At 59.2% G+C, this 46,316-nt stretch carries 43 protein-coding genes; 25 read left to right on the forward strand and 18 right to left on the reverse strand.

The annotated features are described in order from the left end of the window. Nucleotides 1-223: 223 nt before the first annotated feature. The 6 genes from msrQ to AF70_RS28665 form a co-directional block, all read right to left on the reverse strand. The gene (msrQ, locus tag AF70_RS28640) at nt 224-844 is read right to left on the reverse strand and encodes a protein-methionine-sulfoxide reductase heme-binding subunit MsrQ (RefSeq protein WP_019582846.1); all 621 of its coding nucleotides are present in this window, start codon (nt 842-844) and stop codon (nt 224-226) included. Then, nucleotides 844-1,857: a protein-methionine-sulfoxide reductase catalytic subunit MsrP gene (msrP, locus tag AF70_RS28645; protein WP_018930219.1), complete on the reverse strand. Its 1,014-nt coding sequence runs from the start codon at nt 1,855-1,857 to the stop codon at nt 844-846. The genes msrQ and msrP overlap by 1 nt, the downstream gene beginning before the upstream one ends. Before the next feature lie 63 nt (nt 1,858-1,920). After that, on the reverse strand, nt 1,921-2,778 hold the full coding sequence (pssA, locus tag AF70_RS28650; protein ID WP_008006914.1) for a CDP-diacylglycerol--serine O-phosphatidyltransferase: 858 nt from the start codon (nt 2,776-2,778) through the stop codon (nt 1,921-1,923). Nucleotides 2,779-2,923: 145 nt separating this feature from the next. Beyond that, complete coding sequence (ilvC, locus tag AF70_RS28655) at nt 2,924-3,940, reverse strand: ketol-acid reductoisomerase (protein WP_003228216.1); 1,017 nt, start codon at nt 3,938-3,940, stop codon at nt 2,924-2,926. A gap of 46 nt (nt 3,941-3,986) precedes the next feature. Beyond that, nucleotides 3,987-4,478, reverse strand: a complete 492-nt coding sequence (gene ilvN / locus AF70_RS28660) for an acetolactate synthase small subunit (protein WP_003205610.1) — start codon at nt 4,476-4,478, stop codon at nt 3,987-3,989. Between the two features lie 2 nt (nt 4,479-4,480). After that, the gene (locus AF70_RS28665; RefSeq protein ID WP_026331976.1) at nt 4,481-6,205 is read right to left on the reverse strand and encodes an acetolactate synthase 3 large subunit; all 1,725 of its coding nucleotides are present in this window, start codon (nt 6,203-6,205) and stop codon (nt 4,481-4,483) included. Between the two features lie 399 nt (nt 6,206-6,604). On the opposite strand from AF70_RS28665, the gene AF70_RS28670 reads away from it, so the two are divergent. After that, nucleotides 6,605-7,027, forward strand: a complete 423-nt coding sequence (locus AF70_RS28670; protein WP_019582848.1) for a DUF4124 domain-containing protein — start codon at nt 6,605-6,607, stop codon at nt 7,025-7,027. Between the two features lie 18 nt (nt 7,028-7,045). Here AF70_RS28670 and AF70_RS28675 read toward each other — a convergent pair whose 3' ends face one another. The 3 genes from AF70_RS28675 to mrcB are packed head-to-tail and all read right to left on the reverse strand — an operon-like array spanning nt 7,046 to nt 10,450. Beyond that, nucleotides 7,046-7,381, reverse strand: a complete 336-nt coding sequence (locus tag AF70_RS28675) for a YqcC family protein (RefSeq protein ID WP_019582849.1) — start codon at nt 7,379-7,381, stop codon at nt 7,046-7,048. Continuing rightward, entirely contained in the window at nt 7,381-8,115 is a 735-nt protein-coding gene (locus tag AF70_RS28680; protein WP_019582850.1) for a M48 family metallopeptidase, read from the reverse strand. The genes AF70_RS28675 and AF70_RS28680 overlap by 1 nt, the downstream gene beginning before the upstream one ends. Nucleotides 8,116-8,131: 16 nt before the next feature. Continuing rightward, the gene (gene mrcB, locus AF70_RS28685) at nt 8,132-10,450 is read right to left on the reverse strand and encodes a penicillin-binding protein 1B (RefSeq protein WP_028940350.1); all 2,319 of its coding nucleotides are present in this window, start codon (nt 10,448-10,450) and stop codon (nt 8,132-8,134) included. 119 nt (nt 10,451-10,569) lie between these two features. Between mrcB and AF70_RS28690 the strand changes: the two genes are divergently transcribed. The 3 genes from AF70_RS28690 to AF70_RS28700 all read left to right on the forward strand — a co-directional run bounded on the left by AF70_RS28690 (nt 10,570) and on the right by AF70_RS28700 (nt 13,077). Next, entirely contained in the window at nt 10,570-12,126 is a 1,557-nt protein-coding gene (locus AF70_RS28690) for a bifunctional aminoglycoside phosphotransferase/ATP-binding protein (protein WP_028940351.1), read from the forward strand. A 91-nt stretch (nt 12,127-12,217) separates the two neighbouring features. Continuing rightward, the gene (locus AF70_RS28695) at nt 12,218-12,562 is read left to right on the forward strand and encodes a pentapeptide repeat-containing protein (protein ID WP_019582853.1); all 345 of its coding nucleotides are present in this window, start codon (nt 12,218-12,220) and stop codon (nt 12,560-12,562) included. Between the two features lie 242 nt (nt 12,563-12,804). Next, nucleotides 12,805-13,077 carry a TfoX/Sxy family protein gene (locus AF70_RS28700; protein WP_009050884.1) on the forward strand — a complete coding sequence of 91 codons (273 nt, stop codon included), beginning with the start codon at nt 12,805-12,807 and terminating at the stop codon, nt 13,075-13,077. A 268-nt stretch (nt 13,078-13,345) separates the two neighbouring features. On the opposite strand, the gene AF70_RS28705 is transcribed toward AF70_RS28700, so the two are convergent. The 3 genes from AF70_RS28705 to AF70_RS28715 are packed head-to-tail and all read right to left on the reverse strand — an operon-like array spanning nt 13,346 to nt 15,975. Further along, nucleotides 13,346-14,212, reverse strand: a complete 867-nt coding sequence (locus tag AF70_RS28705; RefSeq protein ID WP_028940352.1) for a ChaN family lipoprotein — start codon at nt 14,210-14,212, stop codon at nt 13,346-13,348. A 12-nt stretch (nt 14,213-14,224) separates the two neighbouring features. Next, the gene (locus tag AF70_RS28710; RefSeq protein ID WP_028940353.1) at nt 14,225-14,992 is read right to left on the reverse strand and encodes a heme ABC transporter ATP-binding protein; all 768 of its coding nucleotides are present in this window, start codon (nt 14,990-14,992) and stop codon (nt 14,225-14,227) included. Further along, nucleotides 14,992-15,975 (reverse strand): iron ABC transporter permease, encoded by a 984-nt coding sequence (locus AF70_RS28715; RefSeq protein ID WP_172901224.1) that lies wholly within the window; start codon nt 15,973-15,975, stop codon nt 14,992-14,994. The genes AF70_RS28710 and AF70_RS28715 overlap by 1 nt, the downstream gene beginning before the upstream one ends. A gap of 248 nt (nt 15,976-16,223) precedes the next feature. On the opposite strand from AF70_RS28715, the gene AF70_RS28720 reads away from it, so the two are divergent. Continuing rightward, nucleotides 16,224-16,541, forward strand: a complete 318-nt coding sequence (locus tag AF70_RS28720) for a Rieske (2Fe-2S) protein (RefSeq protein WP_026331977.1) — start codon at nt 16,224-16,226, stop codon at nt 16,539-16,541. On the opposite strand, the gene sfsA is transcribed toward AF70_RS28720, so the two are convergent. Both sfsA and AF70_RS28730 read right to left on the reverse strand, forming a co-directional pair. Continuing rightward, nucleotides 16,538-17,251 carry a DNA/RNA nuclease SfsA gene (gene sfsA, locus AF70_RS28725; protein WP_018930206.1) on the reverse strand — a complete coding sequence of 238 codons (714 nt, stop codon included), beginning with the start codon at nt 17,249-17,251 and terminating at the stop codon, nt 16,538-16,540. The genes AF70_RS28720 and sfsA overlap by 4 nt on opposite strands. Then, the gene (locus AF70_RS28730) at nt 17,251-18,423 is read right to left on the reverse strand and encodes a pyridoxal phosphate-dependent aminotransferase (protein WP_018930205.1); all 1,173 of its coding nucleotides are present in this window, start codon (nt 18,421-18,423) and stop codon (nt 17,251-17,253) included. Before AF70_RS28730 ends, sfsA begins: the two co-directional genes overlap by 1 nt. Before the next feature lie 334 nt (nt 18,424-18,757). Between AF70_RS28730 and dksA the strand changes: the two genes are divergently transcribed. The 15 genes from dksA to AF70_RS28805 all read left to right on the forward strand — a co-directional run bounded on the left by dksA (nt 18,758) and on the right by AF70_RS28805 (nt 38,847). Next, nucleotides 18,758-19,198: an RNA polymerase-binding protein DksA gene (dksA, locus tag AF70_RS28735; protein WP_007902025.1), complete on the forward strand. Its 441-nt coding sequence runs from the start codon at nt 18,758-18,760 to the stop codon at nt 19,196-19,198. A 140-nt stretch (nt 19,199-19,338) separates the two neighbouring features. After that, nucleotides 19,339-20,235, forward strand: a complete 897-nt coding sequence (gluQRS, locus tag AF70_RS28740; protein ID WP_028940354.1) for a tRNA glutamyl-Q(34) synthetase GluQRS — start codon at nt 19,339-19,341, stop codon at nt 20,233-20,235. Nucleotides 20,236-20,312: 77 nt separating this feature from the next. Further along, nucleotides 20,313-20,489 carry a hypothetical protein gene (locus tag AF70_RS28745; RefSeq protein WP_003176118.1) on the forward strand — a complete coding sequence of 59 codons (177 nt, stop codon included), beginning with the start codon at nt 20,313-20,315 and terminating at the stop codon, nt 20,487-20,489. Next, nucleotides 20,473-23,427, forward strand: a complete 2,955-nt coding sequence (locus AF70_RS28750) for a sensor histidine kinase (RefSeq protein WP_019582859.1) — start codon at nt 20,473-20,475, stop codon at nt 23,425-23,427. The genes AF70_RS28745 and AF70_RS28750 overlap by 17 nt, the downstream gene beginning before the upstream one ends. A gap of 22 nt (nt 23,428-23,449) precedes the next feature. Further along, nucleotides 23,450-24,889 carry a sigma-54 dependent transcriptional regulator gene (locus tag AF70_RS28755; RefSeq protein ID WP_019582860.1) on the forward strand — a complete coding sequence of 480 codons (1,440 nt, stop codon included), beginning with the start codon at nt 23,450-23,452 and terminating at the stop codon, nt 24,887-24,889. Nucleotides 24,890-25,620: 731 nt separating this feature from the next. Then, nucleotides 25,621-27,021 (forward strand): polynucleotide adenylyltransferase PcnB, encoded by a 1,401-nt coding sequence (locus AF70_RS28760; protein WP_028940355.1) that lies wholly within the window; start codon nt 25,621-25,623, stop codon nt 27,019-27,021. 3 nt (nt 27,022-27,024) lie between these two features. Then, nucleotides 27,025-27,510, forward strand: coding sequence for a 2-amino-4-hydroxy-6-hydroxymethyldihydropteridine diphosphokinase (gene folK / locus AF70_RS28765; protein ID WP_028940356.1), 486 nt, complete (start codon nt 27,025-27,027; stop codon nt 27,508-27,510). Between the two features lie 378 nt (nt 27,511-27,888). After that, complete coding sequence (gene panB / locus AF70_RS28770; protein ID WP_019582863.1) at nt 27,889-28,689, forward strand: 3-methyl-2-oxobutanoate hydroxymethyltransferase; 801 nt, start codon at nt 27,889-27,891, stop codon at nt 28,687-28,689. Then, entirely contained in the window at nt 28,686-29,546 is an 861-nt protein-coding gene (gene panC, locus AF70_RS28775; protein ID WP_028940357.1) for a pantoate--beta-alanine ligase, read from the forward strand. Before panB ends, panC begins: the two co-directional genes overlap by 4 nt. A gap of 259 nt (nt 29,547-29,805) precedes the next feature. Next, the gene (gene panD, locus AF70_RS28780; protein ID WP_008153310.1) at nt 29,806-30,186 is read left to right on the forward strand and encodes an aspartate 1-decarboxylase; all 381 of its coding nucleotides are present in this window, start codon (nt 29,806-29,808) and stop codon (nt 30,184-30,186) included. Nucleotides 30,187-30,414: 228 nt separating this feature from the next. Further along, on the forward strand, nt 30,415-32,079 hold the full coding sequence (pgi, locus tag AF70_RS28785) for a glucose-6-phosphate isomerase (RefSeq protein ID WP_018930196.1): 1,665 nt from the start codon (nt 30,415-30,417) through the stop codon (nt 32,077-32,079). Between the two features lie 230 nt (nt 32,080-32,309). Beyond that, nucleotides 32,310-34,247, forward strand: coding sequence for an acetate--CoA ligase (acs, locus tag AF70_RS28790; RefSeq protein ID WP_028940358.1), 1,938 nt, complete (start codon nt 32,310-32,312; stop codon nt 34,245-34,247). 238 nt (nt 34,248-34,485) lie between these two features. After that, nucleotides 34,486-35,502 (forward strand): class I SAM-dependent rRNA methyltransferase, encoded by a 1,017-nt coding sequence (locus AF70_RS28795; RefSeq protein WP_019582866.1) that lies wholly within the window; start codon nt 34,486-34,488, stop codon nt 35,500-35,502. 61 nt (nt 35,503-35,563) lie between these two features. Further along, nucleotides 35,564-38,551, forward strand: a complete 2,988-nt coding sequence (locus tag AF70_RS28800) for a DUF748 domain-containing protein (RefSeq protein ID WP_178119838.1) — start codon at nt 35,564-35,566, stop codon at nt 38,549-38,551. Beyond that, nucleotides 38,551-38,847: a DUF2845 domain-containing protein gene (locus AF70_RS28805; protein WP_019582868.1), complete on the forward strand. Its 297-nt coding sequence runs from the start codon at nt 38,551-38,553 to the stop codon at nt 38,845-38,847. The genes AF70_RS28800 and AF70_RS28805 overlap by 1 nt, the downstream gene beginning before the upstream one ends. Nucleotides 38,848-39,020: 173 nt before the next feature. Here AF70_RS28805 and AF70_RS28810 read toward each other — a convergent pair whose 3' ends face one another. Continuing rightward, nucleotides 39,021-39,377, reverse strand: a complete 357-nt coding sequence (locus AF70_RS28810) for a BON domain-containing protein (RefSeq protein WP_028940360.1) — start codon at nt 39,375-39,377, stop codon at nt 39,021-39,023. A 323-nt stretch (nt 39,378-39,700) separates the two neighbouring features. Next, nucleotides 39,701-40,120, reverse strand: coding sequence for a pilin (locus tag AF70_RS28815; protein WP_019582870.1), 420 nt, complete (start codon nt 40,118-40,120; stop codon nt 39,701-39,703). A gap of 226 nt (nt 40,121-40,346) precedes the next feature. Between AF70_RS28815 and pilB the strand changes: the two genes are divergently transcribed. From pilB to yacG, 5 genes are read left to right on the forward strand one after another with little or no spacing between them, the layout of a single operon-like run. Then, a complete protein-coding gene (gene pilB / locus AF70_RS28820) occupies nt 40,347-42,047 on the forward strand; it encodes a type IV-A pilus assembly ATPase PilB (RefSeq protein WP_019582871.1) in 1,701 nt (566 codons plus the stop codon). A gap of 2 nt (nt 42,048-42,049) precedes the next feature. Beyond that, the gene (locus AF70_RS28825) at nt 42,050-43,267 is read left to right on the forward strand and encodes a type II secretion system F family protein (RefSeq protein WP_019582872.1); all 1,218 of its coding nucleotides are present in this window, start codon (nt 42,050-42,052) and stop codon (nt 43,265-43,267) included. A 1-nt stretch (nt 43,268) separates the two neighbouring features. Next, complete coding sequence (locus tag AF70_RS28830; RefSeq protein ID WP_019582873.1) at nt 43,269-44,141, forward strand: A24 family peptidase; 873 nt, start codon at nt 43,269-43,271, stop codon at nt 44,139-44,141. Continuing rightward, on the forward strand, nt 44,138-44,761 hold the full coding sequence (gene coaE, locus AF70_RS28835; RefSeq protein ID WP_026286732.1) for a dephospho-CoA kinase: 624 nt from the start codon (nt 44,138-44,140) through the stop codon (nt 44,759-44,761). Before AF70_RS28830 ends, coaE begins: the two co-directional genes overlap by 4 nt. Beyond that, on the forward strand, nt 44,758-44,958 hold the full coding sequence (yacG, locus tag AF70_RS28840; protein WP_007938961.1) for a DNA gyrase inhibitor YacG: 201 nt from the start codon (nt 44,758-44,760) through the stop codon (nt 44,956-44,958). Before coaE ends, yacG begins: the two co-directional genes overlap by 4 nt. Nucleotides 44,959-44,967: 9 nt before the next feature. Here the strand turns inward: yacG and AF70_RS28845 are convergent, their stop codons facing one another. Together AF70_RS28845 and AF70_RS28850 are read right to left on the reverse strand one after the other, a co-directional pair. Next, nucleotides 44,968-45,183 carry a hypothetical protein gene (locus AF70_RS28845; RefSeq protein WP_028940361.1) on the reverse strand — a complete coding sequence of 72 codons (216 nt, stop codon included), beginning with the start codon at nt 45,181-45,183 and terminating at the stop codon, nt 44,968-44,970. A gap of 63 nt (nt 45,184-45,246) precedes the next feature. Then, a complete protein-coding gene (locus tag AF70_RS28850) occupies nt 45,247-45,936 on the reverse strand; it encodes an energy-coupling factor ABC transporter permease (RefSeq protein WP_028940362.1) in 690 nt (229 codons plus the stop codon). Between the last annotated feature and the right edge of the window lie 380 nt (nt 45,937-46,316).

Consider the following 46,316-nt stretch of genomic DNA (forward strand, 5'->3'; position numbering starts at 1 on the left):
TCGCTGCTGTCAACACCTCTTTTTCTCCGCTTTCGACCGAGAAGATCGAACCGTCAATAAGGCGACAACTCTCTGCCTTACCAACTCCTTCTGGCTTCGATGAACTGAAGCGTAACTGCTGTCGAAAACTGCGTAACTCGTTGTTTACCAAGGAGTTTTCCGTTTCGACTGCGCCGGAAGTGGGGCGAATTATAGACGTCCAGGATCTGCCGTCAACCTCTAATTACGCCTTTCTTGCAGAAGGTGCCTTTTTAACGATTAAACGTGGAATTCGGCGGGTTACAGGCGGCAATCTCAATACTAATAACAACGCACCTATAGAAGCGTAGATCGCCCACTCCCTCAGATCGGCGCGAACGATCCACAACATATGCAGTAACCCAAGCCCGAGAATCACATAGACCAACCGATGCAATCTTTTCCAGCGAACGCCCAAACGCCGCTGACTGTAACGATTGGAGGTAACCGCCAGCGCCAACAAACCGAGAAACCCCAGCACCCCGACGATAATGTACGGCCGCTTGCGCAACTCGATACCCAGTTGTGACCAATCAAAGCCGAGGATGAACGCCGTATAGCCGCTCAAATGCAAAACCACATAGGCGAAACACCACAACCCCAACTGCCGTCGGACAGCTATCCACCCCGACCAACCGGTGAGTTTCTGCAAAGGCGTCATGCTTAACGTAATGAGCAGCAGGACAAGCGTCCCCAACCCCAGACGATCAACCAGCACCTTTCCTGGATCAGGCCCCAGCACATCCACCCAGGCCTGATACAACCAAAGCAGCGGCCAAACCGCCGCGGCGATAAAGACACCAATACGCCAGAACAGATATCGCATCAGTAATTCTTCCGCAGATCGAGCCCTGCATATAAAGAAGCGACTTCATCCGAGTAGCCGTTGAACATTTGCGTGTCCCGCACATTGGGCTTGAACAGACCGCTCGGTAAACGTCTTTCCCGTGCCTGCGTCCAGCGCGGGTGATCGACTGTCGGGTTCACGTTCGCATAAAAGCCATACTCATTCGAGGCAATGCTCTGCCAGGTGGTTTTCGGCTGCTCACTGACCAGGCTGATTCGCACGATGGACTTGATGCTCTTGAAGCCGTATTTCCACGGCACCACCAGACGTAGCGGCGCACCGTTCTGATTGGGCAACTCACGTCCATACATGCCTACAGCGAGAATCGCCAACGGATTCATCGCCTCATCCAGACGCAGCCCTTCTACATATGGCCAGTCGATCAAGGCGAAGCCAGAACGTTGTCCAGGCATACTCTTGGGATCTTGCAGGGTTTCAAAGCGAATAAATTTGGCCTTGGACGTCGGTTCTACTTCCTTCAGCAAAGCCGAAATTGGAAAACCTATCCACGGAATGACCATCGACCAGGCCTCCACACAGCGAAGACGATAAATACGCTCTTCCAGCTGATAAGGCTTCATGAAGTCTTCCAGCGCATACCGCCCCGGCTTACCCACCTCCCCGTCTACCACCACGCTCCACGGTTCGGTTTTTAGCGCACCGGCGTTGGCCGCAGGATCGCCTTTGTCGGTACCGAACTCATAGAAGTTGTTGTAGTGGGTCGCATCCTTGAAAGGCGTGATTGCTTCATCCTTGACGTTGACCGCCCCCCATTTAGTGGAAGGCAGTTTTTCGGCAAACCAGGACGGCGCCTTGCCAGGCTCGACATCGGCATAACGCGCAGCATCGTCGGCACTCGCCCAGCGTGGCAGCGTACTCACAGCCAAACCGGCAACGGCCGCGCCTAATACATTGCGACGAGAAAGGTAGAGAGATTCAGGCGTGACGTCTGACTCATGACAGTCAGACGCTTTGGGGACTTTGATCAGCATGGCAACTCCGCAGCATTGGAGGACAGATGCACCCATAGACTGCGGAGTATGAGGGAAATTACATCACTCGGCTTTTTTGTGCCGACGAAGACGCAGCAGGTACTGCACCGGCCCGGAAGCCGCATAGGCGAGGAAAACCAGCAGCAGGATGCGCGGCGGATCACTGAATACAACGGCAAATACCAGCACCACTGCCAGGATCGCGACGAAGGGAACGCGCCCCTTCAAGTCCAGCTCCTTGAAGCTGTTGTACTTGATGTTACTGACCATCAGCATGCCCGCGGCGGCAACCATCAGCGCAACCAGGAATGACATTTTGGAACCCTGAATGCCGTAATCGCTGAACGCCCAGACAATTCCCGCGACCACACCGGCCGCGGCCGGGCTGGCCAGACCGATGAAGTAGCGCTTGTCGGCGGTGCCGACCTGCGTGTTGAAGCGTGCCAGGCGCAACGCCGCACCCGCCACATAGATAAAGGCGACCATCCAGCCGACTTTGCCCATATCGCCCAAGGCCCAGCCGAATGCCAGCAAAGCCGGCGCGACGCCAAAGGCAACCATGTCCGACAGCGAGTCGTACTCCGCACCGAAGGCGCTTTGGGTGTTGGTCATGCGAGCGACGCGACCGTCGAGGCCGTCGAGCACCATGGCGACGAAAATCGCGATCGCGGCAAACGCAAAATACTTGCTCGCGCCGATTGCATCACCGGCACTCAAGGCGCTCTGGGCGCTCATCGAGTTGATGATGGAATAGAACCCTGCGAACAGGTTCGCAGTGGTGAACAGATTCGGCAGAAGATAGATACCACGATGCCGGACTTTACGGCCTTCAGCGTCATGCCCTTCTTCGATGTGCTCATCGATGGGCAGAAGGCTTTCGGCGTCAGAAGCCTGCTTTGGCTCTTCGGGACGTTCGCTCATGGACATTACCTTGCAACGGGGTGGAAAGTTTCGACAGGTGTCTGGGACGACGGTTCGACCGCAAACGATGCAGCTTTATACCAGAACCGGCGGATCCAAACGAAAAAACGCGGCCTAGGCCGCGTTTTCCGTACAAGCTCGTGACTTAGTTCTTGGCTTTGTCGACGATCTTGTTGGCACCGATCCACGGCATCATGGAGCGCAGTTGCTCACCGATGATTTCGATACCGTGAGCGGCGTTGTTACGACGCTTGGCGGTCATCGAAGGATAGCCGGTGGCGCCTTCGCTGATGAACATCTTGGCGTATTCGCCGTCCTGAATACGTTTCAGGGCATTGCGCATGGCCTGACGGGACTCGGCGTTGATTACTTCCGGACCTGTCACATACTCGCCGTACTCAGCGTTGTTGGAGATCGAGTAGTTCATGTTGGCGATACCGCCTTCGTACATGAGGTCAACGATCAGCTTCAGTTCGTGCAGGCATTCGAAGTAGGCCATTTCCGGCGCGTAGCCAGCTTCAACCAGGGTTTCGAAACCGGCTTTTACCAGCTCAACGGTACCGCCGCACAGAACGGCTTGCTCGCCGAACAGGTCGGTTTCGGTCTCGTCCTTGAAGGTGGTTTCGATGATGCCGGTACGACCGCCACCAACGCCGGCAGCGTAGGACAGTGCAACGTTTTTGGCGTTGCCCGAAGCATCCTGGTAGATAGCGATCAGGTCAGGGATACCGCCGCCTTTGACGAACTCGGAACGCACTGTGTGGCCCGGAGCTTTCGGCGCGATCATGATCACGTCGAGGTCAGCGCGCGGAACAACCTGGTTGTAGTGGATCGCGAAGCCGTGGGAGAAGGCCAGAGTGGCGCCTTTCTTGATGTTCGGCTCGATTTCGTTCTTGTACAGGGAGGACTGGAACTCGTCCGGGGTCAGGATCATGACCAGGTCGGCAGCCGCTACGGCGGAAGCAACGTCAGTCACTTTCAGGCCGTGGGCTTCAGCCTTGGCAACGGTGGCCGAACCTTTACGCAGGCCAACGGTAACGTCAACGCCGGAGTCTTTCAGGTTGCACGCTTGAGCGTGGCCTTGGGAGCCGTAACCAATGATGGCAACTTTCTTGCCCTGGATGATCGACAGGTCGCAGTCTTTATCGTAGAAAACTTTCATGAATTTCCCCTTTATATCTGGCCCTCAGGCCATTCGCTAATTTGGTTTAGATGCTCAGTACTTTGTCGCCGCGGGCAATCCCGGTGACGCCACTGCGTACGGTTTCCAGAATCGAGGCAGTGCCGATCGATTGAATGAAGCTGTCGAGCTTGTCGCTGGTACCGGTCAATTGAACGGTATACACGCTGGCGCTGACATCAACGATCTGCCCACGATAAATATCGGTGGTGCGCTTGATCTCGGCGCGCTGGGCGCCGGTAGCCTTGACCTTGACCAGCATCAGTTCGCGCTCGATATGAGCACTCTCCGACAAGTCGACCAGTTTGACCACTTCGATCAGTTTGTTCAGGTTCTTGGTGATCTGCTCGATGATTTCATCATGGCCGACAGTGGTCAGCGTCAGACGCGACAAAGTCGGGTCTTCGGTCGGCGCCACGGTCAGGCTTTCGATGTTGTAGTTGCGCTGCGAAAACAGGCCGACTACACGAGACAGAGCGCCCGGTTCGTTTTCCAGAAGCAGGGAAATAATGTGCCGCATGATTAAGTACGCTCCGTCTTGCTCAACCACATATCACGCATGGAGCCGTCTTTGATCTGCATCGGGTAGACGTGCTCGCTGGTGTCAACCGAGATATCGATAACCACCAGGCGATCTTTCATGGCGAACGCCTCCTCCATCTTCGACTTCAAATCTTTCGAGTCGGTGATGCGCACGCCAACGTGACCATAGGCCTCTGCCAGTTTGACGAAGTCAGGCAGCGATTCCATGTAGGAGTGCGAGTGACGGCTGCCATAACTCATGTCCTGCCACTGGCGAACCATACCCAGCACGCCATTGTTCAGGATGACGATTTTTACCGGCAAACCGTATTGCAGGCAGGTCGACAGTTCCTGAATGTTCATCTGGATGCTGCCCTCGCCTGTTACGCAGGCGACATCGTCATCCGGGAAGCTCAGCTTGATGCCCATGGCCGCCGGGAAACCGAAGCCCATGGTGCCCAGGCCACCGGAGTTGATCCAACGGTTCGGCTTGTTGAACTTGTAGTACTGCGCCGCGAACATCTGATGCTGACCCACGTCGGAGGTCACAAAGGCGTCGCCCTTGGTCACTTCGCACAGGGTTTCGATCACGGTCTGCGGCTTGATCACGCTGCCGTCGCCCTTGTCGTAAGGGAACAGACCGCGGTCACCGCGCCACTCATCAACTTGCTTCCACCAGCTGGCAACGGACTCCTTGTTCGGGGTCTCGCCGATTTCCTTGAGGATCGCGACCATTTCGGTCAGGACGCTCTCGACCGGGCCAACAATAGGCACGTCTGCCTTGATGGTCTTGGAGATCGAAGCCGGGTCGATGTCGATGTGAATGATCTTGGCATTCGGACAGAACTTGGCCGGGCCGTTGATCACGCGGTCATCGAAACGCGCGCCGACTGCAAGGATCACATCGGCATGGTGCATCGCCAGGTTGGCGGTGTAGCTGCCGTGCATGCCGAGCATGCCGATGAACTGACGGTCGGTGCCAGGGTAGGCACCCAGGCCCATCAGGGTATTGGTCACTGGCAGGTTGAGCATCTTCGCCAGCTCGGTCAGCGGCGCAGAGCCACCACCGAGGATCACGCCGCCGCCCGAATACAACACAGGGCGCTTGGCCGCCAGAAGCATTTCGGCTGCCTTGCGGATTTGCCCGGAGTGACCGCGAACGGCCGGGCTGTAGGAACGCAGCTTGGCTTTTTTCGGGAAGATGTATTCGAACTTTTCGGCCGGGTTGGTCATGTCTTTCGGGATATCGACAACGACCGGACCAGGACGACCGGATTGCGCCAGGTAGAACGCCTTCTTCATGACTTCCGGGATTTCCGAAGCGTGCTTGATCATGAAGCTGTGCTTCACGATCGGCCGGGAGATACCGATCATGTCGGTTTCCTGGAACGCATCGGTGCCTACCATGGTGCTAGGCACCTGGCCGGAAATGATCACCATCGGAATGGAGTCCATGTAGGCCGTGGCAATACCGGTGATGGCGTTGGTTGCGCCCGGGCCGGAGGTCACCAGTACCACGCCGGCTTTACCGGTGGCACGGGCATAGCCGTCAGCCATATGGGTCGCAGCCTGCTCGTGACGAACCAGGATGTGGGTCACTTCCGGTTCTTTGAACAGGGCATCATAGACATGAAGAAGAGCACCACCCGGGTACCCGTAGATATATTTGACGCCTTCGTCACGCAAAAAGCGGACGAGCATCTCACCGCCAGATAAAAGCTCCACGTTGTTCACCTCTAAAACGCCAGAATACCGCCCACATACAAGAGGACGGGTCTTAATAGGTTTACTTCTCGGCAGAGCATGAGCGACGGTGGTCGCCGACTACGTCAGCACTGACTGAGCAAGTATTGGGATCGTCCCAAGTGTTGCGGGCCTTTCCCACCCAGCGCGAGGTAACGCGTTGCGGGTGTAACAGGTCGGCGCGGATGTGCGCCTCATGATCTACCGAGTGGGTCTGCTTCTGGCAGTCCCTCTACAGCGGACTTTGGATTCTTCTGTTTCGCCCATCGCAAGTCAAGCCGTCAATGTGCTTTATTGAACTAAGCGCATGAGAACGCAAGAAAAAACCTTTAAACCGCAACTGTGTTAGCTTCAATTGCGCACCCCCGATAAGGAAATGGCATGCGAACGCTCATCTTCACCGCCAGCTTACTGATCAGCCTGAGCCCTTTGTGCATGGCGGGTCAGATCTATAAATGGGTCGATGCCCAGGGCGTCACCCATTTCGATGCGCAGCCGCCCCAGGGCCGGGAGGCCACCGTCATGGTCACGCCCTCCCCGCCCATCGGCAAACCGGGCGTGCTACCGCACGGCAACGTCATCGGCGATCAAAAGGCCATCGATCACAAAGTGAAAAAGCAGGTCGCCGAGCAGCAGGCCCAGCTAAAAGTGTTCTGCGAACAGGCTCGGACGAACCTGGCTCAACTGCAGAACAATCCGCGATTGCGGGAGGAAGTCGACGGCGAGACGCGCCGCCTGACCGACCAACAACGTCAGGAGCGCATCACCGAAGCACAGAAACAGATTGCGAAAAACTGCCAGTAAGCACTGGCAGTATCCGATTCAGCGGGAAACGGTGATCAACGCGTCGAACTCTTTGAGCAAGGCCTGAAGCTGCCGATCCTTGCCTTGGACATTGCGGGAGGCGAAGACCATTTCGGCCATCTCCTGAATGCCCGATGCGTTGGGCAACGGCAGATCCTGCTCCAGGATCGACTTCATCCTTGGCAAGAAGATCCATTGCAGCCATTGCTCGAAATCCAGCGTATCCACCGAAAATGGTTCAACGCTGGAAAGCGCCTCAGCGGACGGCGGTACTTCATCCCACCAGCCCTGAACGCGCAGCTCGCGCTCGATCAACAGCAACTGTTCGGCAATCTTCGGAAAGCGAGTATCCATCACAGCGAAACCTTGGCCTTCTGACGAGCCAATGCTGCACCGGCCGGATCACCCTGTTTCTCACGGGCCTGGGCGATCAATTCCCACAGGCTGGCCTGAAGGTCCGGACGCCCATTGGCGAACGTCAGACCACGACGGGCAAACTGCTCGGCCTGTGCCGCATCACCTTGAGCCATACGTACCTGGGCCAGGCGATAAAGCACTTGCGGCTCGCGTGGTGCAACACGCTGGGCACGTTCGAGACTGGAAGATGCACCATTAAGGTCGCCACTGGCCTGTTGCTGCTGGGCAGTGGTCAACAATGCCAGGACCGGACCGTCCAGTTGTTCATCGGCGGACAGACCGCCGGAGTTCGCCGAAGGAATCCCGCTGGGCGTCGACGGCATGCTGTAACTGCCCTGATTGATCGGTGCCGACTGAACCGGCGAGGTATCAATCGGCCCCGGAGTAATCGGGCCCGGGGTAATCGGCGAAGTGCTGATCGGTGCCGAGGAGACGGCGCCACCACCCGGGACCATCACCACGACCCCGGTGTCACCTTGCGGGATCGCCTGAGTCTGAGCTTGTACAGGACGTTTCACCGTCGACTGACGGAAACCGCCATTCGCCGAAATCCGCTCACTGTTGGAGACGGCAGTGCCGGCGTCCACAACCGGGATCGAACCACGCTGTACAGTGGAGCAGCCGCTGAGCAAAGCCACGGCAGTCACCGCTGGAATCAACCACTTGTTCACTTCAAATCCTCTTTGCTTAATTCATCCAGCCCTTGACCCAATCCATCACCGATTCTGCAGGGCTTTCGCCACCGCAAGCAGCACCGGGAGGCGGTTCGCTGCCGCGAATATACGGCATCTGCACCGCGCCTGGGCAGCTGGCTTCGGAACCTTGCCCGGTGCGTGAATCGACCCAGGCCTGAACAATGTTGTCCGGTTGCGGCATGTCCAGCGGCAGCGGATCGGCCTTGCGCATGAAACTGGTCCAGACCTGCAACGCACCGGTGGCACCGGTAAACGGTGTCTTGCCATTATCATCGCGCCCCAGCCAGACCACGGCCAGCAGATCCTGACTGAAACCGGCGAACCAGCTGTCCCGCGAATCGTTACTGGTACCAGTCTTACCGGCCAGGGTCAGGGTTTTCGGCAACACGTTATAAACCGAACTGCCGGTACCTTCGCGCATGACGCGCTGCATGGCGTTCTGGATCAGGTAAATGGACGCCGGATCAAATTGCTGCTGAATCTGGAACGGATAACGCTTGAGCGGCTCGCCCTCGGCAGTCAGTACGCTGCGAATCCCGCGCATCGGCGTATTGAACCCGCCATTGGCCAGCGTCTGGTACATGGTCGCCACTTCGATCGGGGTCATACCGCCGGCACCGAGCAACATCGACGGGAACGCCGGGAATTCGCGGCTTACGCCCAGGCGTGCCAGGGTCTTCAAGACATTCGGCACGCCCACCGCCAACCCGAGACGCGCGGTCGACAGGTTGTAGGAATGCGCCAACCCTTGGTACAGGAACACCGTGCCGTGGGAACGGCGATCATAGTTCTGCGGCTTCCAGATCTGACCGTCCGCGCCTTTGACCGAGAAGTAGTCGTCCGATAGCCAACTGGTCAGCGTGTACTGGCTCGGTTTTTCAAGAGCGGTCAGATAAACCGCCGGCTTGATCAAAGAGCCGATCGGTCGCACCGCGTCCAACGCACGGTTAAAACCGGCAAAACTCGCCTGACGGCTGCCGATCATGGCCTGGACCTCTCCGGTTTCCGGGTTGGTCACGACCATCGCCGCTTCCACGTCATCGGAACCCTTGCGACCCGAAAGACGTTTGAACGTGTCGTTGACCGAGGCTTCGGCTTTCATCTGCAGGATCGGGTCGAAACTGGTGAAGATTCGCAGCCCTTCTTCGGTCAAGTCTTCGTCGCGGTAGTCTTCGCGCAACTGACGTTTAACCAGATCCAGGAAGCCCGGGAACGAGCTGTCGGCCAACTTGCCGCGAGTGGTCACACCCAGTGGCATTTTCTTCGCCGCCTCAACCTGTTCGGCGCTGGCAACGCCTTGTTCCTTCAGTACATCGAGTACCAGATTGCGCCGTTCCAGCGCCCGCTCAGGGTTGCGACGCGGGTTGTAATAGGACGGCCCCTTGACCATGCCCACCAACAAAGCGACCTGGTGCAGTTTCAGCTCGGACAATGGCTGCCCGAAGAAGAACTGGCTGGCCAGGCCGAAGCCGTGCACCGCGCGCTGACCATCCTGGCCGACGAACACTTCATTGAGGTAAGCCTCAAGAATTTCGCTCTTGTCGTAATGCAGCTCAAGCAACATCGCCATCATGGCTTCAGTGAGCTTACGGGTCAGGCTGCGTTCACTGGTGAGGTAGAAGTTCTTGACCAACTGTTGCGTCAGCGTACTACCGCCCTGGGTCATCTTGCCGCCCGAGGTGTTGACGTAGATAGCTCGGGCAATCGACTTCGGTGACACGCCCCAGTGGCTGTAGAAATCCCGGTCCTCTACGGCAACCAGGGTTTCGAGCAGATACGGCGGAACCTGATCGATCTTGATCAGGATGCGGTCTTCAAGGTTTTTCGGGTAAATCCCGCCGATCAGCAGCGGCTCCAGTCGCACCACGGACAGCTTCGCATCGTTGGTCGACGAGAGTTCGGCCACATAGTCGCCGGAGAAGCGCACGCGCACGGGCTGAGGCTTCTCAAGCCCTTCATAGAACTGGAAGCCTCGGGTGTTCAAGTCGACGGTATTGCCATTGACAGCCGCCGCGCCGGGGCCGTTGCTGACAGCTTCGCGTCGGTAGCCCAAGGCATCGAGTTCGGTGAGGAAGTCGTCCTTGCTGAGCTTTTGTCCGACGAACAGCTCGAGCGGGCGCGCGTACACCTTGGCCGGGATGGTCCAGCGCTTGCCGGAGAATTTCTCCTGGACCACGGCGTCGAGGTAAACCGCGAACCCGGCGAGCACCACAAGGCCGACCAGGCTGAGTTTAAGGGCCCAACCCAGCCAGGGGCGCATGCCCTTGGAAGGTGGTTTTTTAGGGGTGCGGGGGGATCGAGTTCGAGTCATGGCGGCGGATTATACGCACTTTATTCATACTCAACAGGAGCCCACCGAGGTTTGCGTCGGACGGACTTGCAGCCATAATGACGGCCTTGAATTTTCCCCCAGACTCTGAAGGATCGCCTGTGAGCCAGTCCCTGATCGCTGCCCTGCAAAACCCGGCCCTCTACCCGCATCCCGTAGAAGGGTTCCAGGTCATCGAGACCCATATTTCCTGGGTGATACTCACCGGTCCCTATGCTTATAAAGTGAAGAAGCCGGTGAATTTCGGCTTCCTCGATTTCACCAGTCTCGAAGCTCGCAAGCATTTCTGCGGCGAAGAGCTGCGCCTGAACCAGCGCCTGACCCATGACTTGTATCTTGAAGTGCTGCCAATCACCGGCAGCGCCGAGGCGCCACAATTGGGCGGCGATGGTCCGGTAGTCGATTACGCCCTGAAAATGCGTCAGTTCCCACAAAGCCAACTGCTCAGCACCCTGCAAGCCAACGGCGAATTGACCACCACGCACATCGACGAGATGGCCGCGCAAATCGCTCAATTCCACCTCAGTGCGCCGAAAGTGCCTGCCGAACACGAAGCCGGCACGCCGGACAGCGTCATGGCGCCGGTACGGCAGAACTTCGAACAAATCCTTCCGTTCCTCAGCGACAAGGCCGATCTGCTGCAACTCGAGGCACTGCAAGCTTGGGCCGAAAGCAGCTTCGAGCGCCTCAAGCCGCTGTTCGCCCAGCGCAAGGCCGACGGCTTCATTCGTGAATGCCATGGTGACATTCACCTGGGCAACGCTACCGTGATCGACGGCAAAGTGGTGATCTTCGACTGCATCGAGTTCAACGAACCGTTCCGCTTCACCGACGTTTACGCCGACACCGGTTTCCTGGCAATGGACCTGGAAGACCGCGGCCTGAAGAGCCTGGCGCGCCGTTTTATCAGCCAATACCTGGAACTGACCGGCGACTACCAGGGCCTTGAGCTGCTGAACTTCTATAAAGCCTACCGCGCCCTGGTTCGCGCCAAGGTCAGCCTGTTCAGCATGCCGGCCGAGGCCGATCCGGTGCAGCGCGCTACCACTCTGCGTCAGTACCGCAACTACGCCAACCTGGCGGAAAGCTACAGCACCATTCCTTCGCGCTTCCTGGCGATCACCCACGGTGTTTCCGCCGTCGGCAAAAGCCATGTGGCCATGCGCCTGGTGGAAGCATTGGGTGCCATTCGCCTGCGTTCGGATGTCGAGCGCAAGCGTATGTTCGGCGAACAGACCGTACCGAACGACCCGCAGGCCGGCATCTATAGCGCCCACGCCAGCGTCGCCACCTATGCCCGCCTGCATGAGGTTGCCAATGTAATTCTGCGTGCCGGCTTCCCGGTGGTGATCGATGCCACTTATCTCAAGCGCGACCAACGCGACAGCGCGGCAAAAATTGCCGAGGCCACCGGCGCGCCGTTCCTGATCCTCGATTGCGACGCGCCGCAAGCGGTGATCGAGAGCTGGTTGAAGCAACGCCAGGCGGACAACAACGATCCGTCCGACGCCAACCTGGCTGTTATCGCCGCCCAGCAAGCCAGCCGCGAGGCACTGACGCCAGCAGAAATCCTCTGCAGCAAGCGCGTCCAGACCAATGAAAGTGGCACCCTCGATACGGTCGTTGCGCAGATTCGCCAGCGCCTGCCTGGTCTGTAAGAAACTATTTCAACCGTGAAGCCCTCACCGGCTTCACGGCTGTCAAATAGTGGCACTATACTGGCGTCATAAAACCATCAGGTGATGTGACATGAGCCAGCCGAAACTTCTCGACACCCCGCTTTATGCCTTGCTGCACAAAGACGACATCACAAGCTTCAACAATGAACGCCCGAAAGATGGACCTATCGACATGGTCGGTGGTGACTTCCGCGGGCTCGATCTGCGTGAACTGAACGCCGACGGCATCGACTTCACCGATGCCTATTTTCGCTCTGCCGACTTGCGTGGCATCGACTTTCGCAATTCATCCCTGGAAGGCGCGAGCCTGGCCCACGCGCAGATCTCCGGCGCCTACTTCCCGCCAGAGCTGAGTGCCGATGAGATTCTGATGTCGATGAATTTCGGTACACGCCTGCGTTATCGCACCCGCTAAAAGCGACGTCTCACCCAGTCCAGCGCCCCCGCCTTGCGCTGGACTTTGTACTTTTTTTGCTCGAAAACTCAATTTTCCACACGCCCCTCGGACTACATGCTCCGCCTTTTCACGCCGCTTCTTGAGCTTTCCTCTTAGAAGCTTTTGCGTCGAAACCGACCAAACAATCACGCTTTTCCTACTGATGGCTACACTGCTGAGAGGCTCGCCCACGCACCATTCGGCTGTCGCAAGGAGGCTTGATGAATGATGAACTGCAACACCTGAAGAATCTTGGCAAGACGTCGGCGCAATGGCTGCATGCCGTGGGCATCCACAGTGCCTCGGACTTGCGTCGGCTGGGAGCTGTGGACGCTTATCGGGCCGTGCGCACTCGCGGTTTTCGGGCGTCCAAGGTGTTGTTGTATGCGATTGAAGGCGCGTTGATGGATGTTCACTGGAACGACATTCCCGCCGAGCGCAAGGAAGCCTTGAACAAACAGCTGGATGCTATTTCGTCTCGCCACAAGAATTGAACGGGTAATTTCACTCGAACGCACAGCCTGAAACCCAATGATTACGAGGATTTCCAGCGAAGGAATGACGTCATTCACTAATACGAGAAATCAGCGGTTGACTTGGTAATGAGAATCGCTATGATTATCACAACTGGTCGCGAGACTGGTCGATATTCTGAAAAGCCCTTGGTTCGGACTCTCAGATTATCTCCTCATCAGGCTAATCACGGTTATTTGACCCGGCTCTTGCCGGGTCTTTTTTTGCCTGTGGAAAACTCGCCTGATTCTATTGGCCTGATGGCTTGCCGAACTGTTTACGCATTTGCGCGCAGTAATCCTGCGGCGGCGTGCTGGGCGTATACCAGACGTAATCGGCCATAGCCGACGTGACCTCAGCGCCCTGCTCCGCCAGCATCAATACCGTTGGTGCCTTGGGCTCCCCCAGGTCCAGCACATGGATCGGCACCCCGACATCCTTGCGTGCGTGGAACGCGCCGGTAAACAACAGTGAAGGCATCGGTGCCGCCCGTAATCGCTCGGCTATCCGCCGGTCACGCTGTTGCTGCACGGCCAGCATCGCGGGCATCTGTGATTCAGGCAGCAAGCCGCAGTGGGAATCGCTGATCTGTGCCAGCAACTCATTCTTGACCGTCGGAGCGTTGGAGCGCGTACCGCTCAATGTTGGCGGTTTGGCATAGACAGTACGGACTTCAGGCGTGTCCAGATTGGCCGCCAGTAACGGGTACGGCTGAGTCAGGGCAAAACGAACGATCGGCCCGTAAAGATTCCAGTCCCATCCCGGCTGCCAGGCCAATGCCCCGGACAAATCGCTCGGCAGCGGTGAGGTATGCCGAACGTCATCGACGCGCTGTTGCTGAACCGGCGTCAGCATTTCCAGCAGCAGGCTGCCTTGAGGCCGTCGCTCACCCAGTGCCTGCAATAACCACAATTGCAGTTGATGGTGATCACGATTGTCATGCTGCTCGCCGACGATCAACCGCGAAGGTTCCGCCAACCGTGCAAGCAGTTCTTGCGCCGTCAGGGTCTGACCGCTGCGCAGATCCCGGATTTCGCCGCTGACCGGCGGCACCGCTACATGCTGGCAAGCACTCAGTAACAGCGCGGCCAGAAAAACCATCATGCGTGTTTTCATCCCTAAAACACCTCAGCGGGCGATGATCAGCGGATGCCCACGCTCCGGGTGCGGTTGCACCAATACTTCCAGCCCGAACACAGCCTTGAGCGGCTCCGGGCGCAATACCTGCTCCGGCGTGTCCAGCACCACAGGACGCCCACCTTCGAGCAGTAACAAGCGATCACAATAACGCGCCGCCAGGTTCAGATCATGCAGGATCACCAGCACCGCCGCACCGCGATCGGCAAATTCACGCACCGCTTGCAGAGTGGTGTGCTGATGCAGCGGGTCGAGCATCGACGTCGGCTCATCGAGCAACAACGTCTGCCCCGCCTCGCCCGGCCAAAGCTGCGCCAACACCCGCGCCAAATGCACCCGCTGACGTTCGCCACCGGACAACGCCAGATAACTGCGACCGCTCAAGTGCCCCGCATCGGCCACCTGCAGCGCGGCGGCGACAATCTCCTCATCCCGGACCCGACCGCTTTGATAAGGCAGACGGCCCATGCCGACCACTTCTTCGACGCGAAAGGCAAAGTCCAGGGTCGACACTTGCGGCAACACCGCCAAACGCTGGGCTCGCTGCGCTCCGCTCCAATGGCTCAGCTCACGCTCATCGAGCCAGACGCTGCCATGGTCCGCCGGCAATTCTCCGCACAGGGCACCGAGCAACGTGCTTTTGCCGGCGCCATTCGGCCCCAACACGCCGAGCACTTCGCTCGGTTTAAGCTCAAGGGTGATATCCGTCAGGACAACTTTTCGACCGCGGCGGATTTGCAGGTTCTGCGCTCGCAACATCAGGCACGCCCTCTGAGCAATAAATACAGAAAGAACGGCGCGCCGATGAGGGCCGTGACAATCCCGATCGGCAACTCAGCCGGCGCCAGCGCCAGCCGCGCCACCAGATCAGCAAACAACAGGAGACTGGCCCCCGCCAACACCGACGCCGGCAACAACACCCGATGATCGGGGCCGACCAGCAGCCGCACCAGATGCGGCACCACCAGGCCGACAAACCCGATCATCCCCGCCGCAGCTACCGCCGCGCCGACACCCAACGCCGTGCAGAACACCAATTCGCGCTTGAGTCCTTCGACGTCGATACCCAGGTGGCCGGCCTCCGACTCCCCCAGCAACAATGCGTTCAAGGCCTTGGCCCGACGCGGCAACCACAGTGCCACGCCGGTGCTCACCAGCAATAACGGCCAGAGTCGCGCATAACTGGCGCCGTTAAGGCTGCCCAGGTTCCAGAACGTCAGGGTGCGCAGGGTCGCGTCATCCGCCAGATAAGTGAAGAGCCCGACCGCCGAACCAGCCAGGGCAGTCAATGCAATACCGGCCAGCAGCATGGTCGCGACGTTGGTCTGGCCATTGCGTCGCCCCAGTCGATAGACCAGCGCCGTCACCCCCAACCCGCCGAGAAACGCGCATACCGATAATAAATAAGGCCCGAAGGATTCAGGCAGTCCACCGAATACCGAGCCGCCGACAATCGCGATAGCCGCGCCCAATGCCGCGCCGCTCGACACCCCTACCAGGCCTGGATCGGCCAGAGGATTGCGAAACAAGCCCTGCATCGCCACGCCGGACAGCGCCAGAACCCCGCCCACCGCCAAACCGAGCAAGGTTCGCGGCAGGCGGATTTGCCCGAGGATCAGTTCGGCCTGCTCCAACCCGTCGGGTGCAATGGGCAAACCGATCAACCGCAGCGCCGCCCGTAGCGTATCGAACAACGGCAAGCTCACCGGCCCCAACGCCAGCGACAGCCAGATCGCCAGCAAACACAACAGGCTCAAGCCAATGAACAACGCACGAGGTTTAATCAGAAGGGTCATTGGCCAGTCGTACCGGGATCGAACAGGTGCATAAACAGCCTCCTTTAAAGGTTTCCCAGGCATAGTTATGACAGGCCAAGTATTCTCGGCATCCGGTAATCGCCCTGCGGGCGAGCCGTCATTTGATAATTGCTTGCATTTGAACGTCAAGCTCGGACATACCGGGTCACGAGCCGCAGGACTTGAGGATAGACATGAAGCTTCTTTGCACAGGCGCCGAATTGGCTGACGCCAGCAGTCGCGGTTTCGACGTCGACGGTCAGAAGCTCTTGGCCGTACGCCGGGGCGGTCGGGTGTATGTCTATGAAAATCGCTGCCCGCACCGGGGCGTCGGGCTGGAATGGCAGCCCGACCAGTTTCTCGACCCCAGCAACAGCTTGATCCAGTGTGCGACCCACGGCGCACTGTTTCTGGTCGAGGACGGTGAATGCGTCGCCGGCCCCTGCGCCGGACAATCCCTGACCAGCATCCCCTGCCACGAAGATGAACAAGGAATCTGGGTCACGCTCTAACCGTTCAACAGCACATCCAGTCGCCGATCGACCACCATCTCTTCATGAGTCAAGCGCACGCCATACGCCAGCACTTCGACTCCACACGCCACTGCCTCACGCAACGCAGCTGCGTAGGCCGAATCGATTTCTTCGGCAGGACGCACCGCGTCGATCCCTGTCAGGTTCACGCAATACAACTGCACTGCCCGAATCCCGTCCCTGGCCAAATGCGCCAGTTCGCGCAAATGCTTGGCCCCACGCTGGGTCACCGCGTCAGGAAATGCCGCCACCGCCGAGCCATCAAAGCCCAGGGTGACGCTTTTGACTTCCACATAAGCCGGCCCGCCCGGGTAATCGAGACGAAAATCGATGCGGCTGTTTTCCTGACCATAGGCCACTTCGCGCTTCAGTTCGGTAAAGCCGTTCAACTCGGTGATGACGCCAGCCTGCAACGCTTCCTCGATCAAGCCGTTGGCGCGCCCGGTGTTCACACAAAACAGCCGTCCCTGTGGGGTTTCGCCAACTTCCCAAGTGCCGGGCAACTTGCGCTTGGGGTCGGTGGAGCGGCTGAACCAGACTTGCCCGCCCTCGACCTGGCAATTAAGCATCGAGCCAGTGTTCGGGCAGTGAATGGTCAGCAACTCGCCGCCAACGGTTTCGATATCGGCAAGAAAACGCTTGTAACGACGAATCAAGCGCCCCTCTTCAAGGGGAGGATGAAAACGCATCAGCCTTGCCAGCTCTTCAAACCGCGGGCGATCCGCTCGACTGCTTCTTGCAAGCGCGGAAGGCTTTGGGTGTAGGCAAACCGCACATGATGCCCGGCCTGATGACGCCCGAAGTCCAGGCCCGGAGTAATTGCAACATGCTCGGTTTCGAGAAAGTGCCGACAGAACGCGAAGGCATCGCCGCCGAACTTGCTGATATCGGCGTACAAATAGAACGCGCCTTCCGGTTCTACGGCGATACCGAAACCCAATTCCCGCAGGGCTGGCAGGAGGAAGTCACGACGTCGACCGAACTCGGCGCGGCGCTCCTCGAAAATGCTGATGGTAGCGGGTTCGAAGCAGGCCAATGCCGCGTGCTGGGCCATGCTCGGTGCGCTGATGTAGAGGTTCTGGGCGAGCTTCTCCAATTCACCGACCGCCGCCTCAGGTGCGACCAGCCAACCAAGGCGCCAGCCGGTCATGCCGAAATACTTGGAAAAACTATTGAGAACGAACGCGCTGTCATCGACTTCCAGCACGCTGGCCGCGTCCGTGCCGTAAGTCAGGCCGTGGTAAATCTCGTCGACCACCAAATGACCGTGGCGGGCCTTGATCGCCGCGGACAGCCCGGCCAGCTCATCACGGGTCAGGATGGTCCCGGTGGGGTTGGCCGGCGATGCTACCAGGGCGCCGACGCTGTCGTGATCCCAGTGACGCGCGACCAGGTCCGGGGTCAGTTGATAACGCACGTCCGGGCCGACCGGCACCAGCTGTGCCGCACCTTCCACCAGGCGCAGGAAGTGCCGGTTGCACGGGTAACCCGGGTCGGCCAGCAGCCAGTGCTTGCCTGGGTCCACCAGCAAGGCACTGGCCAACAGCAACGCACCTGAGCCGCCAGGCGTGATCAGAATGCGCTGCGGATCGATGTTCAGCCCGTAGCGCTGCTGATAAAAGCCCGAAATGGCCTCACGCAGCTCGGGAATGCCGCGAGCGGCGGTGTAACGGGTCTTCCCCGCCGTCAGCGCGGCCTGGCCAGCCTGGATGATCGGCTCGGCGGTGGTGAAGTCCGGCTCGCCGATTTCCAGGTGAATCACGTCGTGGCCAGCCGCTTGCAGCTCGTTGGCCCGCGCCAGCAGGGCCATAACGTGGAACGGTTCGATAGCGCGACTGCGCGCACTGTAGGACAGAGCCATTAGCCTTCCTTACAACGGGGAAAAGAATTGATTCTACCCAAGCGCAGGAACGAGCGAGAGTCTAAAGCGGTCAGAGCCCATATAATGCTGGTCTCAATCGATTCAAGCGTATGTCTCAGGTTTGGCTAAAATCAATAATTGATCAGGTCTCCTTAGCCACCAGACGAAGCTTTGCAATCTTTTGCAAGCACCACGGGCCGCGGGCTCGACATCCGGGAGTAGCGCGGTCCGATTTGATCTGGTAAGTTCGCCCGCTTGCAGCCGCAGGGCCGGCAGGTGTCGGTGATGGAGCAATCCTGCGCAATGGATTACAAGAGTAGAGGCGGTCCATTTCATGCCCACCCAAGCAAAGCAGCAAAATCAGTCGATCAGCGGCTTCGAACCCTACAAAGAAGTGAAGGGCGAAGAGTACATGGGCAAACCCATGCGTGCTCACTTCACCAAGATCCTGAACAAGTGGAAACAGGACTTGATGCAGGAAGTCGACCGTACCGTTGATCACATGAAAGACGAAGCGGCCAACTTCCCTGACCCGGCAGACCGTGCCAGCCAGGAAGAGGAATTCAGCCTCGAATTGCGCGCCCGCGACCGTGAGCGCAAGCTGATCAAGAAAATCGACAAGACCCTGCAACTGATCGAAGACGAAGAATACGGTTGGTGCGAGTCCTGCGGCGTCGAAATCGGCGTCAAGCGACTGGAAGCCCGTCCTACCGCCGACATGTGCGTTGACTGCAAGACCCTGGCGGAAATCAAGGAAAAGCAAGTCGGCAAGTAATCTCGACTTGAACGAAAGACGGAGCGTGCGAACGCTCCGTTTTTGTTTCTGATATTTACTGATATTTGTTGCGACCTCAAAATCGCCGAGGGCTGCTTCAAGCCGAGCTCAAAACGATTGGACAGCCTAACCTCCCCTTTATGACCGCCATCGCCTCTTCCCCCTACATCGGGCGCTTCGCCCCCACGCCCAGCGGGCACCTGCATTTCGGTTCGCTGGTTGCAGCGCTGGCCTCGTACCTCGACGCCCGTTCGGTCGGCGGGCGCTGGCTGGTGCGCATGGAGGATCTAGATCCGCCACGCGAGGAGCCCGGCGCTCAGGCGGCGATTCTCAAGGCGCTGGAAAGCTACGGTTTCGAGTGGGATGGCGAGATGGTCCGACAGAGTGACCGCCACGCGGCCTACGCCGAAGTCCTCAATCGCCTGTTCAGCCAGGGCCTGGCCTACGCATGCACCTGCTCGCGCAAGCAATTGGAGCCGTATCACGGCATCTATCCCGGGTTCTGCCGCAACGCGGGGCACGGCACTGAGAATGCGGCGATCCGCGTGCGCGTACCGGAGCTGGAATACCACTTCATCGACCGGGTGCAGGGCGAATTCCGTCAACACCTGGGCCGCGAGGTGGGTGACTTCGTGATTCGTCGCCGTGACGGGCTCTACGCCTATCAATTGGCGGTGGTGCTAGACGATGCCTGGCAAGGCATCACTGATATCGTGCGCGGCGCCGACCTGCTGGACTCCACGCCACGCCAGCTCTATCTGCAAGAACTGCTCGGCCTGCCGCAACCGCGCTACCTGCACATCCCGTTGATTACCCAGCCGGACGGCCACAAACTCGGTAAATCCTATCGCTCGCCGCCGCTGACCGAGGATCAGGCTACGCCGCTGTTGCTGCGCGCATTGCGGGCGCTGGGGCACACTCCCGTTATCGAACTCAATGACGCCACGCCACGGGAAGTGCTGAATTGGGGCATTGCCCACTGGGATGCGTCGCTGATCCCGCGCACACTGACGTTGCCTGAAGCGCAACTGCAGTGATGCCACTTGCAGTGGCGCACCCATCCGTTACCATCGCCGCACGTTTTCGGGCACGCGCATAAGAGAGAGAGGCCGGGATGTACATCTATCGCTTGGTCCTGCTCCTGGTAGTGGGGATTTATCTGTTCTCCCCGGCCATCATGGATTGGTGGATCGACGCCACTGGCGCCTGGTATCGCCCTTATTTGCTCTGGCTGATTCTGATCGTCGTGACCTTCATCCTGCAGAGCCAAAAAGATGCCGATGAGCTTTAGCCTGACCCAGATGATCCTGATCAGCGCCGCGTACCTGGCGGTGCTGTTCGGTGTAGCCTGGATCAGTGAACGGGGCATGATCCCCCGGGCGATCATTCGCCATCCGCTGACCTACACCCTGTCGCTGGGCGTTTATGCCAGTGCCTGGGCGTTTTACGGCACGGTGGGCCTGGCTTATCAGTACGGCTACGGTTTTCTGTCCAGCTACCTTGGGGTTTCCGGGGCGTTTTTGCTGGCGCCGGTGCTTTTGTACCCGATCCTGAAAATCACCCGCACTTACCAACTCTCATCGCTGGCCGACCTGTTCGCGTTCCGCTTCCGCAGTACCTGGGCCGGTGCGCTGACGACGATTTTCATGCTGATCGGTGTGCTGCCGTTGCTGGCGTTGCAGATTCAGGCGGTGGCCGACTCCATCGGCATCCTCACCCGCGAGCCGGTGCAGCATCGCGTGGCACTGAGTTTTTGCGCGCTGATTACGCTGTTCACGATTTTCTTCGGCTCGCGTCACATCGCCACCCGTGAGAAACATGAAGGCCTGGTGTTCGCAATCGCCTTCGAGTCGGTGATCAAGCTGATCGCGATTGGTGGCGTCGGCCTGTATGCACTGTATGGCGTGTTCGATGGCCCGCAACAGCTGGAACTGTGGCTGCTGCAAAACCAGACCGCCCTCGCCGCCCTGCACACGCCACTGCAGGAAGGTCCATGGCGCACGCTGCTGCTGGTGTTCTTCGCCTCGGCGATCGTCATGCCGCACATGTACCACATGACCTTTACCGAAAACCTCAACCCGCGCTCGCTGGTCAGCGCGAGCTGGGGCTTGCCGCTGTTCCTGCTGCTGATGAGCCTGGCAGTGCCGTTGATTCTCTGGGCCGGGTTGAAACTCGGTGCCACCACCAATCCGGAATATTTCACCTTGGGCATCGGCATCGCCGCCAATAGCAAAGCCCTGGCGCTGTTGGCGTATGTCGGTGGATTGTCGGCGGCCAGCGGGCTGATCATCGTTACTACGCTGGCGCTGTCCGGGATGGCACTGAACCACTTGGTGCTACCGCTCTATCAGCCGCCGGCCGAGGGCAATATCTACCGCTGGCTGAAATGGACCCGCCGGGCGCTGATCGTCGCGATCATCATGGCCGGCTACGGTTTTTACCTGATGCTGGGCGCGGAACAGGATCTGGCCAACCTCGGCATCGTCGCCTTCGTCGCCACGTTGCAGTTCCTGCCGGGCGTGTTGTCGGTGCTGTACTGGCCGACCGCCAACCGTCGAGGCTTCATCGCCGGCCTCCTGGCGGGGATTCTGGTGTGGCTGGTGACCATGCTGTTGCCGCTGGTCGGCAATCTGCAAGGCTTCTACATTCCGTTGCTGAACATGATTTACGTGCTGGACGACACCAGCTGGCACATGGCGGCAATTGCCTCGCTGGCCGCCAACGTGCTGATGTTCACTCTGATCTCACTGTTCACCAACGCCAGCCCCGAAGAGGCCAGCGCCGCCGAAGCCTGCGCGGTGGACAACGTTCGCCGTCCGCAACGCCGCGAACTGCATGCCGCCTCGCCTCAGGAATTCGCCACGCAACTGGCCAAACCGCTGGGCGCCAAGGCGGCGCAGAAAGAAGTCGAACAAGCGCTGCGTGACCTTTATCTGCCGTTCGACGAACGCCGGCCTTACGCCTTGCGTCGTTTGCGTGACCGTATCGAAGCCAACCTCTCCGGTCTGATGGGCCCGAGCGTGGCGCAGGACATGGTCGAAACCTTCCTGCCCTATAAGGCCGGCGGCGAAAACTACGTCACCGAAGACATCCACTTCATCGAAAGTCGCCTCGAGGATTACCACTCGCGCCTCACCGGCCTTGCCGCCGAACTCGATGCCCTGCGTCGCTACCACCGCCAAACCCTGCAGGAATTGCCGATGGGCGTGTGCTCGCTGGCCAAGGATCAGGAAATCCTCATGTGGAACAAAGCCATGGAGGAGCTGACCGGGATTGCCGCGCAGCGTGTGGTCGGTTCGCGCCTGAGCACCATTGCCGATCCATGGAAAGAGCTGCTGCAAGGCTTCATCAATCTGCCGGACGAACACTTGCACAAGCAGCACCTGGCCCTCGATGGCCAGACCCGCTGGCTGAACCTGCACAAAGCGGCAATCGACGAACCGCTGGCACCGGGTAACAGCGGCCTGGTGCTGCTGGTGGAAGACCTGACCGAAACCCAGATGCTCGAAGACAAACTGGTGCACTCCGAGCGTCTGGCCAGCATCGGCCGACTGGCGGCCGGCGTGGCCCATGAAATCGGCAACCCGATCACCGGCATTGCCTGTCTCGCGCAAAACCTGCGCGAAGAACGTGAAGAAGACGCCGAACTCACGGAAATCAGCGGGCAGATCCTCGAGCAGACCAAACGCGTGTCACGCATCGTTCAGTCGCTGATGAGCTTCGCCCACGCGGGCGCTCATCAGCACAGCGACGAGCCCGTTTGTCTGGCGGAAGTGGCCCAGGATGCCATCGGCCTGCTGGCCTTGAACCGGCGCAATTTCGAAGTACAGTTCTACAACCTGTGCGACCCCGATCACTGGGTCGAAGGCGACCCGCAGCGGCTCGCCCAGGTATTGATCAATCTGCTCTCAAACGCCCGTGACGCCTCGCCTCCGGGCAGTGCGGTGCGCGTCAAGAGCGAAGCCGGCGAACACACGGTCGATCTGATCGTCGAAGACGAAGGCAGTGGTATTCCCTCGAGCATCATGGACCGACTGTTCGAACCTTTCTTCACCACCAAGGATCCTGGCGAAGGCACCGGTCTGGGCCTTGCACTGGTCTATTCCATCGTTGAAGAGCATTATGGACAAATCACCATCGACAGCCCGGCTGATGTTCAAAGCCAACGCGGCACCCGTATCCGGGTGACCTTACCGCGTCATGTCGAAGCGACGTCCGCTGTGAACTGAGACCGTCGAGAGTATCGAATCAATGCCGCACATTTTGATCGTCGAAGACGAAACAATTATCCGCTCCGCCTTGCGCCGTCTGCTGGAACGTAACCAGTACCAGGTCAGCGAAGCCGGATCCGTGCAGGAAGCACAAGAGCGTTTCAGCATTCCCACGTTTGACCTGATCGTCAGTGACCTGCGCCTGCCGGGCGCGCCGGGTACCGAGTTGATCAAACTCGGCCAGGGCACTCCGGTGCTGATCATGACCAGTTACGCCAGCCTGCGTTCGGCCGTCGACTCCATGAAAATGGGCGCGGTGGACTACATCGCCAAGCCTTTCGATCACGACGAGATGCTCCAGGCCGTCGCGCGAATCCTGCGTGACCGGCAATCGGCGCAAGCCAGCGGTGAGCCGGTCGTCGGCAAAGCGTCCAATGGCGCCGCAGCAAAAAGCGGTGTCGACAACAGCAATGGCGAAATCGGCATCATCGGTTCTTGCCCGCCGATGCAGGACCTGTACAGCAAAATCCGTAAAGTCGCGCCGACCGATTCCAATGTCCTGATCCAGGGCGAATCCGGTACCGGTAAAGAACTGGTAGCACGTGCCCTGCACAACCTGTCCAAACGCGCCAAGGCACCGATGATTTCGGTGAACTGCGCAGCCATTCCGGAAAGCCTGATCGAGTCTGAACTGTTCGGCCACGAAAAAGGCGCGTTCACCGGCGCCAGCGCCGGGCGTGCCGGGTTGGTGGAAGCGGCTGACGGCGGCACCTTGTTCCTCGATGAAATCGGTGAACTGCCACTGGAAGCCCAGGCCCGCCTGTTGCGCGTATTGCAGGAAGGTGAAATCCGCCGGGTTGGCTCGGTCCAGTCGCAGAAGGTCGATGTACGCCTGATCGCCGCGACCCACCGGGACCTCAAGAGCCTGGCGAAGATCGGCCAGTTCCGTGAAGACTTGTATTACCGCCTCCACGTGATCGCCCTGAAACTGCCGGCCCTGCGCGAGCGCGGTGCGGACGTCAATGAAATTGCCAATGCCTTCCTGGCGCGGCAGAGCGCGCGGGTCAACCGCACCGATCTGAAATTCGCTCTGGATGCCGAGCAGGCGATCCGGCATTACTCCTGGCCGGGTAACGTTCGCGAACTGGAAAACGCGGTCGAGCGCGCGGTGATTCTGTGCGAGAGCCCGGAGATTTCCGCCGAGCTGCTGGGCATCGACATCGAACTCAGCGATCTGGAAGACGACGATTTCATCGGCCTCGCACCCCAGCAGGGCAACAGCGCCGGTAACACCAGCCACGAACCGACCGAAGATCTGTCCCTGGAAGACTACTTCCAGCACTTCGTGCTCGAGCATCAGGACCACATGACCGAAACCGAACTGGCCCGCAAACTCGGGGTCAGTCGCAAATGCTTGTGGGAACGCCGTCAGCGCCTGGGCATCCCGCGGCGCAAGACCGGGGTGGCCAGCGAGAGCTGAACCGCGCCTGTCAGATGCGCGGGTAACACGTGACATTGTGGAAAAACTGTTACCTCAGCTTTTTCACGTAACAGAAGCCGGGGCTTACGGTAACGAAGCCCCGGTTTTTTTTGACCTCGAAAAGCCTCATTAGCCCGCCTAACCCCTTGTTTTATTGGACTTCACAAAAGTTGGCACGCACCCTGCTATATGTTCAGTACAAGAACAATAACAAGTAATGCACAAGACAATAAAAATAAGACGAATCGACTCACGCACAATAAAAACAAGACGGCGAGAGGCGTAGCTAACTGATTCTTTTGGAGAGGCGTTGCATTTGGGGCTTGCCCCGCAACCAGGCCGAGAATAATAAAAAACTGTCCCGAGACAGTGCCTGAACTGGTTGGATCACACGATCATAGCAACACAGCGACCAAAGCAATCCGTTTGCTCTTGGCTCCCGATTGGGAGGGTCATGAAGGAAAACTTCATGGCGAGGGCGCTCAACAAAAACAAGAAGCCCGAAACCAATAATAAAAATAGAGCACGCAACTACTTCTGGGGGAGCTTCGGCTCCCCTTGTGGTTTCTGGCGTTTGGCATTCTCACTACTACAAAAACCGCCCCTCAAGACATCTCCCTTCAAGCGCTTGCGCAGCTTCCTACACCATCCCCCGACTAAATGCTAGAATCCCGGCCCATCATGCGGTCATTCTTCGTTATGGCCGAACATTCCTTCAAACAGTGCATCCCATGCTGAAGAAGCTGTTCCAGTCATTCCGTTCTCCCCTGCGTCGTACGCAACACATCCGCAGCACGCCTGAAGTGCTCAATAGCGGCCAACATTCGCTGCAAAAGGCGCAATTCAGCCGTTACGCGGTCAACATCGTCGAACGCTTGCAGAACGCCGGTTACCAGGCTTACCTGGTCGGCGGCTGTGTGCGTGACATGCTGCTCGGCATCACGCCGAAAGATTTCGACGTCGCCACCAGTGCCACCCCTGAACAGGTACGGGCCGAATTCCGCAACGCGCGGATCATCGGTCGTCGCTTCAAACTGGTGCATATCCACTTTGGCCGCGAAATCATTGAAGTCGCGACCTTCCGCGCCAATCACCCGCAAAATGACGAGGAAGAAGACAGCAACCAGTCTTCCCGTAACGAAAGCGGGCGCATCTTGCGCGATAACGTCTACGGCACGCTGGAAGAAGACGCGCAACGCCGCGACTTCACCATCAACGCCCTGTATTACGATCCTGTCAGCGAACGCATTCTCGACTACGCCAATGGCGTACACGACATCCGCAATCACTTGATCCGCCTGATCGGCGATCCGAAGCAGCGCTACCAGGAAGACCCGGTGCGGATGCTGCGGGCCGTGCGTTTCGCCGCCAAGCTGAATTTCGGTATCGAGAAGCACAGCGCCGTGCCGATCCGCGATCTGGCACCGATGCTGCGCGAGATTCCATCAGCTCGTCTGTTCGAAGAAGTGCTCAAGCTGTTCCTCTCCGGCCACGCCGCGGACACCTTCGAGATGCTGGTCGACCTGCAGCTGTTCGATCCGCTGTTCCCGGCCAGTGCCGAGGCGCTGGAATACAACCCGACGTACACCCACACGTTGATCAGTGAAGCACTGATCAACACGGACTTGCGGATCAAGCAGAACAAACCGGTTACCCCGGCGTTCCTGTTCGCCGCCCTGCTCTGGCCTGCCCTGCCGGCCCGCGTGTTGCGCCTGCAAGAACGTGGCATGCCGCCGATTCCGGCGATGCAGGAAGCAGCGCACGAGTTGATTGCCGAACAGTGCCAGCGTATTGCGATTCCGAAACGCTTCACCATGCCGATCCGCGAGATCTGGGACATGCAAGAGCGCCTGCCGCGCCGCAGCGGCAAGCGGGCCGACCTGTTGCTGGACAACCCGCGGTTCCGTGCCGGTTACGACTTCCTGCTGCTGCGCGAAAGCGCTGGCGAACAGACGGACGGCCTGGGCGAATGGTGGACCGACTATCAGGACGCCAACGACAGCGAACGTCGGGACATGATCCGCGAACTCAGCGGCAAGGACGACGGCAGCGGTGCTCCGCGCAAACGTCGCCGCAGTGGCGGTGCCAAACGCAAACGCGCTGCCGGCGCTTCGAGCACGACAGGCGAATAGGCTATGGAACGCATCTACATCGGCATGGGCAGCAATCTGGCTGACCCTGCCGAACAGTTGCGCAGCGCTGTCGAGGCCTTGGCGCGATTGCCGCAGACCGAACTGGTCGGGGTTTCCGGGTTTTATCAAAGCGACTCGCTGCTGCCCGGCCAACCGCGTTATACCAACGCGGTGGCGGTCCTCGACAGCAGCCTCGCGCCGCTGGAGCTGCTCGATGCCCTGCAAGCCATCGAGAACGGACAAGGCCGCCAGCGCCTTGAACGCTGGGGCCCGCGCACGCTGGATCTGGACATCGTGTTGTTCGGCGATCGACTGATCGACGAACCGCGCCTCAAAGTCCCTCACTATCACCTGCAGGAACGAGCCTTTGTGCTCTATCCGCTGGCCGAACTGGCACCAGCGGACTTGCGCCTGGCTGACGGCCGCACCCTCGCAGAATTACTCGCCGCCTGCCCGTTCGTCGGCCTGGAACGCCTCCCGCCGATTTAACGCTAATCCCTTGTGGGAGCGGGCTTGCTCGCGAAGACGGCTTATCATTCGACATTGATGTTGACTGACACTCCGCTTTCGCGAGCAAGCCCGCTCCCACATTGGTTTTGTGGCCGGTGCCAGATCTCGCCTCACAAATACCTGCTGAATCGCATCAGTAACGTCGGTAACACCCCACACGTAACAATGCGGTAACACATGCAATTGACTTCCCGGGTTCTCCTCACGACTATAGGCGTCCCGCTGCCGCCAACGCGGCGCTAAAGGGCGCAGTCCAGGCCTTACAAGCACCACGAAAGAGGGTGCGCCTGTATAAATGACGAATCACGCGCGTTACTCGCAGTAGTTTTCATAGCGCCTGTAATGAGGATTTTTTTCATGCCAGCCATCACCCTGACCACGCTCCAGAGCCTCAAGCAGACAGGTGAAAAGATCACCATGCTGACCTGCTATGACGCGACCTTCGCCCACGCCTGCAATGAGGCCGGGGTTGAAGTGCTGCTGGTGGGCGACTCCCTCGGCATGGTCTTGCAAGGTCACGACAGCACCCTGCCGGTGACCACTGCAGAAATGGCCTACCACGTGGCAGCCGTCAAACGCGGCAACACCGATGCCCTGATCCTCGCCGACCTACCCTTCATGGCCTACGCCACCCTCGATCAAACCATGACCAACAGCGCCCTGTTGATGCAGGCCGGTGCGCACATGGTCAAGGTTGAAGGGGCATTGTGGCTCGCGGACTCGATCCGTCTGCTGGCCGAACGCGGCATCCCGGTGTGCGCGCACATGGGGCTGACACCGCAATCGGTCAACATCCTCGGCGGCTATAAAGTCCAGGGCCGCAACGAGAACCAGGCGCGGCAGATGCGTGCCGACGCGATTTCCCTGGAACAGGCCGGCGCGGCCATGCTGCTGCTCGAATGCGTGCCGAGCGAGTTGGCCGAAGAAATCAGCCAGGCGGTGAAGATCCCGGTGATTGGCATCGGCGCCGGCAGTGGCACCGACGGTCAGGTCCTGGTTCTGCACGACATGCTGGGCTTGTCCATGACCGGCCGCGTGCCAAAGTTCGTGAAGAACTTCATGGCCGACCAAACCAGCATTCAAGCAGCCTTGAGCGCTTACGTCACTGAAGTCAAAGCGGCGACTTTCCCTGGCCTCGAACACGGATTCTCTGCATGAACACCGTAAAAACCGTACGCGAACTGCGGGCCGCGGTGGCCCGCGCCCGTAGCGAAGGCAAGCGCATCGGCTTTGTGCCGACCATGGGCAACCTGCACAGCGGGCATATCGCGCTGATTACCAAAGCCACCCAACGGGTGGATTTCGTGGTCGCGAGCATTTTCGTCAACCCGCTGCAATTCGGCGCCGGCGAAGACCTCGACAAATACCCGAGAACCCTGGCTGCCGATCAGGAAAAACTGCTCCAGGCCGGTTGCCATCTGCTGTTTGCCCCGACCGTCGAAGAAATGTACCCCGACGGCATGGCCGGCCAGACCCGCGTCAGCGTTCCGCAACTGTCTGAAGGCCTGTGCGGCGCCAGCCGTCCGGGGCATTTCGAAGGCGTCGCGACGGTAGTCAGCAAACTGTTCAACATGGTCCAGCCGGACCTGGCGATCTTTGGCCAGAAAGACTTCCAGCAACTGGCGGTGATTCGCGCCCTGGTGCACGACCTGAATATGCCGATCCAGATCATCGGCGAACCGACCGTACGGGCCGCCGACGGTCTGGCGTTGTCGTCACGCAATGGTTTCCTCAGCGAAGAACAGCGGGCCATCGCACCAGAGGTCTATCGCACCCTGACCCGGATCAGCGACGCGATCAAACAGGGCGAGCGCGATTACCCGACGCTGATCAACGAGCAGATCAAGCAACTGGACGCCGCTGGCCTGCGTCCGGATTACCTGGAAATTCGCCATGCGCTGACCTTGCGTCCGGCGACAGCGCAAGATCGGGATCTGGTGATTCTGGTGGCAGCGTTCCTCGGCACGACGCGGTTGATCGACAACCTGCATCTGAACCTCGACACCCCCGCATAAACACTGCAAAACCCTGTGGGAGCGAACCTGTGGCGAGGGGGCTTGCCCCCGTTTGAGTGCATAGCACTCACAAGATCTTTGGTACATCAGAGATTTTGGGGCTGCTTCGCAGCCCAACGGGGCGGTGCGGCGTTCCGACAAGCCCCCTCGCCACAGGCCCGCTCCCACATTAGATCTGCGTCGTTTCCAGACTGTATTGCCGCCCACAAAGCCTTCGGGCAAACTGCCCCCCGTTCGATTCCGACCCGGGGAAACACTCATGCACGCCATCATGCTCAAGGCCAAGCTGCATCGCGCCGAAGTCACCCATGCTGTACTCGATTACGAAGGCTCTTGCGCCATCGACGGTGAATGGCTGGACTTATCCGGCATCCGAGAGTACGAACAGATCCAGATCTACAACATCGACAACGGCGAACGCTTCACCACCTACGCGATTCGTGGCGAAGAAGGTTCGCGCATGATCTCGGTCAACGGTGCCGCGGCCCACAAGGCCAAGGTCGGCGACCGCGTGATCATCTGCGCTTACGCTCACTACAGCGAAGCCGAACTGCTCAACTTCAAGCCGCGCATGCTCTACATGGCGCCGGGTAACGAACTGAGCCACACCAGCAATGCCATTCCAGTTCAGGTCGCCTGACCGAACCGCCCCCCCTGCCAGCTTTCCGTTTGTCGGACCGCTCCTGGTTAAATGTTAAAAAAGTACCGGGAGCAGGTCAGACAAAGTCAAGACAGATTGCAGCGCGAGGTTTACTGTATTCGCCCTGCGCCAGAAATCGTGTCGACGCAGTTGACCGGACGCCCACCCACAGCGCTCCGGGATTTTTAGTGTTCAAAAGGCCGTTCAAGTAAAAGGAAAACCGCAGCGATGGCGTATTACCGCACTCCTCACGACGTTACCGCTCTGCCCGCTTGGCAAGCGCTGAATGACCACCGCCAAGCCATGCAGGATTTCAGCATGCGCGAAGCCTTTAATGCCGATCCGCAGCGTTTTAATCAATTCACCCTCAGCAGCTGCGGCCTGTTTCTCGACTACTCGAAGAACCTGATCAACGCCGAGACCCGCAATCTGCTGGTGGGCCTGGCCAACGAAGTCGACCTCAAGGGCGCGATCAAAGCGCTGTTCTCGGGCGAAATCGTCAACGCTTCCGAAGGACGCCCGGCCCTGCACACCGCACTGCGCCGTCCGGTGGGCGACAAGCTGTCGGTCAACGGCGTCAACGTGATGCCCGACGTGCACAAAGTGCTGAACCAGATCACCGATCTCGTGGGCCGTATCCACGACGGTCTGTGGCGCGGTTACACCGAGAAGCCGATCACCGACGTTGTGAACATTGGCATCGGTGGCTCGTTCCTCGGCCCCGAGCTGGTGTCCGAAGCGCTGCTGTCCTACGCCCAGAAAGGCGTGCGTTGCCATTACCTGGCGAACATCGACGGCAGTGAATTCCACGAACTGACCATGAAGCTGCGCGCCGAGACCACGCTGTTCATCGTCTCGTCGAAATCCTTCAACACCCTCGAAACCCTGAAAAACGCCCAGGCCGCCCGCGCCTGGTACCTCGCTCAGGGCGGTTCGGAAGCTGAGCTGTACCGTCACTTCATCGCCGTCTCCAGCAACAACGCGGCGGCCGTGGCGTTCGGTATTCGTGAAGAGAACATCTTCCCGATGTGGGACTGGGTCGGCGGCCGTTACTCGCTGTGGTCGGCCATCGGTTTGCCGATTGCCCTGGCCATCGGCATGTCGAACTTCAAGGAACTGCTGTCCGGTGCCTACACAATGGACCAGCATTTCCAGAGCGCGCCATTCGAACAGAACATGCCGGTACTGCTGGCGTTGCTCGGCGTCTGGTATGGCAACTTCTGGGGCGCGCAGAGCCACGCGATCCTGCCGTACGACCACTACCTGCGCAACATCACCAAGCACTTGCAACAGCTGGACATGGAATCCAACGGCAAGAGCGTGCGCCAGGACGGCACGCCTGTGTCAACCGATACCGGCCCGGTAATCTGGGGTGGCGTTGGCTGCAACGGTCAGCATGCTTACCACCAGTTGCTGCACCAGGGCACCCAACTGATCCCGGCCGACTTCATCGTGCCGATCGTCAGTTTCAACCCGGTGTCCGACCACCACCAGTGGCTGTACGCCAACTGCCTGTCGCAAAGCCAGGCATTGATGCTCGGCAAGACCCGCACCGAGGCTGAAGCCGAACTGCGTGACAAGGGTATGGCCGAGGATGAAGTGCAAAAACTGGCCGCACACAAGGTGATCCCGGGCAACCGTCCGAGCAACACCCTGGTGCTCGAACGTATCAGCCCGCGGCGTCTTGGCGCACTGGTGGCGTTGTACGAACACAAAGTCTTCGTGCAAAGCGTGGTCTGGGGCATCAATGCCTTCGACCAGTGGGGTGTGGAGTTGGGTAAAGAGCTGGGCAAAGGCGTCTACAACCGCCTGGTCGGCAGCGAAGAAACCCCGGCCGACGATGCTTCCACCCAAGGCCTGATCAACTACTTCCGCGGTCGTCACCGCGGGTGATAGGCTGAAGGGGCGGTTTACCCGCCCCTTCAACTTGCAGCACCGACAGTTCCACGGCACCGGGTTTACTGCAAAATCGGTGGCGTGCGCTATCACTGTAGGAGCGGCCGAAGGCTGCGATCTTTTGATCCTGGTTGTAAAAAACAAGATCAAAAGATCGCAGCCTTCGGCAGCTCCTACGAGGGTCGCGCAGCTCCCCTCTTGTCGCAAAACAAGAATAAGGAACCGTCATGTTCGATATCAGCACGTTCCCCAAAGCCGATGCCGTCCGCCGGGCTGCACAGTTGAGTCAGGACGACTATAAGCGCCTGTACCGTGAATCCATTGAACACCCCAGCACCTTCTGGGCCGAACAGGCCACACGGTTCCTCGACTGGAGCACGCCGTGGCAGACCGTTCAGCGGTACGACCTGAAAACCGGTGACGCAAGCTGGTTTGCCGGCGGAAAGTTAAACGTCAGTTACAACTGCATCGATCGTCATCTGGAAAAGCGTGGCGATCAAACCGCGATCATCTGGGAAGGCGATGACCCCGCCGAATCCATCCAGATCACCTACAAAAAACTCCATCACAACGTCTGTCGACTGGCCAACGTGCTCAAAAGCCGTGGCGTGAAGAAAGGCGACCGCGTGTGCATCTACATGCCCATGATCCCCGAAGCCGCCTACGCCATGCTCGCCTGTGCGCGGATCGGCGCGATTCATTCAGTAGTGTTCGGCGGATTCTCCCCGGACTCACTGCGTGACCGGATCCTCGACGCCGACTGCCGCACCGTAATCACCGCCGATGAAGGCGTGCGCGGCGGTAAATTCGTGCCGCTCAAACAGAACGTCGACAAGGCCCTGCAAAGTTGCCCGCACGTCAGCAGCGTGATCGTGGTCGAGCACACCCAAAACCAGGTGAATTGGGTTGAAGACCGCGACCTCTGGTATCACCAGGCCCTGCGCGATGTCGGTGACGATTGCCCGCCAGAGCCGATGGACGCCGAGGACCCGCTGTTCATCCTCTACACCTCCGGCAGCACCGGCAAACCCAAAGGCGTGCTGCACACCACCGGCGGCTACCTGCTGCAAGCGGCAATGACCTTCAAGTACGTGCTCGACTATCGCGACGGTGAAGTCTTCTGGTGCACCGCCGATGTCGGCTGGGTCACCGGCCACAGCTACATCGTCTATGGGCCGCTGGCCAATGGGGCGACTACGCTGATCTTCGAAGGCGTCCCAAGCTACCCCAGCACCTCGCGCTTCTGGCAGGTGATCGACAAGCACCACGTGAACATCTTCTACACCGCCCCGACCGCCTTGCGCGCGTTGATGCGTGAAGGCCCCGGGCCGTTGAAGGAAACGTCCCGCGAGAGCCTGCGATTACTCGGCACTGTCGGCGAGCCGATAAACCCGGAAGCCTGGGAGTGGTACTTCAATACGGTCGGCGAGCAGCGCTGCCCAATTGTCGATACCTGGTGGCAGACCGAAACCGGCGGCATCATGCTCAGCCCACTGGTCAGTACCCAACGGGTCAAACCCGGTTGCGCCACCCAACCGATGTTCGGCGTGCAACCGGTATTGCTCGATGAACACGGCAAGGAAATCAAAGGCGCCGGCAGTGGCGTGTTGGCCATCAAGTCCAGTTGGCCGGCGCAGATCCGCAGCGTCTACGGTGATCCGAAACGGATGGTCGAAACCTACTTCAAGCCCTACCCCGGCTACTACTTCACCGGCGATGGCGCACGCCGAGATGAGGATGGCGACTACTGGATCACCGGGCGCATCGACGACGTGATCAACGTCTCCGGGCACCGCATCGGCACCGCCGAAGTGGAGAGCGCGCTGGTGCTGCACGACAGCATTGCCGAGGCCGCCGTGGTCGGTTACCCCCATGACATCAAAGGCCAGGGCATCTACGCCTTCGTCACCCCCATGAACGGCATCGACCCCAACGACGATCTGAAGAAAGAACTGCTGGCCCATGTCAGCCAGGAAATCGGCAGCTTCGCCAAACCGGACTTGATCCAGTGGGCCCCGGCCCTGCCGAAAACCCGTTCGGGCAAGATCATGCGACGGATCCTGCGCAAGATCGCCTGCAACGAACTGGACAGCCTCGGCGACACCTCGACCCTCGCCGACCCGAGCGTGGTGCAGGGCTTGATCGACAAACGCCTGAACTCATAAAGCGCTCGCGCACCCGCCGTTTGGCCGAGCCATTCGGCGGGTTGCGCAAGCAAGCCCGCTCCCACAGGTGATCTTCAGTGAACACGAAAATTGTGCCTCACCTAAATCCACTGTGGGAGCGGGCTTGCTCGCGAAGACGGCGGCACAGTCACCACATCCCTCGCATTTGCCACCCAAACTCAAAGCCCAGAGCTGTTAAACTCCCGCGCCCCCAATTCCCTCCAACAAGGCGCCCAGCATGTCTTCCTTGAATCAGGCGCTGTGCGCCGCCCTTGATCGTCGCCAGGACCTGCTCGCCGAGTTGCATCAGCAAGGCACCGATTGCTATCGCCTGTTCCACGGCAGCCAGGAAGGTGCCGGCGGCTTGACCATCGACCGCTATGGCCCGCAACTGCTGGTGCAAAGCTTTCATCAGTCACTGGAGCGTGACGCCCTGCTGCAATTGCACGAAATCGTCAATCAACAGCTGGGCCTCGATAGCCTGCTGGTCTACAACGACCGCTCCCGCGGCAACTCGCGCATCGACCGCGAAGACACTGTGTACCGCGCCGACGAGGCCGCCCTGCAAGACTTGATCGGCCACGAATGGGGGCTGAATTATCGGGTTCGCGGGCGCCATGCCGGCCAGGATCCGTTGCTGTTTCTCGACCTGCGCAACGCCCGCGGCTGGGTCAAGGCACACAGCAAAAACAAAAGTGTGCTGAACCTGTTTGCCTACACCTGTGGCGTCGGTCTCTGCGCTGCGGCCGGTGGTGCCAGCGAGGTGTGCAACCTGGACTTTGCCGAAGGCAACTTGGCGGTCGGCCGCGAAAACGGTCTGCTCAACCCGCAATTGCCGACCATGGAGTTCATCCAGTCCGATTACTTCCCGGCGATTCGTCAATTGGCCGGCCTGCCGATCAGCCAGCGTCGCGGCCAGAAGCTGCCGAGTTATCAACGTCTGGAACCGCGTCAATACGATCTGGTGCTGCTCGATCCACCGGCCTGGGCCAAGAGTGCTTTCGGCACGGTCGACCTGTTGCGCGACTACCAGAGCCTGCTCAAACCGGCACTGCTGACCACTGCCGACAATGGCGTGCTGATCTGCTGCAACAACCTGGCGAAGGTCAGCATGGACGATTGGCGCGAACAGGTGCTGCGCTGCGCAGAGAAGGCCGGACGCCCGGTGCGTGAGTGGACAGCGCTGACACCGGGCAGCGACTTTCCGTCGATGGATCAACAACCGCCGCTGAAAACGCTGATCCTGCAGCTCTGAAAATCCACACCCGTTATCAGACAAATCCTATAAAGCGTGATTGCTTCGGAACCGCAAACGCATGCCATACTCCAAGGCACTCCGATTCCGACAGATGAAGCCACACATGCCCAAAGGATTGATCCGCGCTATCGGCGCCCTGTTAACAGCCCTGGCCCTTTACAGCCTGCTGGGGTTTCTGATTTTGCCGGGCATCGCGTTGCGGGTTGCCAACCAGCAATTGGCCAACTACGCCACGACGCCCGCGACGATTTCGCGGATCGAACTCAACCCGTTCAGCCTTGAAGTAACCCTTTGGGGCCTGATCATCGGCGAGCCGGGCAAGGAACAAGTGGGCTTCGAACGCCTGTACGCCAACCTGCAGATCGACAGCCTGTGGACCAAGGCGCTGCACCTGTCCGATATCGAACTGGACAAACCCAAGACCGAAATACTCTTCGGCAAGGACGGCCAGCTCAATCTTCTCGGGCTGTTCAAAATCCCCGCCAGTGAACCGACCCCGGTCGACCCAAACGCCAAACCCTTCCCGCTGCGCGTGGAGCGGATCAAACTGGCCGGCGGCTACGTGCATTTCGAAGATGCCCGGCCCAGCGAGCCCATCGAGTTTCTCTACGACAAACTGGATTTCGAGCTGAAGAACCTCAGCACCCTGCCCGACGACAACGCCGACATGACCCTGGTCGCGGTCGGCCCGGCCGGCGGGCAGATCGACTGGACCGGCAATTTCAGCCTGAGCCCGATCGCCTCTGAAGGTAAGCTGAAAATCACCGACGGCAAGATGAAATCCTTCTGGCCCTACGTGCGCGATGCTGTGCCACTGGTCCTGGAAAACGGCGTCCTGAACCTGAGCACCGACTACAAACTCAATCTGAACAAAGGCACCGAACTGCTGCTGGACAACGTCGCCGTCAGCGTTGCGCCTTTCGCCATCAAGGCGCCGGACGGCCGACCGCTGGCGAAGCTCGAACGTCTGGACATCAGCGACACCACCGTGGACCTGGCCAAGCAACAAGTGGTGGTCGGCAAGATCCGCAGCCAGAAACTGGAAACCTGGGCAGCCCTCGAAGCCGATGGGCAACTCGATTGGCAAAAACTGTTCGCCAGCCAGCCGTCCAAACAGGCGGCCAAAGCCAACGCCGAACCCACCAGCACACCCGCGGCAGCCGATTCACCGAAGCCCGAGCCGACTGCACCGAGCAAGCCCTGGCAGGTGCTGCTCAAAGACGTGCAACTGCGTAATTATCAAGTGCACCTGGCCGACCGCAAGGCACAACCCGCCGTGGCACTGGAGCTTGGCCCACTGAACCTGGACCTGCAGAATTTCGACAGCCTCAATGGCTCCCCTTTCAACCTCAAGCTCGACACGGGCGTGGGCAAGCAAGGCAAGATCATGGCGGACGGCACGGTCAATCTGGCCCCGATCAGCGCCAAACTGAACGTGCAGACCAGGGATATCGACCTGCGCGTCGCCCAGTCCTACATCAATCCGTTCATTCGCCTCGAACTGCGTAGCGGCATGCTGGGCAGTGATCTGGCGGTCGACTTGAAAAGCACCGAGCCGCTGGCGTTCAGCGTCACAGGCAAAGCCCAGATCGACCAGTTGCATACCCTCGACACTCTGAAAACCCGAGACTTCCTCAAGTGGCAACAGTTGGCGCTCGAAGGCCTGAACTATCAGCACGGCGACAGCCTGTCGATCGACAAGGTCAATCTGTTCCAGCCCTATGCGCGCTTCATGATCAACGATGACCGCACCACCAACATCGATGACCTGCTGATCCCGCAACCGGCCGACTCCGGCGCCAAGACCGCCGCGGCCAAACCGGCAGCCGGAAAAGAAAAACCGCTGGGCATCCACATCGGCGGCATTGCCATCAATGACGGTTCGGCAAACTTCGCCGACTTCAGCCTGACACCGAACTTCGCCACCGCCGTCCAACAACTGAACGGCAACATCGGCACCATCGACAGCCGCCACGTAAAACCGGCCAACGTCGACGTCAAAGGCAAGGTCGACCGCTATGCCCCCGTGACCATCAAGGGTTCGGTCAACCCGTTCGACCCGATGGCCAGCCTGGACATCGCCACCAGTTTCAAACGGGTGGAACTGACGACCCTGACGCCCTATTCCGGCAAGTTCGCCGGTTACCGCATCCGCAAGGGCCGGCTCAATCTGGATCTGCATTACAAGATCACCAACGGTCAGCTCCTGGCCGAAAACAAAGTGGTGGTCGAGCAGCTGCAACTGGGTGAAAAAGTCGACAGTCCGGATGCAGTAAGCCTGCCGCTGAAACTGGCGATTGCCTTGCTCAAGGATGTCGACGGCAAGATTTCCATCGAACTGCCGGTGAGCGGTGACCTGAACAACCCACAGTTCAGCATCATGCCGATCATCTGGCAGACCCTGCGCAATCTGATCGTGAAGGCGGCCGCGGCGCCGTTCAAAATGATTGGTGGGCTGGTCAGCGGCGGTGGTTCAGAGGACCTGGGCACCGTGGCGTTTGCACCAGGTTCGAGTGACTTGAGCAAGGAAGCCGAAGCGACACTGATCAAACTGTCCCAGGCGCTCAAGGAGCGTCCGGCCCTGCGCCTGGAAATCGAAGGCACTGCCGCCAAGAGCAGCGACGGCCCGCTGCTCGCAGAGCAACGCCTGGAACGGGAATACCAGTACAACTACTACAAAATGCTCCAGCGCCGCGGTGACAAGGTGCCGGCCCAAGCCTCCATGCTGGAAGTGCCGGACAGCGAGAAAGGCCCGCTGCTCGAAGGCATCTACCGCACACGCCTCAAGATCCAGCCGCCCGCGGAATGGAAGGATCTGGGCAAGGAAGAACGCAGCAAAAAAATGCGTGAAAGCGTGATCGACTTCTGGAGTTCCAGCGAGGTGCTGTTGCGCCAACTGGGGCAAGAACGGGCCAGCAGCATCAAGGACTACCTGGTGGACAAAGGGCAGTTGGCCGATGACCGCGTGTACTTCATCGACGCCAACCTCGGTGAGGCCGAAAGCGATGGCCGCGTGGTGACGGCCTTGCATCTGGATGCCGAGTGATGGGCGCGCAATGGCTTATGAGCCTGGCCCTGGTATTGGCTGCCGGCCAAGCCGCGGCGGCCGATACCCTGCGCTGCGGCAGTCAATTGATCAGCGTCGGGGACAGGTCCAGCGAAGTGCTGCAAAAATGCGGAGAGCCCGTCGCCCGCGACCTGCTTGGCTACAAGCGCAGCGCCAATCGACGGGAAGAGTTTCAGGTCGAAGAATGGACCTACGGGCCCAACAGCGGGATGTACCAGTACCTGCGCTTTGAAGGAAACCGATTGGTTCAAATCACCAGCAAACGCGGTAACTGAACTCGCGCCCACAGTTTTTTACGTTGCTCCCAATAGAACAGGCCCCGACACGAATGTCGGGGCCTGTAACGGCCACGTCCATATGGCCTTTCGCATGAACTCTCAAAAAGCGACAGACGTATGACTTGGCCCGCCTGCCGCATCTTCTCCCGGTCCAGGCGAGAAGCCTTGCCTTACTCGGTTTTCAGGCCGTCAGCGGACACCGCTTTGACGCCTTTGATTTTCTTGGCGATGGCCACGGCGGTGGTTTTCTGAGCTTCAGTCAGCGCAACTGTGGACGACAGTGACACTACGCCTTTGTTGGTTTCGACTTTGATATCAGTGCCTGGAATGCCTTTTTCGGTCACCAGGTCTGCTTTGACTTTGGTCGTGATCCAGGTATCGGAAGTAGCTTCCTTGGCTTTGGTCACTTCACCGGCGGCCAGCGTCATGGGAGCCTGGGTGGTTTGCGCGGTCTGTGCAAATGCAGCGTTGGCCATGGTCAGAGTCAGCGCGGTGGCAGTAGCGGCAGCAATAGCGAACTTCTTCATACGAGTAACTCCTGTTCTTCTGGAAAATCTGCTGCGTGTCGTCTTGTCAGCAGGGTTACCAGAGACAGTGCGAACGCTATGCCAACTGCTCGATAAAAAATAAATACATATAAATCAATAACTTAATAGCAATGACAATTTTCGAAATCATGCAAAATGCATGAGTGCGACATTATCTACATGCAAGTTGCGGGTTTTAACGCAGGTCTAAGGGCATGAATTGTCGGGGGTTTTCTGGATTATCGGATCGCCCCCCCAAATGACGAGCAAAAAAATGCCCCGTGTCGTGAGAACGGGGCACTGGGTATGCCTGGCAAAGTGAATCAGGTACCGCTGGCGGTGCAGCCTTTTGGACTGTACTCCGGCGCAACCGTGGTGGCGCAAGTCCAGCCACCGGCGAGGGTACGCGAAAGCGTAACGGTTTTGCCGAGCACCGGCCCCGGTGCGTTGAGAATCGTGCAACCAATACTGCCCACACCGGTAGAGGCGGTACCCGTCGCTGTAATCGTGCAATTACCCGTGGGGGTCGTCGCGCCGATCCCGGCGGGGGCGGCAATATCGGTGCCTTGATTAATAATGTCTTCGAAAGGCACCTTCAGTGCCGAGATTTCTGCAACCGCAGCGGTGACCTTCGCCCGTGATTGGTACTTCGAATACTGCGGTAACGCAAACGTCGCCAGAATCCCGATGATCGCCACCACGATCAGCAGCTCGATCAGGGTAAAACCATTTTGATTTTTCATAGACAGGCTCCATGCATGAGTCGAAATCTCATGATCTGTACAGGGTACAGCACAGGTCATGCCAAGTCGTATGCGCCCCTGCAGACTGGGCTCGGGATCACGAAAAAGACCTTTCCTGCTCCCAGGATCCGCAGTTTCTGACACTTTTTGTCACCTCACCTCGGCTGGTTTGGTTCCACTGCTTGACTAGGCTATAAGTCATTAACCGCCTGCGTCCGGAATCCCAATGAATGACATTGCCCTTAGCGGTCTGGCCAAGCAATTGGTGCTGGCCGAGCTGATCACTGATCAAAGTGCGCAACAGGCTTATCAGCAAGCCCAACGCGATCGAGTCTCACTGGTCAGTTATCTGGTGCAAAACAAACTGCTGAAAAGCTGGCAGGTCGCCGAGGTGGCTTCGGAGCATTTCGGCATGGCCCTGCTGGACCTCAACTGCCTGGAAAAAGACACCCAGCCCAAGGGGCTGGTCAGCGAAAAACTGATCCGCCAGCACCACGCCCTACCCCTCTGGCGACGCGGCAACAAACTGTTCGTGGGGGTTTCCGATCCGAGCAATCAACAGGTCATCAACGACATCCAGTTCAGTACCGGGCTGAACACCGAAGCCATCCTGGTCGAAGAAGACAAACTCAGCGACGCCATCGAAAAATTCTTCGACAGCCACGCCACCGGCCTGGAAGAGATGGCCGATGTCGACCTCGACGGTCTGGACATCGAGTCGGTCGACGACCAGAAACAGGACGCCATCGCCGGGCAGGACACCGATGATGCGCCCGTGGTGCGCTTCGTCCACAAGATGTTGCTCGATGCGATCAAGAGCGGTTCTTCCGACCTGCATTTCGAACCCTACGAGAAATCCTACCGCGTGCGGATGCGCACCGATGGCATCCTGCATGAAGTCGCCAAGCCACCAACGCAACTGGCCAACCGCATTGCTTCCCGGCTCAAAGTCATGGCCAGTCTCGACATCTCCGAGCGGCGCAAACCCCAGGACGGGCGGATCAAGATGCGCCTGTCCAAGAGCAAGTCCATCGACTTCCGGGTCAACACCCTGCCGACCCTGTGGGGCGAAAAAGTGGTGATCCGGATCCTCGATCCGTCCAGTGCGCAAATGGGCATCGATGCCCTCGGCTACGAGCCCGAGCAGAAAGACCTGTACATGGCCGCCCTCAAGCAACCACAGGGGATGATCCTGGTGACCGGGCCCACCGGTTCAGGCAAGACCGTGTCGCTCTATACCGGGCTGAACATCCTCAACACCGTCGACATCAACATCTCCACTGCCGAAGACCCGGTGGAAATCAACATGGAAGGCGTCAACCAGGTCAACGTCAATCCCAGGCAAGGAATGGATTTCGCCCAGGCGTTGCGCTCGTTTCTGCGCCAGGACCCGGACGTGATCATGGTCGGCGAAATCCGCGACCTCGAAACTGCCGAAATTGCCATCAAAGCCGCACAGACCGGGCACATGGTGCTTTCAACCCTGCACACCAACAGCGCCGCGCAAACCCTGACCCGCCTGCACAACATGGGGATTCAGGGCTTCAACATTGCGACCTCGGTCAGCCTGATCATTGCCCAGCGCCTGGCGCGCAAGTTGTGCAGCCATTGCAAGAAACCCATCGAGATTCCCCGCGAGACGCTGCTCAAGGAAGGCTTCCCCGAGGAACGCATCGGCTCGTTCACGATCTATGAACCGGTCGGCTGTAATCAATGTAACGCTGGCTACAAAGGGCGAGTGGGGATTTATGAAGTGGTAAAGAACACCCCTGACCTGCAACGGCTGATCATGGCCGAAGGCAATTCACTGGAGATCGACCTGCAGATGCGCAAGGACGGCTTCAACGACCTGCGCACGTCGGGCTTGCTCAAGGCCATGCAAGGCATCACCAGCCTTGAAGAAATCAATCGGGTCACGAAGGACTGAATATGGCGGTCAAAGCAGCGAAAATCAGCGTGTATGCCTGGGAAGGCACGGATCGCAAAGGTGCGAAAATGACCGGCGAGTTGACCGGTCAAAATCCCGCGCTGATCAAGGCCCAGTTGCGCAAGCAGGGCATCAACCCGGGCAAGGTGCGGAAAAAGTCCACGTCCATTTTCAGTGCTGGTAAGCGCATCAAACCCTTGGACATTGCCCTGTTTACCCGGCAGATGGCGACCATGATGAAAGCCGGCGTACCGCTCCTGCAATCGTTCGAGATCATCGGCGAAGGCTTCGATAACCCGAACATGCGCAAGCTGGTGGACGAGGTGAAACAGGAAGTCGCGGCCGGTAACAGCTTCGCTGCGGCCCTGCGCAAAAAGCCCCAGTATTTCGACGAGCTGTACTGCAACCTGGTGGACGCCGGCGAGCAGGCCGGTGCCCTGGATACCCTGCTGGAACGGGTGGCGACCTACAAGGAAAAGAGCGAAAGCCTCAAGGCCAAGATCAAGAAAGCCATGACCTACCCGCTGGCCGTGGTGTTTGTCGCAATCATTGTGACCGGCATTCTGCTGGTCAAGGTTGTGCCGCAGTTCCAGTCGGTATTCTCGGGGTTCGGCGCCGAACTGCCGGCGTTCACCGTGATGGTCATCGGCTTGTCGGAGTTCATGCAGGACTGGTGGTGGATGATACTCGGCGTGCTGGCTGGGGGGATCTTCGGCCTGCGCCATGCCTTGAAGAATTCCCCGGGCTTTCGCGACCGGACGGACACCTGGCTGCTGAAACTGCCATTGGTTGGCGCGCTCATGTACAAGTCCGCCGTGGCCCGATACGCCCGCACCCTGTCGACGACGTTTGCCGCCGGCGTACCACTGGTCGAAGCCCTGGAGTCAGTAGCGGGCGCGACCGGCAATATCGTGTTCAAGCGAGCGGTGTTGCGCATCAAGCAGGACGTTTCGACCGGCATGCAGCTGAATTTTTCCATGCGTACCTCCGGTATCTTTCCGACCATGGCGATCCAGATGACGGCCATTGGCGAAGAGTCCGGCGCGCTGGACGACATGCTCGACAAGGTCGCGAGTTTCTACGAGGCCGAGGTGGACAACATGGTCGATAACCTGACCAGCCTGATGGAACCCTTCATCATGGTGGTGCTGGGGGTTATCGTCGGCGGGCTGGTAGTTGCAATGTACCTGCCCATCTTCCAACTCGGCTCAGCGGTCTGATATGTCCTTGAACGAATTTCTGAGCCTCAACCCGCTGGCCTTTGTGATTACCGCAGGGCTGATCGGCCTGCTGATCGGCAGTTTTCTCAACGTGGTGGTCTGGCGCCTGCCGAAAATGCTCGAGCGTGAATGGCGCCTGCAGGCCCATGACGTACTGGACTTGCCAGCCGAAGCCCCCGGCCCGACCTACAACCTGATATTGCCCCACTCCGAGTGTCCTCACTGCGGCCATCGGATTCGAGTGTGGGAAAACATTCCAATACTCAGTTATCTGTTTTTACGTGGGCGATGCTCGAGCTGTGCAGCGCCGATCAGTAAACGTTACCCGCTGACCGAACTGGCCTGCGGCCTGCTGTCGGCGTTCGTTGCCTGGCATTTCGGTTTCGGCTGGCAGGCCTGCATGGTGCTGGTCCTGAGTTGGGGCTTGCTGGCGATGAGCCTGATCGATGCCGAACATCAACTGTTGCCGGACGTACTGGTGATGCCGTTGATGTGGCTGGGACTGGTCCTCAACAGCTTCGGGCTCTTCGTATCACTGCATGACGCGTTCTGGGGCGCGGTGGCCGGCTACATGGCGCTGTGGACGGTGTTCTGGCTGTTCAAGCTGGTCACCGGCAAGGACGGCATCGGTTACGGCGATTTCAAGCTCCTGGCGATGCTCGGCGCCTGGGGCGGCTGGCAGATCCTGCCCATGACCATTCTGCTGTCATCGCTGGTAGGGGCCATTCTCGGGGTGATTTTGCTGCGCCTGCGGGATGCGAAAACCTCGACGCCGCTACCCTTTGGACCCTATCTGGCCATTGCCGGCTGGATTGCCTTGCTCTGGGGTGGTCAAATAACCGGCTTCTATTGGCAGTTTGTCGGTTTGAAATGAATACCCCTGTGGAAAAACCCTGGATTCTCGGCCTGACCGGCGGCATCGGCAGCGGCAAAAGTGCGGCCGCGCAGCACTTCATCGACCTCGGCGTGCACGTGGTGGACGCCGATCATGCGGCTCGCTGGGTGGTCGAACCCGGTCGCCCGGCACTGGCAAAAATCGCCGAGCACTTTGGCCCCGGCGTGTTGCAAGCCGATGGCCAGCTGGATCGTGCGGCCCTGCGCAAGCTGATCTTCGAGGTGCCGGAAGAACGCCGCTGGCTTGAAGCGCTACTGCATCCGTTGATCGCCGAGGAAATCGCCCATCATCTGGCCAAGGCACAATCGCCTTATGCGATTCTGGTTTCGCCGCTGCTGATCGAGTCCGGGCAGTACGCCATGACCCAACGGGTCCTGGTGATCGATGCCCCGGAACAGTTACAGATCGAACGCACCCTGCAGCGTGACCAGACCAGCGAACAGCAAGTCCAGGCGATCCTCAAGGCTCAGTCCAGCCGACAGGACCGCTTGAGCCATGCCGACGATGTGGTGGTCAACGACCGCGACCTCGCCTGGCTGCACAGCGAGGTCGAACGCCTGCATCACTTTTACCTTACTTTGCGTGGAGGCCAGTCATGAGCCAAACCCCGACCGTCGATTGCCCAACCTGTGGCGCCCCTGTCGAATGGAGCCCCGAGAACAAGTTCCGGCCATTCTGTTCGGACCGTTGCAAACTGATCGACCTGGGCGCCTGGGCATCGGAAGAGCACAAGATTCCGGTGCCCCCCGATGCCGAGGATGAGTTGTTCAGCGGCGACTTCGACCCACGTCACTGATCCCGGCCATCAGGGCCGCATAAAGCCATAGTCCTGGCCCTCGTCGAGGTTCTCGGCGAGAAACCGCAACTCATCGGCCAGGTCTTCAAGATTGCGCGCTGCCTTGCTCTGCTGCACCACTGCACTGAGCAAGGCGCGCAGGCTCAATCCCGGATCGAAGCCCACCTCTTGCGCCACATCCAGACTCTGACGCAACTCCTGCCTGGCCCACTCGTAGACACTCATTTCGATGCTCCTGAAAGTTTTCCGAAGCATGGATTCGTCAACGTTTTTTGGATTTGATGTGGATCAAGATTTGGGATCGTCATCTTTCCAGGGCGCCGATAGATAGCGCGTGCGATTGAACGTCTCCAGCCATTCGGGGCAGAACACCACCAACGCGCTGACCACCATGCCGTTGATGAACGCTTCTGGAAAAATCAGCAACCACAGGTAACCGACAAAGTCTTCCAGCCAGTACGGCATGACGAATCGCTCGTCGTACCACAGCAGCGTGAGCGTCAGGATCAGGCACAACAAGGCCGACAGCGCAGCGGCAAAAAAACCGGAGCAGAAGATATACACAAAGGGATTACGCGGCTGCGCGCGCTCCACCAGGATGGCGCAGCACTCGGTGACCAGCACCGGTAGCAGAATCAGCAGCGCTCCGTTTACGCCGACAGCGGCCAGGTCCTGACGCCCCAGCAACACCAAGCCCACCTGCGCGACCAACCCGCCGACAATCGCCAACGGCCAATCCAGCAGTAAGGTCACAGCGGTCATGCCGATGAAGTGATAGGACACGCCGGTATCGAAGTCCCGTCGCACCAGCCACAGCATAAACAGCGCGAACACGGTGCCGAACAACAGATGCTGGCGGCGGCTGTCGCTGAACAGTTCGACCCATGGCGCTCGTGCAATTGCCCAGATCAGTGCCGGTATATAGATCAGCCACCCCACCGTCAGGGTTTGGGATGACAGTAACTCGGCACCGATCATGGCTGGGCACACTCCTTTGTCTTACCAGAAGAGAACAGGTCATCAGTCTACACCGCCCTTCGACTTTGCTCTGGAGGGGCGTTTTTACGATTGGGGGGTATATCCGTTGCGACTCTTTGGTTGCGTACATATCCATGACTACGGTAACGGCGGCTTATGGTTTCGCTCTTACAGCGAGTCACTTTCGAAAAGCGCGAAAGTAACCAAAGCGCTTTTGCCCCTCCATTCGGTGCCTCGCCTAGGCTCGGCATGCCCTCACTCCGGCATTGCTCCGGGGGCCCGCCGCCATCGGCCATCCATGGCCGGGGGCGGCTACCGCGGCATCCCTGCCGCGGTGCCCCCTGCGCAATACCTGCGTTCGGCCTCTGGGAAAGGGGCGG

Source organism: Pseudomonas sp. KD5, from assembly GCF_012932895.1.
Lineage (GTDB): Bacteria > Pseudomonadota > Gammaproteobacteria > Pseudomonadales > Pseudomonadaceae > Aquipseudomonas.

Bases quoted from the DNA above. Each gene is read 5' to 3' on its own strand.
- msrQ (WP_019582846.1), bottom strand. From the start codon at position 844: ATGCGATATCTGTTCTGGCGTATTGGTGTCTTTATCGCCGCGGCGGTT.
- msrP (WP_018930219.1), bottom strand. From the start codon at position 1,857: ATGCTGATCAAAGTCCCCAAAGCGTCTGACTGTCATGAGTCAGACGTC.
- pssA (WP_008006914.1), bottom strand. From the start codon at position 2,778: ATGAGCGAACGTCCCGAAGAGCCAAAGCAGGCTTCTGACGCCGAAAGC.
- ilvC (WP_003228216.1), bottom strand. From the start codon at position 3,940: ATGAAAGTTTTCTACGATAAAGACTGCGACCTGTCGATCATCCAGGGC.
- ilvN (WP_003205610.1), bottom strand. From the start codon at position 4,478: ATGCGGCACATTATTTCCCTGCTTCTGGAAAACGAACCGGGCGCTCTG.
- AF70_RS28670 (WP_019582848.1), top strand. From the start codon at position 6,605: ATGCGAACGCTCATCTTCACCGCCAGCTTACTGATCAGCCTGAGCCCT.
- AF70_RS28675 (WP_019582849.1), bottom strand. From the start codon at position 7,381: ATGGATACTCGCTTTCCGAAGATTGCCGAACAGTTGCTGTTGATCGAG.
- mrcB (WP_028940350.1), bottom strand. From the start codon at position 10,450: ATGACTCGAACTCGATCCCCCCGCACCCCTAAAAAACCACCTTCCAAG.
- AF70_RS28695 (WP_019582853.1), top strand. From the start codon at position 12,218: ATGAGCCAGCCGAAACTTCTCGACACCCCGCTTTATGCCTTGCTGCAC.
- AF70_RS28700 (WP_009050884.1), top strand. From the start codon at position 12,805: ATGAATGATGAACTGCAACACCTGAAGAATCTTGGCAAGACGTCGGCG.
- AF70_RS28705 (WP_028940352.1), bottom strand. From the start codon at position 14,212: ATGAAAACACGCATGATGGTTTTTCTGGCCGCGCTGTTACTGAGTGCT.
- AF70_RS28710 (WP_028940353.1), bottom strand. From the start codon at position 14,992: ATGTTGCGAGCGCAGAACCTGCAAATCCGCCGCGGTCGAAAAGTTGTC.
- AF70_RS28720 (WP_026331977.1), top strand. From the start codon at position 16,224: ATGAAGCTTCTTTGCACAGGCGCCGAATTGGCTGACGCCAGCAGTCGC.
- sfsA (WP_018930206.1), bottom strand. From the start codon at position 17,251: ATGCGTTTTCATCCTCCCCTTGAAGAGGGGCGCTTGATTCGTCGTTAC.
- AF70_RS28730 (WP_018930205.1), bottom strand. From the start codon at position 18,423: ATGGCTCTGTCCTACAGTGCGCGCAGTCGCGCTATCGAACCGTTCCAC.
- dksA (WP_007902025.1), top strand. From the start codon at position 18,758: ATGCCCACCCAAGCAAAGCAGCAAAATCAGTCGATCAGCGGCTTCGAA.
- gluQRS (WP_028940354.1), top strand. From the start codon at position 19,339: ATGACCGCCATCGCCTCTTCCCCCTACATCGGGCGCTTCGCCCCCACG.
- AF70_RS28745 (WP_003176118.1), top strand. From the start codon at position 20,313: ATGTACATCTATCGCTTGGTCCTGCTCCTGGTAGTGGGGATTTATCTG.
- AF70_RS28750 (WP_019582859.1), top strand. From the start codon at position 20,473: ATGCCGATGAGCTTTAGCCTGACCCAGATGATCCTGATCAGCGCCGCG.
- AF70_RS28755 (WP_019582860.1), top strand. From the start codon at position 23,450: ATGCCGCACATTTTGATCGTCGAAGACGAAACAATTATCCGCTCCGCC.
- AF70_RS28760 (WP_028940355.1), top strand. From the start codon at position 25,621: ATGCTGAAGAAGCTGTTCCAGTCATTCCGTTCTCCCCTGCGTCGTACG.
- folK (WP_028940356.1), top strand. From the start codon at position 27,025: ATGGAACGCATCTACATCGGCATGGGCAGCAATCTGGCTGACCCTGCC.
- panB (WP_019582863.1), top strand. From the start codon at position 27,889: ATGCCAGCCATCACCCTGACCACGCTCCAGAGCCTCAAGCAGACAGGT.
- panC (WP_028940357.1), top strand. From the start codon at position 28,686: ATGAACACCGTAAAAACCGTACGCGAACTGCGGGCCGCGGTGGCCCGC.
- panD (WP_008153310.1), top strand. From the start codon at position 29,806: ATGCACGCCATCATGCTCAAGGCCAAGCTGCATCGCGCCGAAGTCACC.
- pgi (WP_018930196.1), top strand. From the start codon at position 30,415: ATGGCGTATTACCGCACTCCTCACGACGTTACCGCTCTGCCCGCTTGG.
- acs (WP_028940358.1), top strand. From the start codon at position 32,310: ATGTTCGATATCAGCACGTTCCCCAAAGCCGATGCCGTCCGCCGGGCT.
- AF70_RS28795 (WP_019582866.1), top strand. From the start codon at position 34,486: ATGTCTTCCTTGAATCAGGCGCTGTGCGCCGCCCTTGATCGTCGCCAG.
- AF70_RS28800 (WP_178119838.1), top strand. From the start codon at position 35,564: ATGCCATACTCCAAGGCACTCCGATTCCGACAGATGAAGCCACACATG.
- AF70_RS28805 (WP_019582868.1), top strand. From the start codon at position 38,551: ATGGGCGCGCAATGGCTTATGAGCCTGGCCCTGGTATTGGCTGCCGGC.
- AF70_RS28810 (WP_028940360.1), bottom strand. From the start codon at position 39,377: ATGAAGAAGTTCGCTATTGCTGCCGCTACTGCCACCGCGCTGACTCTG.
- AF70_RS28815 (WP_019582870.1), bottom strand. From the start codon at position 40,120: ATGAAAAATCAAAATGGTTTTACCCTGATCGAGCTGCTGATCGTGGTG.
- pilB (WP_019582871.1), top strand. From the start codon at position 40,347: ATGAATGACATTGCCCTTAGCGGTCTGGCCAAGCAATTGGTGCTGGCC.
- AF70_RS28825 (WP_019582872.1), top strand. From the start codon at position 42,050: ATGGCGGTCAAAGCAGCGAAAATCAGCGTGTATGCCTGGGAAGGCACG.
- AF70_RS28830 (WP_019582873.1), top strand. From the start codon at position 43,269: ATGTCCTTGAACGAATTTCTGAGCCTCAACCCGCTGGCCTTTGTGATT.
- coaE (WP_026286732.1), top strand. From the start codon at position 44,138: ATGAATACCCCTGTGGAAAAACCCTGGATTCTCGGCCTGACCGGCGGC.
- yacG (WP_007938961.1), top strand. From the start codon at position 44,758: ATGAGCCAAACCCCGACCGTCGATTGCCCAACCTGTGGCGCCCCTGTC.
- AF70_RS28845 (WP_028940361.1), bottom strand. From the start codon at position 45,183: ATGAGTGTCTACGAGTGGGCCAGGCAGGAGTTGCGTCAGAGTCTGGAT.
- AF70_RS28850 (WP_028940362.1), bottom strand. From the start codon at position 45,936: ATGATCGGTGCCGAGTTACTGTCATCCCAAACCCTGACGGTGGGGTGG.